This is a genomic window from Catellatospora vulcania, assembly GCF_009720385.1.
Classification (GTDB): Bacteria; Actinomycetota; Actinomycetes; order Mycobacteriales; family Micromonosporaceae; genus Catellatospora; species Catellatospora vulcania.
The window spans coordinates 113,643-169,140 of record NZ_ML769301.1 but is presented as its reverse complement, the minus strand read 5'-3'; the positions used below and the strand labels follow the sequence as shown (position 1 = coordinate 169,140).

59 protein-coding genes and 1 pseudogene (1 of these 60 running past the window's edge) are annotated in these 55,498 nt (G+C 70.7%); 20 read left to right on the top strand and 40 right to left on the bottom strand.

The features are described from left to right. Window positions 1-91 precede the first annotated feature (91 nt). Window positions 92-535 (top strand): DUF6223 family protein, encoded by a 444-nt coding sequence (locus F6W97_RS00820; RefSeq protein WP_155368132.1) that lies wholly within the window; start codon window positions 92-94, stop codon window positions 533-535. A 116-nt stretch (window positions 536-651) separates the two neighbouring features. Beyond that, window positions 652-1,098 carry a GNAT family N-acetyltransferase gene (locus F6W97_RS00815; protein ID WP_196278915.1) on the top strand — a complete coding sequence of 149 codons (447 nt, stop codon included), beginning with the start codon at window positions 652-654 and terminating at the stop codon, window positions 1,096-1,098. 19 nt (window positions 1,099-1,117) lie between these two features. Here F6W97_RS00815 and F6W97_RS00810 read toward each other — a convergent pair whose 3' ends face one another. After that, complete coding sequence (locus tag F6W97_RS00810; protein WP_230686390.1) at window positions 1,118-1,207, bottom strand: SAM-dependent methyltransferase; 90 nt, start codon at window positions 1,205-1,207, stop codon at window positions 1,118-1,120. Window positions 1,208-1,300: 93 nt separating this feature from the next. On the opposite strand from F6W97_RS00810, the gene F6W97_RS00805 reads away from it, so the two are divergent. From F6W97_RS00805 to F6W97_RS00790, 4 genes are all read left to right on the top strand, one after another. Continuing rightward, window positions 1,301-1,450 (top strand): hypothetical protein, encoded by a 150-nt coding sequence (locus F6W97_RS00805; RefSeq protein WP_155368130.1) that lies wholly within the window; start codon window positions 1,301-1,303, stop codon window positions 1,448-1,450. Between the two features lie 309 nt (window positions 1,451-1,759). Then, window positions 1,760-3,112: a golvesin C-terminal-like domain-containing protein gene (locus tag F6W97_RS00800; protein WP_155368129.1), complete on the top strand. Its 1,353-nt coding sequence runs from the start codon at window positions 1,760-1,762 to the stop codon at window positions 3,110-3,112. Window positions 3,113-3,254: 142 nt separating this feature from the next. Then, a complete protein-coding gene (locus tag F6W97_RS00795) occupies window positions 3,255-4,472 on the top strand; it encodes an urease accessory protein UreH domain-containing protein (protein ID WP_155368127.1) in 1,218 nt (405 codons plus the stop codon). Between the two features lie 144 nt (window positions 4,473-4,616). Continuing rightward, window positions 4,617-5,081, top strand: coding sequence for a hypothetical protein (locus F6W97_RS00790; protein ID WP_155368125.1), 465 nt, complete (start codon window positions 4,617-4,619; stop codon window positions 5,079-5,081). 246 nt (window positions 5,082-5,327) lie between these two features. Here F6W97_RS00790 and F6W97_RS00785 read toward each other — a convergent pair whose 3' ends face one another. After that, complete coding sequence (locus F6W97_RS00785) at window positions 5,328-5,660, bottom strand: hypothetical protein (RefSeq protein ID WP_155368123.1); 333 nt, start codon at window positions 5,658-5,660, stop codon at window positions 5,328-5,330. Here F6W97_RS00785 and F6W97_RS00780 point away from each other — a divergent pair. After that, the gene (locus F6W97_RS00780; protein WP_155368121.1) at window positions 5,659-6,915 is read left to right on the top strand and encodes a C39 family peptidase; all 1,257 of its coding nucleotides are present in this window, start codon (window positions 5,659-5,661) and stop codon (window positions 6,913-6,915) included. The two genes, F6W97_RS00785 and F6W97_RS00780, sit on opposite strands and share 2 nt — an antisense overlap. Before the next feature lie 79 nt (window positions 6,916-6,994). Here the strand turns inward: F6W97_RS00780 and F6W97_RS00775 are convergent, their stop codons facing one another. From F6W97_RS00775 to F6W97_RS00755, 5 genes are all read right to left on the bottom strand, one after another. Further along, on the bottom strand, window positions 6,995-8,209 hold the full coding sequence (locus F6W97_RS00775) for a cytochrome P450 (RefSeq protein ID WP_155368120.1): 1,215 nt from the start codon (window positions 8,207-8,209) through the stop codon (window positions 6,995-6,997). A 13-nt stretch (window positions 8,210-8,222) separates the two neighbouring features. Beyond that, window positions 8,223-9,611, bottom strand: a complete 1,389-nt coding sequence (locus F6W97_RS00770; RefSeq protein ID WP_155368119.1) for an NAD(P)/FAD-dependent oxidoreductase — start codon at window positions 9,609-9,611, stop codon at window positions 8,223-8,225. Continuing rightward, entirely contained in the window at window positions 9,608-9,835 is a 228-nt protein-coding gene (locus F6W97_RS00765) for a ferredoxin (protein ID WP_155368118.1), read from the bottom strand. The genes F6W97_RS00770 and F6W97_RS00765 overlap by 4 nt, the downstream gene beginning before the upstream one ends. 168 nt (window positions 9,836-10,003) lie before the next feature. Continuing rightward, window positions 10,004-10,630, bottom strand: coding sequence for a DivIVA domain-containing protein (locus F6W97_RS00760; RefSeq protein ID WP_155368117.1), 627 nt, complete (start codon window positions 10,628-10,630; stop codon window positions 10,004-10,006). Between the two features lie 193 nt (window positions 10,631-10,823). Further along, window positions 10,824-11,732, bottom strand: a complete 909-nt coding sequence (locus tag F6W97_RS00755) for an endonuclease/exonuclease/phosphatase family protein (RefSeq protein ID WP_407924532.1) — start codon at window positions 11,730-11,732, stop codon at window positions 10,824-10,826. Between the two features lie 309 nt (window positions 11,733-12,041). On the opposite strand from F6W97_RS00755, the gene F6W97_RS00750 reads away from it, so the two are divergent. The 3 genes from F6W97_RS00750 to F6W97_RS41170 are packed head-to-tail and all read left to right on the top strand — an operon-like array spanning window position 12,042 to window position 14,735. Further along, complete coding sequence (locus tag F6W97_RS00750; protein WP_155368115.1) at window positions 12,042-13,418, top strand: sensor histidine kinase; 1,377 nt, start codon at window positions 12,042-12,044, stop codon at window positions 13,416-13,418. Between the two features lie 8 nt (window positions 13,419-13,426). Then, the gene (locus F6W97_RS00745) at window positions 13,427-14,074 is read left to right on the top strand and encodes a LuxR C-terminal-related transcriptional regulator (protein ID WP_230686295.1); all 648 of its coding nucleotides are present in this window, start codon (window positions 13,427-13,429) and stop codon (window positions 14,072-14,074) included. A gap of 4 nt (window positions 14,075-14,078) precedes the next feature. After that, on the top strand, window positions 14,079-14,735 hold the full coding sequence (locus F6W97_RS41170; RefSeq protein WP_155368113.1) for a carbohydrate-binding protein: 657 nt from the start codon (window positions 14,079-14,081) through the stop codon (window positions 14,733-14,735). Window positions 14,736-14,795: 60 nt separating this feature from the next. Here F6W97_RS41170 and F6W97_RS00735 read toward each other — a convergent pair whose 3' ends face one another. Then, a complete protein-coding gene (locus tag F6W97_RS00735; RefSeq protein ID WP_230686293.1) occupies window positions 14,796-16,184 on the bottom strand; it encodes a DUF1996 domain-containing protein in 1,389 nt (462 codons plus the stop codon). A 180-nt stretch (window positions 16,185-16,364) separates the two neighbouring features. On the opposite strand from F6W97_RS00735, the gene F6W97_RS00730 reads away from it, so the two are divergent. Next, window positions 16,365-16,586, top strand: coding sequence for a hypothetical protein (locus F6W97_RS00730; RefSeq protein WP_155368112.1), 222 nt, complete (start codon window positions 16,365-16,367; stop codon window positions 16,584-16,586). 36 nt (window positions 16,587-16,622) lie between these two features. On the opposite strand, the gene F6W97_RS00725 is transcribed toward F6W97_RS00730, so the two are convergent. The 8 genes from F6W97_RS00725 to F6W97_RS00690 all read right to left on the bottom strand — a co-directional run bounded on the left by F6W97_RS00725 (window position 16,623) and on the right by F6W97_RS00690 (window position 23,096). Continuing rightward, the gene (locus F6W97_RS00725; protein WP_155368111.1) at window positions 16,623-17,777 is read right to left on the bottom strand and encodes an outer membrane protein assembly factor BamB family protein; all 1,155 of its coding nucleotides are present in this window, start codon (window positions 17,775-17,777) and stop codon (window positions 16,623-16,625) included. Window positions 17,778-17,916: 139 nt separating this feature from the next. Continuing rightward, a complete protein-coding gene (locus F6W97_RS00720) occupies window positions 17,917-19,332 on the bottom strand; it encodes a pyridoxal phosphate-dependent decarboxylase family protein (RefSeq protein WP_155368110.1) in 1,416 nt (471 codons plus the stop codon). After that, on the bottom strand, window positions 19,325-19,933 hold the full coding sequence (locus F6W97_RS00715; RefSeq protein ID WP_196278914.1) for a helix-turn-helix domain-containing protein: 609 nt from the start codon (window positions 19,931-19,933) through the stop codon (window positions 19,325-19,327). Before F6W97_RS00715 ends, F6W97_RS00720 begins: the two co-directional genes overlap by 8 nt. Before the next feature lie 67 nt (window positions 19,934-20,000). After that, entirely contained in the window at window positions 20,001-20,729 is a 729-nt protein-coding gene (locus F6W97_RS00710) for an ABC transporter permease (RefSeq protein ID WP_155368752.1), read from the bottom strand. A gap of 29 nt (window positions 20,730-20,758) precedes the next feature. After that, window positions 20,759-21,526 (bottom strand): ABC transporter ATP-binding protein, encoded by a 768-nt coding sequence (locus tag F6W97_RS00705; RefSeq protein WP_155368109.1) that lies wholly within the window; start codon window positions 21,524-21,526, stop codon window positions 20,759-20,761. A 466-nt stretch (window positions 21,527-21,992) separates the two neighbouring features. Beyond that, complete coding sequence (locus tag F6W97_RS00700; RefSeq protein ID WP_155368108.1) at window positions 21,993-22,451, bottom strand: SHOCT-like domain-containing protein; 459 nt, start codon at window positions 22,449-22,451, stop codon at window positions 21,993-21,995. A gap of 19 nt (window positions 22,452-22,470) precedes the next feature. Next, window positions 22,471-22,734, bottom strand: coding sequence for a hypothetical protein (locus F6W97_RS00695; protein ID WP_196278913.1), 264 nt, complete (start codon window positions 22,732-22,734; stop codon window positions 22,471-22,473). Continuing rightward, window positions 22,731-23,096, bottom strand: a complete 366-nt coding sequence (locus F6W97_RS00690) for a DUF2089 domain-containing protein (RefSeq protein ID WP_155368107.1) — start codon at window positions 23,094-23,096, stop codon at window positions 22,731-22,733. The genes F6W97_RS00695 and F6W97_RS00690 overlap by 4 nt, the downstream gene beginning before the upstream one ends. A 456-nt stretch (window positions 23,097-23,552) precedes the next feature. On the opposite strand from F6W97_RS00690, the gene F6W97_RS00685 reads away from it, so the two are divergent. Then, a complete protein-coding gene (locus F6W97_RS00685; protein ID WP_155368106.1) occupies window positions 23,553-24,134 on the top strand; it encodes a DUF5317 family protein in 582 nt (193 codons plus the stop codon). Between the two features lie 257 nt (window positions 24,135-24,391). On the opposite strand, the gene F6W97_RS00680 is transcribed toward F6W97_RS00685, so the two are convergent. From F6W97_RS00680 to F6W97_RS00665, 4 genes are all read right to left on the bottom strand, one after another. Continuing rightward, complete coding sequence (locus tag F6W97_RS00680) at window positions 24,392-24,820, bottom strand: nitroreductase/quinone reductase family protein (RefSeq protein WP_155368105.1); 429 nt, start codon at window positions 24,818-24,820, stop codon at window positions 24,392-24,394. 107 nt (window positions 24,821-24,927) lie between these two features. After that, window positions 24,928-25,278 (bottom strand): hypothetical protein, encoded by a 351-nt coding sequence (locus F6W97_RS00675; RefSeq protein ID WP_155368104.1) that lies wholly within the window; start codon window positions 25,276-25,278, stop codon window positions 24,928-24,930. A gap of 10 nt (window positions 25,279-25,288) precedes the next feature. Continuing rightward, window positions 25,289-25,810, bottom strand: coding sequence for a hypothetical protein (locus tag F6W97_RS00670; protein WP_155368103.1), 522 nt, complete (start codon window positions 25,808-25,810; stop codon window positions 25,289-25,291). Beyond that, complete coding sequence (locus F6W97_RS00665; protein WP_155368102.1) at window positions 25,807-26,496, bottom strand: hypothetical protein; 690 nt, start codon at window positions 26,494-26,496, stop codon at window positions 25,807-25,809. Before F6W97_RS00665 ends, F6W97_RS00670 begins: the two co-directional genes overlap by 4 nt. A 167-nt stretch (window positions 26,497-26,663) precedes the next feature. On the opposite strand from F6W97_RS00665, the gene F6W97_RS00660 reads away from it, so the two are divergent. Next, on the top strand, window positions 26,664-29,657 hold the full coding sequence (locus F6W97_RS00660; protein ID WP_155368101.1) for a BTAD domain-containing putative transcriptional regulator: 2,994 nt from the start codon (window positions 26,664-26,666) through the stop codon (window positions 29,655-29,657). On the opposite strand, the gene F6W97_RS00655 is transcribed toward F6W97_RS00660, so the two are convergent. From F6W97_RS00655 to F6W97_RS00640, 4 genes and pseudogenes are all read right to left on the bottom strand, one after another. Then, window positions 29,632-30,585 carry an ABC transporter permease gene (locus F6W97_RS00655; protein ID WP_155368100.1) on the bottom strand — a complete coding sequence of 318 codons (954 nt, stop codon included), beginning with the start codon at window positions 30,583-30,585 and terminating at the stop codon, window positions 29,632-29,634. The two genes, F6W97_RS00660 and F6W97_RS00655, sit on opposite strands and share 26 nt — an antisense overlap. Further along, window positions 30,582-31,513, bottom strand: a pseudogene (locus F6W97_RS00650) (ABC transporter ATP-binding protein); the annotation flags it as partial. The gene F6W97_RS00655 and the pseudogene F6W97_RS00650, both read right to left, overlap by 4 nt. Before the next feature lie 187 nt (window positions 31,514-31,700). Further along, complete coding sequence (locus F6W97_RS00645) at window positions 31,701-32,039, bottom strand: RNA polymerase-binding protein RbpA (protein ID WP_155368098.1); 339 nt, start codon at window positions 32,037-32,039, stop codon at window positions 31,701-31,703. A gap of 345 nt (window positions 32,040-32,384) precedes the next feature. Continuing rightward, window positions 32,385-32,951: a hypothetical protein gene (locus tag F6W97_RS00640; protein WP_155368097.1), complete on the bottom strand. Its 567-nt coding sequence runs from the start codon at window positions 32,949-32,951 to the stop codon at window positions 32,385-32,387. Between the two features lie 299 nt (window positions 32,952-33,250). Here F6W97_RS00640 and F6W97_RS00635 point away from each other — a divergent pair, with 299 nt between their 5' ends. After that, entirely contained in the window at window positions 33,251-33,934 is a 684-nt protein-coding gene (locus F6W97_RS00635) for a rhomboid family intramembrane serine protease (protein ID WP_155368096.1), read from the top strand. Between the two features lie 27 nt (window positions 33,935-33,961). Here F6W97_RS00635 and F6W97_RS00630 read toward each other — a convergent pair whose 3' ends face one another. Both F6W97_RS00630 and F6W97_RS40365 read right to left on the bottom strand, forming a co-directional pair. Next, window positions 33,962-35,104, bottom strand: a complete 1,143-nt coding sequence (locus F6W97_RS00630; protein WP_230686291.1) for a ThiF family adenylyltransferase — start codon at window positions 35,102-35,104, stop codon at window positions 33,962-33,964. Between the two features lie 11 nt (window positions 35,105-35,115). Next, window positions 35,116-35,739, bottom strand: a complete 624-nt coding sequence (locus tag F6W97_RS40365; protein ID WP_155368095.1) for a GNAT family N-acetyltransferase — start codon at window positions 35,737-35,739, stop codon at window positions 35,116-35,118. Between the two features lie 503 nt (window positions 35,740-36,242). On the opposite strand from F6W97_RS40365, the gene F6W97_RS00620 reads away from it, so the two are divergent. Continuing rightward, window positions 36,243-37,130: a phosphotransferase family protein gene (locus tag F6W97_RS00620; protein WP_269059663.1), complete on the top strand. Its 888-nt coding sequence runs from the start codon at window positions 36,243-36,245 to the stop codon at window positions 37,128-37,130. Window positions 37,131-37,183: 53 nt separating this feature from the next. Here F6W97_RS00620 and F6W97_RS00615 read toward each other — a convergent pair whose 3' ends face one another. After that, window positions 37,184-37,840: a tetratricopeptide repeat protein gene (locus F6W97_RS00615; RefSeq protein ID WP_155368093.1), complete on the bottom strand. Its 657-nt coding sequence runs from the start codon at window positions 37,838-37,840 to the stop codon at window positions 37,184-37,186. A 291-nt stretch (window positions 37,841-38,131) separates the two neighbouring features. Between F6W97_RS00615 and F6W97_RS00610 the strand changes: the two genes are divergently transcribed. Both F6W97_RS00610 and F6W97_RS00605 read left to right on the top strand, forming a co-directional pair. Then, a complete protein-coding gene (locus F6W97_RS00610) occupies window positions 38,132-40,741 on the top strand; it encodes a glycoside hydrolase family 97 protein (RefSeq protein ID WP_155368092.1) in 2,610 nt (869 codons plus the stop codon). A gap of 223 nt (window positions 40,742-40,964) precedes the next feature. Further along, window positions 40,965-41,543 (top strand): tetratricopeptide repeat protein, encoded by a 579-nt coding sequence (locus F6W97_RS00605; RefSeq protein WP_155368091.1) that lies wholly within the window; start codon window positions 40,965-40,967, stop codon window positions 41,541-41,543. A 568-nt stretch (window positions 41,544-42,111) separates the two neighbouring features. Here F6W97_RS00605 and F6W97_RS00600 read toward each other — a convergent pair. The 5 genes from F6W97_RS00600 to F6W97_RS00580 all read right to left on the bottom strand — a co-directional run bounded on the left by F6W97_RS00600 (window position 42,112) and on the right by F6W97_RS00580 (window position 45,105). Continuing rightward, complete coding sequence (locus F6W97_RS00600; protein ID WP_155368090.1) at window positions 42,112-42,264, bottom strand: hypothetical protein; 153 nt, start codon at window positions 42,262-42,264, stop codon at window positions 42,112-42,114. A gap of 74 nt (window positions 42,265-42,338) precedes the next feature. Further along, the gene (locus F6W97_RS00595) at window positions 42,339-42,629 is read right to left on the bottom strand and encodes a hypothetical protein (RefSeq protein WP_155368089.1); all 291 of its coding nucleotides are present in this window, start codon (window positions 42,627-42,629) and stop codon (window positions 42,339-42,341) included. Window positions 42,630-42,707: 78 nt separating this feature from the next. After that, window positions 42,708-43,256 (bottom strand): sugar O-acetyltransferase, encoded by a 549-nt coding sequence (locus F6W97_RS00590; protein WP_155368088.1) that lies wholly within the window; start codon window positions 43,254-43,256, stop codon window positions 42,708-42,710. A 290-nt stretch (window positions 43,257-43,546) separates the two neighbouring features. Continuing rightward, complete coding sequence (locus tag F6W97_RS00585) at window positions 43,547-44,425, bottom strand: hypothetical protein (protein WP_155368087.1); 879 nt, start codon at window positions 44,423-44,425, stop codon at window positions 43,547-43,549. Between the two features lie 14 nt (window positions 44,426-44,439). Next, entirely contained in the window at window positions 44,440-45,105 is a 666-nt protein-coding gene (locus F6W97_RS00580; RefSeq protein WP_155368086.1) for a hypothetical protein, read from the bottom strand. Between the two features lie 273 nt (window positions 45,106-45,378). Here F6W97_RS00580 and F6W97_RS00575 point away from each other — a divergent pair, with 273 nt between their 5' ends. Both F6W97_RS00575 and F6W97_RS00570 read left to right on the top strand, forming a co-directional pair. Beyond that, complete coding sequence (locus F6W97_RS00575; protein WP_155368085.1) at window positions 45,379-45,786, top strand: hypothetical protein; 408 nt, start codon at window positions 45,379-45,381, stop codon at window positions 45,784-45,786. Between the two features lie 253 nt (window positions 45,787-46,039). Continuing rightward, the gene (locus F6W97_RS00570; protein ID WP_196278912.1) at window positions 46,040-46,453 is read left to right on the top strand and encodes an SRPBCC family protein; all 414 of its coding nucleotides are present in this window, start codon (window positions 46,040-46,042) and stop codon (window positions 46,451-46,453) included. Between the two features lie 176 nt (window positions 46,454-46,629). Here the strand turns inward: F6W97_RS00570 and F6W97_RS00565 are convergent, their stop codons facing one another. Then, window positions 46,630-48,021: a lamin tail domain-containing protein gene (locus tag F6W97_RS00565; RefSeq protein ID WP_230686289.1), complete on the bottom strand. Its 1,392-nt coding sequence runs from the start codon at window positions 48,019-48,021 to the stop codon at window positions 46,630-46,632. A 187-nt stretch (window positions 48,022-48,208) separates the two neighbouring features. Beyond that, complete coding sequence (locus tag F6W97_RS00560; RefSeq protein WP_155368083.1) at window positions 48,209-48,685, bottom strand: nitroreductase/quinone reductase family protein; 477 nt, start codon at window positions 48,683-48,685, stop codon at window positions 48,209-48,211. Between the two features lie 450 nt (window positions 48,686-49,135). On the opposite strand from F6W97_RS00560, the gene F6W97_RS00555 reads away from it, so the two are divergent. Continuing rightward, window positions 49,136-50,392 carry a hypothetical protein gene (locus F6W97_RS00555; protein ID WP_155368082.1) on the top strand — a complete coding sequence of 419 codons (1,257 nt, stop codon included), beginning with the start codon at window positions 49,136-49,138 and terminating at the stop codon, window positions 50,390-50,392. Here F6W97_RS00555 and F6W97_RS00550 read toward each other — a convergent pair. The 6 genes from F6W97_RS00550 to F6W97_RS00525 all read right to left on the bottom strand — a co-directional run. Then, window positions 50,380-50,883, bottom strand: a complete 504-nt coding sequence (locus tag F6W97_RS00550; RefSeq protein WP_155368081.1) for an SRPBCC family protein — start codon at window positions 50,881-50,883, stop codon at window positions 50,380-50,382. The two genes, F6W97_RS00555 and F6W97_RS00550, sit on opposite strands and share 13 nt — an antisense overlap. Continuing rightward, window positions 50,880-51,206 (bottom strand): ArsR/SmtB family transcription factor, encoded by a 327-nt coding sequence (locus tag F6W97_RS00545; RefSeq protein WP_230686287.1) that lies wholly within the window; start codon window positions 51,204-51,206, stop codon window positions 50,880-50,882. The genes F6W97_RS00550 and F6W97_RS00545 overlap by 4 nt, the downstream gene beginning before the upstream one ends. A 336-nt stretch (window positions 51,207-51,542) precedes the next feature. Further along, the gene (locus F6W97_RS00540) at window positions 51,543-52,415 is read right to left on the bottom strand and encodes a carbohydrate ABC transporter permease (protein ID WP_230686286.1); all 873 of its coding nucleotides are present in this window, start codon (window positions 52,413-52,415) and stop codon (window positions 51,543-51,545) included. Next, the gene (locus F6W97_RS00535; RefSeq protein ID WP_196278911.1) at window positions 52,412-53,377 is read right to left on the bottom strand and encodes a carbohydrate ABC transporter permease; all 966 of its coding nucleotides are present in this window, start codon (window positions 53,375-53,377) and stop codon (window positions 52,412-52,414) included. The genes F6W97_RS00540 and F6W97_RS00535 overlap by 4 nt, the downstream gene beginning before the upstream one ends. Window positions 53,378-53,450: 73 nt before the next feature. Beyond that, a complete protein-coding gene (locus tag F6W97_RS00530) occupies window positions 53,451-54,761 on the bottom strand; it encodes an ABC transporter substrate-binding protein (RefSeq protein ID WP_155368079.1) in 1,311 nt (436 codons plus the stop codon). Window positions 54,762-54,826: 65 nt separating this feature from the next. Further along, window positions 54,827-55,498: the 3' portion of a glycoside hydrolase family 36 protein gene (locus tag F6W97_RS00525; RefSeq protein ID WP_155368078.1), read on the bottom strand. Its footprint extends 1,428 nt past the window's final position; only the last 672 of its 2,100 coding nucleotides appear in the window; its start codon lies beyond the right edge, outside the window — the gene reads right to left on this strand; the stop codon is at window positions 54,827-54,829.

Genomic DNA, 55,498 nt, shown 5'->3' with positions numbered 1-55,498 from the left:
GTCCGCGCCTGCCGGACGACCGGCGACGAGCCCGGCGACAGGATCGGTGACATCACCCCTTCGCCGAACAGACGCCGAACAGGAGAAGTACATGAGGTCCTCAGCAGCCCGGAAGTCAGCACGGCTCGTGCTCGCCCTGACCGCAGCCGCCGCGCTCGGGGGATTCGGGCTCGCCGCACCGGCGGCCGCCCACCTGGCCACCGAACCGAGCGCCGTCGACGCCTACACCCTGACGACCGGTCGCCTCGTGGGCACCGTCGGCGCGCTGGCCGCGCTGGCCGGCGCGATCATCGGCGGGCTGTCGCTGGCCCGGCCCGCCAGCCGTATCGGCACCGGATCCGGGTCCGTCGGCGCGTTCACGGCGCTGGTGGCGGGGCTGCTCGGCTTGGCCGTCGGCGGGTTGGTGGTGGCGTCCGCCAAGGGCGGACCCGGCACCGGCTACGGCATAGTCGGCGGGTACGCGGCACTGGCCGCGGGCCTGATCGCCGTGGTGCTGGGCGGACTGGCACTGATCCGCTCCCGCCGCGCCGGCTGACCGGGCGGTCGACCTGGCCGATCCGCCGTCCCAGCGTCCGGCCGGCTCGAACACCTCCGGCCGGTGGTGTTCGAGCCGGTGGTTGCCGCACGCCACCACCGTGCCAGACTCACCTCGTGCGGATCGGTCAGGCGAATGCGGACGACGTCGCAGGCCTGGCCCGGCTGTTGTGGCTGGACACCCTCCAGGAGGAGCCGGCGCCGCGATCCGCCGACGCGTTCGCAGCGGAGCTGGCGCAGTGGTGGGCCACCCACCGGGACTCGCACCTGGCTTTCGTCGCCCGGCTTCCCGAACCGGAGATCGTCGGCATGGCCTGGGTCGCACTGCTCCCCCGCGTCCCGAGGCCTGGCGCGGCCAGCCGGCTCTCCGCGGACATCCAGAGCGTCTTCGTCATGGCGGAGCACCGCGGCCAGGGGATCGGCTCCGCGCTCGTGGAGGCTGCTTCGACGCATGCGACCCGCCTCGGGGCCGTACGCCTGACGGTCCACTCCGGCCGCCGGGCGGTGCCGGTGTACGAGCGGCTGGGCTTCGCGTCGTCCCCGCAACTCCTTAAGCGGACCTGATCGCTGACGTATTCGGACATCAGACTGACCGCCCACGCGGGCTGCCGGGTCTCGCGGGGACGAACTGGCGCATGACGGGCTTGATGTCCAGGACCGGGGTGCCGTCGATCGCGTCGAGCCCGCGGGCACGCAGCTCCCGACCGTCTGCCGATCATCGATTGCTCCCGAACTGGTGAAACCGGCGCCAGGCACGCCGCCTGCCGTGCAGGACATCACGACGCACGGAACAGATTCCCGGCATCGGCCGACATTCCAAGACGCGCCGGAGCGCATCGCCGCCCTCACCCGGCTCGTCGTCACCGGCGGCTGGCGGCAGCGCGAACCGGACGCGCCGCTCATCGCCCGGTGGTGACCCGACCGTCCACTCACGTCGGTCCAGGCCGTACCGCTCGGGCACCTTGATCGCGGGTGAGCAGGGCATGAATCCCGCACGACGCCGATAACAAATCTACATACTTCATTAGAGATTAGTTGCGCGTTAACGTGACTACCCGGAAACTTCCTTCAGCGGTGCAATGTGGAGGGTGTCTCCGCCGCCTTCGTGGGGCGGAGCCGCCCTCCCCGCCACGTGCCGCAACGGTCCCGACCCCCGGAGCAAGGCCGTCACGGATACCGGTGCCTCGCCGTGCCACGCTCCACCGACCGAAGAAGGAAGGAAGGAATGAGGCTCACCAAGACCACCCGTGTGCTCGCCGCGACCCTGGCCGTGCTCACGGCGACGGCCCTACCCGGCCCTGCGGCACCCGCGCAGGCCGTGGCCGCCGAGATCTTCACCATCGTGATGCTGCCGGACACCCAGTACGCATCCGAGTACTGGCCGGAGGTGTACCGGGCGCAGATGCAGTGGGTGGACGACCAGCAGGCCGCCCGGAACATCAAGTACGTGCTGCACGTCGGTGATGTGGTCGACAACTCCGACCAGCTGGCCCAGTGGAACAACAGCAAGAGCGCGATGGGCCTGCCCACCGACGACGTCCCCTACATCATCGGTCCGGGCAACCACGACCTCGACCCGGGCACCGCCTCGACGACCCGCACCACGACGAGGTACAACACCCACTACCCGCGGTCGACCTTCACCGCGCTGCCGTCGTTCGGCGGGACCTACCCCGCCAACCAGAACGACAACACCTACCACACGTTCAGCGCGGGTGGCGTGGACTGGCTGGTGGTGGCGATGAAGTACGCGCCCAGCGCCGCCGAGATCACCTGGGCGAATTCGGTGGTGGCCGCGCACCCCAGCCACAACGCCATCCTGGTCACCCACGCCTACCAGAACGGTGTCACCAAGGACACCAACGGCAACAACCTGTGGACCAACCTGGTCAGCAAGCAGGCCAACTTCCGGTTCACGTTCTCCGGCCACTACGTCAACGCCGGTGTCATCACCCAGCAGGGCACCAAGGGCAACACCGTCCACCAGATCCAGGCCGACTACCAGAACAGCTCCCAGCGCGACCCCAACAGCTTCCTGCGCATCATGACGGTCGACCCGAACACCAAGACCCTGGACGTCAAGACCTACTCCCCCTTCCTCAACACCTACAAGACCGACGCGGCGAACCAGTTCGTCCTCAGCAACATCAACCTGATCCCCCCGGCGTGGAGCACGGTCGTCGACAACACGACCGCCGGCCGGTTCACCGCGAGCGCGAGCTGGGGGACGTCGACCTATTCCAGCCAGCGTTACGGCGCGGACTACCGCTTCGCCGATCCGGTCTCGTCCAGTGACCCGGCCTGGTACAAGGTGAACATCCCGGCGACGGGCACCTACCAGGTCGCCGTGTGGTATTCGGCCAACGCCGGCTACAACGACTCGACCCCGTACATCGTCGTCACGCCGAGCGGGAACCAGGTGGTGAACGTCAACCAGCGTGCCAACGGCGGCAAATGGGTCTCCCTCGGCAACTTCCAGTTGGCGGCCGGAGACGACAACAAGGTGGGCGTCAGCCGCTGGACCGCCGGGACCGGATACGTCATCGCCGACGCGGTAAAGGTCACCCGCATCAGCTGAACACCGGCGACGCTGCGACATACCGGACCGAACACGCAAGTGAACTGCCCGGGTGCGGAGGCGCGGCACGATCGGCGCGCCTCCGCACCCACCATCCACCGTCCGTCGAGCCCGAGCCGACAACCCCCACGGAGTGTGTCTCGTGATCCTCACGATCCTGCTCGGCGCGGCCATCGCCGCCCACCCACTGACCCCGTTCTCGGTCGACCAGCTGGTCGAAGTGACGCTGCACGCCGACCGCGTCGACGTCGTCGCGGTGCTCGACGTCGGTGAGGTGGCCGCCAAGCAGCTCACGCCGGACTGCACCGCCTTCGCCGGAAAGCTGGAGGCCCGCATCGGGCAGGCGCCCATGCGGTGGACCGTCCAGTCGCAGGAGCTGAAACGGCAGGGCGCCGCGGGCCTGGAGACCGTCCGGGTCACCTGCAAACTGTCGGCCCCCGCTCAGCTGGACGCGTCGTCATCGGTCTCGGTGGTGAACGGATACCTGCCGGATCGTGTCGGCGCCAACCAGATCGTGCTGGCCGGCGCCGGGGTGCCACCGCCCTCGGCCCTGCCGCCCTATGAGCGGTCGGCACAACTGACCTTGCAGCCCGTGGCAGAGGCAGTCGCCGAAACCACCGAGACCGCGGCCCCCGCGCCGCAGGGCGACTGGCTGCAGCGCGGTGAGGCCTGGCTGTCCCGCGCCATCGGAGATCCGTCTCCGCAGGTCCTGCTGCTCGCCGTACTGTTCGCGGCGCTGCTGGGCGCCGCGCACGCGGCCCTGCCCGGACACGGCAAGACCGTGATGGCCCTGTACCTGGCCGGTCGGCAGGGGCGGCGGCGAGACGCGGTCATCGTCGGCGGCACCGTCACGCTCACCCACACCGCCGGCGTACTGATCCTCGGCGTCGCCACCACCGCGTTCGCGGGCCTGGCCGCCGAGTCCGTGCTCAGGTGGCTCGGCGTGGCCAGCGGCGTCCTGATCACCGTCGTGGGAGTCGGCATCCTCGTCAGCGGCCTGCGCCACCGGCACGCCCATCATCACGGCACGCCGCACCACCACGACCACCATCACCACCACCACGGTGGCCGCCGCAACCTCGCCGCCCTCGGCATCGCCGGAGGCCTGGTGCCCAGCCCCACGGCGCTGGTCGTGCTGCTCGGCGCGGCGGCACTGGGCCGGCTCTGGTTCGGCATCATCCTGATCGTCGTCTACGGCCTGGGCATGGCGGCCATGCTGACCGCGGCAGGCCTGCTGCTCCTGCGGGCACGCGACCGCTGGGCCTGGCTCGGCCGGCTCACCGTGCCGGCGGAGGCGACCGCATCGGTCATCATCCTGATGGGTTTCGGCCTGGCCGCCAAAGCCGCGTTCGCCGTCTGAACCCGACCTGTCCCCGCCTGGCGGAAAGGAACTTCCGTGCGACCTGACGTACGCCGCGTTCTCGGCACAGTCCTGGTTGGCCTCACCCTTGCCGGAACGGCTGCCTGCAGCGGAGATCCCAAGGCCGCCTACCCTGGACCAGCCGTGCCCACCGGCCCCGGCCCGACCGCCGGAGCGGGCGTGCCGACCAGCCCCACCCCGACCGCGGTGGCAGCCCCGCCCACCGGCTCCGCCGCGCCCGCGGGAACCCCCCGACCCGGCGTCACCCCGGCATGCGAGGCGGTCGCGGCGGCCCGGCAGAACGCCCTGAACGGGCTCGCGCCGCTGGCGGCGATCCTCAACCGGAGCGAGCTGTCACGGGAGCAGCTCGCCAACGCGACCAATGACCTGAACACGGTCTACACCACCATGCACGTGGGCGTGGCCGGCGCCGTCGAACTCACCGGCGATCCGAAGCTCAAGGCGAAGATCTCCGCGTACCAGCTGGCGGTGGAGCAGGCGATCGTCGCCGTCGAAGGCTCCGACAGCGAGCAGGCGAAGCTCAAAGCCGTGATCGAGTCACCCGCCATGCGTACCGCGGAGAAGGCCGTCCTGACCGCCTGCGCCTGACAAGCCGACCGCGCCGTCCGGCCCGGCCGGGTGAGATCGTCACCCTGCCGGGCCCACCTGGGAGAAGGTGGCTCAGTAGGACGGGTGGACGAACCAGTGGAACGACGCTTTCGCGGTGCGGACCGCGGCGTCGGTGACGGTGACCGTCGGGTTGGCGTTCTGCCACGTCGTGGGTGCCCCCGCGATGACCCGGTGGTCTCGTTGATGCTCAGCCCGCCGGGCAGGCCGGTCGCGCTGAGGCTGATCTCACCCGGCGCGGGCGGGTTGCCGCCGGGCAGGTGCGGGGCGATGTCGCCCGGGACAGTCGTAGCCCACGTTCGCGCAACCGCGTGGCCGGCCGGCCGATGTCATCCCGCTGGCCTCGACCGCGACGTCCAGAGCCACTGCGAACGGCCCGGTGCGCAGGGCGTGGGCGACATCAGACTCCACACCATGGGCACCGGCGTCGCTCCACGCGGCGCGCATGTCCACCAGTGCCATCACCCGCGTCGTCAGATGACAGACCGAACAGGCGTTGTGAAAGATGTCTTCGTCACGGCAGTCTTTGCTGAAGGTTCCCATCGTGAGTGGAGAGTTCATGGAGCGCAGGGCAGTCATTCGGTCGGCATTGGCGGCGGGTGCCTCGACCGCTCTGGCCGGGGTCGCCGGACCGGCGTGGGCAGCGAAGCCGCCACCGCCGCCCGGTCCTCGCAACATCGCCTACCAGGGCTGGACCTCGGACGCCGATTTCGGCACGGGCGCCCACCTCGGCACCGCGACATCCGGTGGCGCGCTGCGGATCGCGTCCGCGGCGGGCCAGTTCACCTACCTCGGCTCGAGCTACGACTACGCGAGCTGGACGTCGCCCATGGTGGCCACCGGATTTCCCGCCACCGAGGCGATCGCGTCCTGGACCGCTGACACGCCGGGCGCCACCTGGGTGCAGGTGGAACTGCGGGGCGTGACGGCCGCGGGCAACACCTCGGCGTGGAAGGTGATGGGCCGCTGGGCCGCGGAGGACACCACCGTGCAGCGCACGTCCGTGCCGGGACAGACCGACGCTGACGGCGGCATCGCGATCGACACCTGGACCGCGGCCGCGGGACACGCGCTGACCAGCTGGCAAGCGCGGGTGACCCTGTACCGGCCGGCCGGTGGCTCGCTCACACCGGTGGTGCGCAGCCTCGGCGCGGTCGCCTCCGCCGTCGCCGGAGCCGGCACCCCCACGGTGCCCGGCGCGGCGCAGGGCGTCACGCTCAACGTGCCGCAATACTCACAGGAAATCCACGCCGGGCAGTACCCGCAGTACAACGGCGGCGGGGAGGCCTGGTGCAGCCCCACTTCGACGTCGATGGTGGTCGCGTTCTGGGGCGCCGGCCCGACTCCCGCCGACTACGCGTGGGTGAATCCGAGCTACGCCGACCCGTGGGTCGACCACGCCGCCCGCAGCACCTACGACCTGAACTACGACGGCACCGGCAACTGGCCGTTCAACACCGCGTACGCGGGCCGGTTCGGCCTGGACGGCTTCGTCACGCGGCTGCGCTCGCTGAACGAGGCCGAGAAGTTCATCGCCGCGGGCATCCCGCTGGTCCTGTCGTTGTCGTTCAGCAAGAACGAGATCCCCGGACTGTCCTATTCGACCAATGGACACCTGCTGGTGCTGGTCGGCTTCTCCGCGACCGGGCAGCCGGTCCTGAACGATCCCGCCTCCGCGACCAACGCCGCGGTACGCAAGACCGTCGGACGCGCCGATTTCGAAGCGGCATGGCTGCGCTCCAGCGGCGGCGTCGTCTACGTGATCAAACAGCCGGGCGTGGCCCTGCCGACGCCCCCGACCCAGGCCAACTGGTAGTCCGCTGCGGCATCGGCCTCAGCCCGAAACCGGTCGAGGCCGATGCCGCAAATGCCCGCGAACGAACCGACGACGACCCTCAACCTTGCTCGACGAGGAGGTGAAGTGGGCCGCGCAGGATCGGGCTGCGCCGGTACGGTGGCGGGTCGGCGACCAGCCGGGGATTGTCCACGCGGCGGACGAATTCGGTGATCGCGATCTGCGCCTCCAACCGGGCGAGCGGGCCACCGAAGCAGAGGTGGATGCCGCTGCCGAAGCCGAGGTGCTGGTTGTCCTGGCGGTCCGGGTCGAAGCGGTCGGGATCGTGGAAGCGGTCGGGATCGCGGCTGCCCGAAGCGAGCATGAGCATGATCTGCGAGCCCTTGGGGATGGTGGTGTCGGCGATGGTGATGTCGCTGTACGCGGCGCGCCACGGAATGATGTGCACGGGTGGCTCGTAGCGCAGCAGCTCCTCGACCAGCCGGATGATCAGGCCTGGCTCGTTGCGCAGCCGCTGCAGCATCTGCGGGTGGCGCAGCAGGGTGAGGACGCCGTTCGTGATGAGGTTGACGGTGGTCTCGTGGCCGGCGATGAGCAGCAGGTTGGCGGTGCTGATGATCTGCTCGTCGGTCATGCGGCCGTCGGGGCCGTCGTCGGTGGCCAGCTTCGACAGGATGTCGTCGCCAGGCCGGCTGTGGCGTTCCTCCACCAGTCCGCCGAGATACTGGCGCAGTTCGGCCCTGGCCTGCATCCCTTTCTGCAACCGCTCCGGAGGGTCCACGGCCGGGTTGTAGTCGATGGCGTCGACGAGCGCTTCGACCCACTGGTGGAATCGTGGTTCGTCCTCGCGGGGCACGCCGAGCAGGTGGCAGATCACGGTGACCGGGAACGGGTAGGCGAAGTCATCCACGACGTCGATCTGCTTCCTGCCTTGCAGGCCGTCGATCAGGCCGTTGACGACGGCGGTCATGTCGGGCCGCATGCCGTCCACCAGCCCCGGGGTGTGCGGGGGACCGAAGTGGCGCATCGCCATACGCCGCATGCGGTCGTGTTCGGGCGGATCGAGATTGAGGAACGCCGGGTTGTCCTCCCGCCCTGCGCCCGGAAGCGGGTGGGCCAGATTGCGGATGTCGGAGCTCAGGTGCGGGTCGTGCAGCAACGCGGTGAGCTCCCGGTAGGTGCTGATCACGTAGCTGCCGTCCTCCTGCAGCGCTACCGGGGTCCTGCGCAGCTCGGCGTACAGCGGGTACGGGTCGGCGCGGGCGGAGTAGTCGAGGATCCGGGGCAGGATGCCGGGCGTCCGGGTCATGGTCATGGTGGTCTACCTCCTACGGCCGTGCGGCCGTGACGCGCCGTTCATCCGGATCGTGGCCGGTCACCACGACCGTGGCGCCCTGGGCGAGCAGCATCGGACCCGGGAAGTCGACGGGCACCGGTTTGGCGTCGACCGGCTGGTCGGGTGTCGGGCAGGGCGGCGGGAAGGGCGCCGCCGTCTCGATCAGCTTGCGGTAGTGGTCCAGCCACTTCGCGTTGTTGAAGGTGACCGCAGCGGTGACCCGGCCCTGGTAGCCGTAGGTGGCGACGAAGCGGCGCTCGGCCACCGACCCCTGGGTGATGACGACTTCGTCGGCGAAGGTCGGCACACCGACAGACTTGATGTTGACGCCGAACTGGATCGACCAGAACGACGGTATGGTCAGGTGCGGCCAACGGTCGGCCTGCAGGTGGACCATGTTGTGTGCGGCGATCTCGGCCTGCTCCACGGCGTTGACCCAGTGTTCCAGCGAAATGAAGCGGTACTCGTAGACCGGGTGCGGGCATCGCGCCACATCCCCGGCGACGAAGACGTCATCGGTGATCAGACCGTTGAGGTCCATGGCGCGGCAGCCCGAGTCGGCGGCGATCCCCCAGGGCCCGACAGCCAGCCCCGAGCCCTGCAGCCATTCGGTGTTGCGAATACCGCCGAGCGCGACCACCGCCACGTCGGCGTCGACGGTGCTGCCGTCGGAGAGGTGGGCGCGGCGCAGCCGCCCCTGTTCGTCGCCCTCGAGCGACGTGACCTTCACCCCGGTACGCAGATCGACACCGTGGGCACGCTGCATCTCCGACGCGATCTCACCGATCATGGCCCCGAGCGCCCCGACCAGCGGGCCCGGCCCGAGTTCGGCGACGGTCACCGGTATGTCGCGCTCGCGGCAGATGGAGGCGATCTCGGAACCGGTGAAGCCGGCCCCGATGATCAGGACCCGATCGGGGCCGTCGGCGAGGCGCTGCCGCAGGCCGGCGGCGTCCTCGCGCGTGCGCACCACGAATACCCCGTCCAGCGCGGCCTCGGCCTCGTGGGGCCAGGGCCGGGCCCGCACACCTGTCGCGATCAGCACCCGGTCGTAGGGCACCTCCCGGCCGTCGGCGAGCCGCACCAGGCCTGCGGCCACGTCCAGCCCCGACGCGGGCACGCCCAGCAGCCACTGCGCATCCACCTCGCGACGACGGGGCAGGGTCGTGGCCTCGGCGGGCACCCATCCGGTCAGGACCTGCTTGGACAGCGGAGGACGATCGTAGGGCTCGCCCTTCTCGTCCCCGATCACGGTCAACGAACCGGTGAAGCCCTCATCGCGCAGCGACTCGGCGGCCCGCAGGCCGGCGAGGGAGGCGCCGACGATGACGATGCGGCCCTCGCGCTTGAATGTCTGCAAGGCCTCGGTCCTGCTGGTCATGACCGCATCGCCTCCGCCGCCGCGTCCCGGCCCTCCAGCCGGTCGACGAGGATGGCCTGGACCGGACAGGCAGCGGCGGCACGCAACACCTGTTCGCGCTGCGCATCGTCGGGGCTCGGGTCATACATCAGCGCTTCCTCACCGTGCATCCGGAACGCGTCCGGTGCCAGGAACGCGCACTGCGCATACCCCTGGCATCGGGAAAGATCTACGACGACCCTCATGCCGATCCTCCGTTTCAGGGACCGCAGAGCTGCAGCGCTCAGGCAGGTCTGCGACACCGCCTGCAGTACCTGCCTTGTCGAGGTCAGCCTATCCAGCGCCCGACGTAGCCCGCCCTGGAAACGGATATACCCGGCAGCCGTTCCGGCCGGCGAGCCCCGGGTCCGGGCCTAGATATTCGGGGTGACCTGGGACGGCGTACCGTCGTCCGAGGCGCGCGCCCGGGCCGAGCGTCCCCGGGCGCGTCTCTTCCCGTTCGGTGCGTCCTGGGGCTCGCCGCGAGGCGCGGCCGCCGGCTCGGCTGTCGGCACGGGGCCGATGACATAGCCCGCGACTGCGCAGGCCGAATCTGCCGAGGGCACTTGGCGCTCCGGCGGCGAATGCTCCTGGTGGTCCAGCGCCAGTTCGCGGTCACGCCTGGCTTGATCCGCCTCCGCCTGCGCCTGCCGGCGGATGGCGTCGGCCTCGCGACGGGCGTCGGCCAGTACCTCGCAAGCGGTGCTGCGCAGCTCGTCAGCCTCCTGCTCGGCCAATCGCATGATCGACTGGACTCGCGGCCCGATCCTGGCGTGCGGACGCACCTCGGCCAGCTCGGCAGTCAGTCTCGCGTTCTCCGCAAGCACCTCATCGAGCAGAACGTTGGCCGCGGACAGGCGCTGAACCTCGGCGATCAGGCGCCGCATCCGCCTGGCGGTGTCCTCGACATAGGCGTCGACCTCATCGAACGAGTAGCCGAGCAAGTGGGCTGCAAACAACTCGTCCGCCTTGAGCGTGGGCTCGACGTCGATGCGTGCCATATCACGAGCTTAGACAGCGGCCGACTGTCCAAACCGGGTTTCGCCTACGCGCATCGCGCTACGGTCCCCACCAGGCGGGAAGCGGTCGATTCTGCCGGCGCGGCTGATGATGGCGTCAGGCTGAGGCGGCTGAGCCCGGTTCGGCCGCTGGCCTGCAGGTCCCTGCATGGCGAAGGGACGGCTCTCGAAATGATCACCAGCTGATGGCGGCCGCGACCGGCAGGTGGTCGCTGCCGGTGGCCGGCAGCACCCACGAACGCATCGGCTCCACGCCTCTGACCAGGATCTGGTCGATCCGCACCACCGGGAACGCGGCCGGCCAGCTGAAGCCGAAGCCGTCCCCGGCCGCGTCCTGGGCCGAGCGCAGCTGCGAGGTGATGCCGGCGAATGCGCGGTCGTCCATGGCGCCGTTCAGGTCGCCGAGCAGCACCAGCCGCGGGTTCTGCTCGGCGGCGACGGCCTCGCCGAGCGCCTGCGCGTTCCGGTCTCGATCGGCCGTCCAGAAGCCCGCTCTGGGATTCACCCGTGCGGATCCCAGATGGGCCACGTAAACCGCCAGCGGACCCTGGCCTGTGGCCACCGTGGCACGCAGCGCCCGGTTGTCGACCAATTTGACGTCGGCCGGCTTGGCGTCCCCCGCCGGCCCGACGTCTTGCCTGGTGTCGACCGGTTGGGTGTCCGACAGCGGCAGCTTGCTCCACAGCCCGACCGTGCCCTGCACCGTGTGGTACGGGTACACCTGCGCCAGCCCTTCCTCGTACCTGCTCCGGTCCTGCTCGGTCAGCTCCACCAGTGCCAGCACGTCCGCTCCGGAGGCGGCCAGGTCGCGGGCGGTGCCGGCCGCGTCGGGATTGTCGGCGCCGACGTTGTGCTGGGCCACGGTGAGGTCGCCGCCGGGGTGGGACTTGTCAGTGAGCAGCCCGCCGAAGAGGTGCAGCCACACCGTGACCGGCAGCATCAGCGCGGCCACCGCGGAGGCGGAGCGACGCCACAGCGCCGCGGCCAGTAGCACCGGAACGAACAGGCCGAACCACGGCAGGAAGCTCTCCACCAGGCTGCCGAGGTTGCCGACTCGGTTGGGGATCGTCGCGTGCATCAGCATGACCAGGCCCAGCAGCACAGCCAGCGCCCCGAGCACCGGGCCGCGCTTCCAGGGGCCCGGCTCGCAGGCAGCACGTGCCGCCCGGCGGATGCCCGCGCGCCAGGCGCCGGCGCCGGTCTCTCGCCGGTCGGTGCCGCCCTGTCCGGTCTCGGCCGGGTCCGTCTGCGTCATCGTCTGTCCTGGCTCACTGCCGGTCACTGCTGCGTCCTCGGGTTCTGGGTGAAGTCGGCAAACATACTCGGGCAGTACTCGTCAGCCGCTTCGGGGCGCAGTTCGGCGCCGTGCTCTGCTGATGGCGCGGTTCGGTGCATGCCGCCAGTCAAGCCAGCGTGGCGTTACCAGGGCGTGAGCGTTTGCAGCCGGCGGCCGTCGGAGAGCCCCGTCCGGGCGTTGTGGAGATCGATGGACGTCTTGACAACCGCCGACGACTTGCCTGATCATCGAGAGAGCGCTCCCTCGAAGATCATCAAAGTATCGCCCACGCCCGGGGCAGGACTCGTGACAACGACAACTGGACACCTCGACCGAGCAGTCGCACGGGCTGCTGTCGCGCGGGCGGTGCTGCTCGGCCGGGCCGCCGCGACACTGGCCGTCGCGGGCGGCGGCCTGCGCCTTCGAGCGCAGCCCTCTTCGCTGGTCGTCGTGCTCGTTCTCGTCCTCGTCACGGCCGTCGTCGCGCTCGTGGCGCTGTCCCGCAATCCTCGGGTGGTCGCTCATCCGCTGCCCATCCTGGCCGCGGACGCGGTGATCGTCCTGGCCGTCCTCGGGATAGGCGAAGGCGACGTGGCCTTCTTCTGCTGTGCCGCAGGGGCGAGCGCGCTGGCCGGTGTGCTCGTCGGTTTCCGGGCGCTGCTGCCCGCCGCGTTCTATGCCGGGCTCGGCTACCTGGTGGCTGCCCACCTGCTCGGCTCGGTGCCGGCCGCGGCCGGCCTGGCCGGCTTCGTGCTGGCGTTTCCCATCATCAACGTGCTCACCGCGGTCGGCGCCGCCGTGGCGACCGCCGCCCTGGCCGCATACGTCGAGCTGTCGGTCAGGCTGGTCGCGTCGGCGCAGCGGACGGCAGCGGCGGCCGAACGGGCCCGGCTTGCCCGTGAACTGCACGACTCGGTCACCAAGACGCTGCGCGGGGTCTCGTTCGCGGCGCTGGCGCTACCGACCTCGCTGCGACGGCAGCCGGCGCTGGCCGAGCAACTGGCCGCGACGGTCTCGGCCGGCGCGGCCGCCGCGGTACGCCAGGCGCAAGAGGTCCTTGAAGGCCTCCGGCTCGACAACCCGGACCACGAGTTCGGCGCGACGGTGGACAGCATCTGCCGCCGCTGGTCCGAACGTGAAGGCATACCGGTGCGCATGTCGACCGCGGCCGCCGAACTGCCGCTGGACCTGCGCTACGAGTTGGCCCAGATCCTGCATGAGTCGCTGGAGAACATCGCACGTCATGCCGGGGCGAGCCTCGTGACGGTGGAACTGGCGCACACCGGCGCGAGCGTCCGGCTGCGCGTCACCGACAACGGAGCCGGATTTCGCGTACCGGCCGAGTTGAGCGGCTGCTACGGTCTGATCGGCATGGCGGAACGGGCCGCTGCGATCCGCGGCACCCTGCGGGTGGTCTCCGCGCCGGGCGCGGGAACGACCGTCGAAACCGTCGTCGCCGTGAAGGCGGCCGCTTCTGCCGGGTCACTGTCATGATCTCGGTGATGGTCGTGGACGACAATCCCATCGTCCGCGCGGCCCTCAGCGGCTACCTGCGGCTGTGCCCGGAGTTTCGGGTGTCGGCCGAGGCCGTCGACGGGCGGGAGGCCGTCGCGCTGGCCCGCCGGGACCGGCCGATGGTGACCCTGCTCGACCATCGCATGCCGGTGGCGGACGGCCTCTCCGTGCTCGGCGAGCTGGTCGCCCACACGCGCGTGCTGGTGCTCACGAGCGACGCGAGCCCGCAGCTCATCGCCGGGATGCTGCGCGGCGGCGCGCGCGGCTACCTGGTCCACGGCGCGTTCGATCCGGCGGAGCTGCACCGCGCGGTGCTGGCCGTGGTAGCCGGGCAGGGCTGGCTCTCCCCCGTGGCGGCCGCGGTCGCCGCAGCGGCTGTCCGTGAACACGCCGAAAACGAACGCGCCCGCCGCGACCTCGCCGAGCGGCGGCGGCTCGCGAGGTCCCGGTTCGGGCTGACCCGGCGGGAACAGGAGGTGCTGGCGCAACTCGCCCTGGGGTTGTCGAATGCCGCCATCGCCCACCGGCTGGTGCTTACCGAGAAGACCGTCAAGAACCACCTGCAGCACATCTTCGCCAAGCTGGGCGTGGCCAGCCGCACCGAGGCGGTCGTCGTGTGGACCGGGCGGAGGTAGCGGCGTGCCCGTCGTATCCGCGCGCGTGCTGGGCTGGTCGGCCCTCATCCTGGCCGTCGGCGCGACGATCGCCGTCGTACCGCCCCTGGTCATGCCCGGCCCAGGGCAGAACCCTCCGTCCCTGGCCGAACAGCCCCACGGTTCGCCGACGCCGCAGCCGTCAGCCGCGCCGACGGCCCGGCCGCCGTCGCCGGCCGCCCCGTCGCGACCGCCGTCGCCGACGGTGCCGGGGCGACCTGCCGCGTCCGCACCGCCGAAGGCGACCACGTCCGCGGCAGCCCGCTTCCAGCCGATCACCGTGCACGCCGCCGACCCGGCCAACCTCCGCGTGGGCGCCCGCGTGATCGAGTGTCCGACCTGTGTGAACGGCAGCCGGGTCGGCTACATCGGCGGCCCGAACACCCTCGCCGTGCAGATCAAGGGGGTGCCGCAGGCTGGCGAGCGAACGCTGACCGTCGTCTACGAGACCGAGCAGCCGCGTACCCTCAAACTCGCCGTGGACGGCGGCCCCGCCCGCGAACTGGCGCTCGCCGGCGCCCAGAGCTGGCTGATCCCGGTGCGGGTGTCGGTGCGCCTGTGGCTGCCGAAGGGCGCCTGCTGGATCAGGTTCTTCAACGACACCGGCTCGGCCCCCGACATCAACATGATCACGGTCAGCTGACGCGGGCCGCGCCACTGCCGAGGGCGGGCGTCCCGCAGGACACCCGCCCCGGTCACCGGCTCAGAACTGTCCGGCGCTGTTGCACTTGGCCGACTGGACGATGCAGTTCTTCACCCGGTGCCCCTGCGCGTCGTTGTCCCAGACGTTGACGAAGTCCCCGTGCATCGACGACGCCATCCCCGAGGCCAGCGTGAACCCTTGCGTGCTACCGACGGCGGGGTACGCGATGACGAACGAGACCGACGGGATCGCCACCGGGAACGCGCTCGGGCACGTTCCGTTCGGGGTGTACGCCACGTGCGACTTGTGGTCGGGGCTGTCCAGGTGCACGCCGTCCCAGCAGTCCGGGAAGACGAGCTGGAACATCAGCGTCCCGCCCGGGGAGCAGATCGGCCAGTTGCCGTCGGCGCTGCGGCCGATCTCACCGCCGGTGGTCCCGCCCACGCAGTAGAACTGGTTCACCGAGCCGGCGGGAGTGGGCACCTGGCGGCCCGCACTGCCCGCGATCATCTCGAAGCCCAGCGGGAACGGCACCGTCTGGCTCGGGTCGGCCAGCCGCGAGCCGTAATACACCACGACCCCCTTAGGCTCCACCACGGCGCCGCGGTCGTACAGGGTCGGCACCCAGTACGCCGAGAGGTCCGCGGGGGCCGGCGTGCACGTCGTGGCGGTGTTGGCGCGCAGGCTGTCCAGGGTGGAGTTCGCGTTCGTGCTGCGGTTGCCGAAAAAGCTGTGCATGTGGGAGGCGCCCGGCAGCCCGGGGAACACGATGGGGTCGTCCTTGAAGGAGTGGCTGTAGGTGCACGTCGCGTTGAACTCCGGCACCCGTACGGCATTGGCCGGGGCCGGCGCCATCGTCATCGCCCGGAAAGCGGCCAGCTGCGCGTTCCACTTCACCGGGTCGACGTTGACCCAGCCGGTCGCCGGGCCGCCGGAGTTGAACGACAGCCAGTTGAGGTTGACGAAGTCCGCGCCGCTGCCGGTGTTGGCCATGACCGCGTACACCGACTGGACCCCGGCCGGGTGGCTGGTGACATTCACCGTCTGCGTGACCCACGCCTGCCAGCCGCCCGTCGCCGTGATGGCGAACTGCGCCAGGACGGGCCCGGTCACCGACCCCGTACGCAGCTGAACGGTCCCCGCGCCGCCGACGGCGGAGGCCACCCGCACGGACACGGCCATCGTGCCCGAGGCGCCCAGGTCCACACCGTCGTAGCGCAGCCAGTCCCCCCGGGACAGGTAGCCGACGTCGGAGCCGCCGCCGGTGTCGACGGTCGGCTCGACGACGCCACCGAGCTGGGCCGAGTACGCCTCGGCCTGCACCACCAGCTCGGCGGCGGCGCCCGCTGACGGTGTCAGCGCGACGACGACCGCGGCCAGCACCATGCTCGCACAACCGGCGCCGACCGAGACCACCCTCGCCCGTCGTCTGATCCAGTTCCCTGTCATGCGCGACCCTCCTACGATCTGCGAAAAGAGCGAGTTCTTTGCAACGTAGTTACGGCCGTGAGTCGCCACATGAGGCGAAAGCCTCAGTGGGCGGCGGTTCCGGTGCCCACTTTGCGGACTCTTATTTGCGGACTCTTATTCGATGGCGCCGACGACCGGTGCTCACTACCGTGCCGACCTGTGAAGGAGTCTCCGCAGATCATCGTCAGGCAGTGCCGGCAGCAGGACGTCGCCGTGCTGGAGCGCTACCTCCCCACCGGCCCGAACCGGTACCACGAAGCCCGCTACCGCCGCCAGCACGACGGACTCAGCACGTTCCTGCTCGCCTACGCACGCGACGTTCCGGTCGGCGCTGACGGCTGCCGGTTCCTGGTCAAAGAGATCTCCGCCCACCCCGCCTGATACGACCGGGGCCGCAGCGTCTGCCGGCCGGCCGCCTCAGCCCAAGGCCAGGACGGCTTCATCGGTCACCGCGTACAGCACGCCGTCGGTGAGGGAGAGAGGCGAGGGCACCTCGTCGTACTCGCCCAGCACCGTGGGGAGCCAACTGGTGGGCTCGTCCAGTGCCAGGTCCCATCGGGGTTCGCCGGTGGCGGCGTCGACGGCATGTACCTGTCCGCCTTCGGTGGCGAGGTGGAGGGTCTGGCCGGCCAGCAGTGGCGTGGCGACCACCGGCGCGGGGAACCGGCGGCTCCACCGCAGTCGCCCGGAGCCGGGTTCGAAGGCGTGTACCGCATCGCCACTCGTACAGTAGATCGATTCCGTCCCGAACACGGGGGCCGCGCCGAAGCAGCCGCCGAGCCCCATTTCCGCGGGCTCTTCCAGCGTGACCTGCTCATCGCCGGTTTGCGGATCGAAGCCGACAAGCGTCAGGGCCGCCGTCCCGTCGCCGTCGCACCACCGGTCGCGAACCACCCAGACCAGACCGCGGGCGTACACCGGATGGTAGGGCGCGACATCCAGCTGATCGCCTTCGCAGCCGGGGTGCTCGCATCCGACGAAGGTCTCGTGGAAGCCCCACAGCAGCGCGCCGCTGTCCACATCGAAGGCGTGCAGCCCGCCGTGGGTGTGGTTGCCCTCGAATCCCTCGGTCAGAAACAGCCGGCCGTCGGCCACCGCCGCAAACGCGGCCAGCAGACCGAACCCGTAGTGGCTGTCGACACCGCCGACCGCCTCCAGGCTGCTCCACCGCTTGGCGCCGGTGGACAGCTCGTAGGCCGCAACCGCCGCCAGGTCGTGCAGCACGACCACCGCACCGCCGACGATGGTCGCGTGATGGCTGCTGATCTCCGGTATCGACCACCGCACCTGTCCCGTGCGGCGATCATGTGCGAAGACCTGTTCACCCGCTTCGGCCAGCACCAGATCCGCAGACACCGCAGGCAGCGCGGCCACCGAGGACCGGGCCGCCGAGCCGTCCCCGTGACGCAGCTCGTGCCGGCTCTGCCAGAGCAGGCCGCCGGTGACGATGTCGATCGCGCACACGTGACCGTCGGCGTCACCCAGGTAAGCCACACCATCGGCCACTGTCGGCAACGCCGGCCCGGTGCCCGGCGTGGTCAACCGCCGACGCACCCGCGGCTGATCCACCACGCCGCGGCCTCGGCACACCCCGGTACGCGCCACATCACCAGACGGCAGATTCACCACTTCGCAGCCCGACGTCCATACCGGATCTTCACCGCACCTTTGTACCAGCCGGCGATGCCCGCCGACCCCAGGTGGCCGGCGCTCATCGGACCATCTCCGCGGCCACGACGCGAATTTCGTCCAGCAGCACGGACAGGTCCTCGGCAGTGGTCGCCGGGTTCAGCAGACAGGCCCGCAGCACCTCCATGCCGGCCAGGCGCGTACCGGTCACGAATGCGCGCCCGCGATGCTGGACGGCAGCCGGGATCGCGCGGTTGAGCTCATCGAGCCGGCTTTCGCCGCCGCCCGTCCGGCACCTGAACGCGACGATCGACGTGGTCACCGGGGCGAGCAGTTCGAAGTCGTCCGCTGCCTCGACCATCTCGGCCAGCGTGCGGGCCAGCCGCACGGTGTGGTCGACGAGCCCGGCGATCCCGTCCCGGCCCAGGTGCGACATCGTCGCCCAGACCCGCAACGCCCGAAACGGGCGGGTCTGCTCGGGCCCGTACTCGGAGAACCAGCCGAAGCCCGCGGCACTGTCGTCGCGCAGGTATGCCGGGACGAGGCTGAACGCGTCACGTGCGGTGGCCGGGTCGCGCAGCAGGACACAGCCGCAGTCGACCGGCACGCCGAGCCACTTGTGCGGGTCCAGGGCCAGCGAATCCGCCCGTGACATGCCCGAGTAGGCGGTCGCGGCGCCGTCGGCGAGGATGCCGAGCGCCCCGTATGCGCCGTCGACGTGGAACCACAGGCCGTGCTCGGCGGCGACGTCGGCGATCTCGTCGAGCGGGTCGACGGCGCCGGTGCTGACCGTGCCCGCGCTCGCCGCCACGCAGAACGGGCGCAGTCCGGCCTCGACGTCGCGCGCGAGCATGGCGCGCAGCGCGCCGACGTCCATCCGGAACCGGCCGTCGACCGGAACGGTACGCAGCCGGCGCGCGCCGAGGCCGAGTAGCTCGGCGGCCTTGCGCAGGCAGCTGTGCCCCTCTTCGGACACATACATCACCATCGGCGGGCGGCCCGACAGCCCGTCCTCGCGGACGTCCCAGCCGTCCCGACGGCCCGCGTGCTGGCGTGCCGCGGCCAGGCTGATGACGGTGGCCATGGACGCACCGCTGGTGAGCAGCCCGGCTCCGGGGCCGTGCGGGAAGCCGGTCAGTTCGGCCAGCCAGCGCACGACGGCATGTTCCAGCAGCACGCCGGCGTGCTCGCCACCGGCACAGCTCGGATTCATGGCCGCTGCCAGCGGCGCGACCAGCACCCCGGCCGGTGACGGCGGGGAGTTGACCCAGCCGAAGAAGCGGGGATGGCCGTTGCCCATCGGGTACGGCAGCACCCGCGTGCGCACGTCGTCGACCAGCTCGTCGAGCGGACGGCCCGTCGCGGGCAGCTGCTGGCCGGTCAGCCAGTCGCGATCCTGTTCCGGCACCGGCTGCCACACCGCACGCTCCCGGCCGCCTGCCAGGTGGCCGGCCGCCAGTTCCGCGGCCGCGCGCCCGGCCCGCAGCAGCTCATCCATGGGACGGCCCCGCCGCCGCTGTGCCGAGTTCCATGGCCAGGTAGTACACGCAGTCCTGGGCGGTGTCGTTGGCGAAGCCGTGCCGGCAGTCGCCCGGGAAGTATGCCGAGTCGCCCGCGTCCAGCAGGTGCGCTTCGCCGTCGACGGTCAGCCTCAGCCGACCGGACTCGACGGCCACGTACTCGCGCGAGCCCGGCCGGTGCGGCGAGAACTCGCCGGCATCGACACCGGGTCCCAGGGTCGTTCGCATGAATTCGAACTCCACGCCCGGCAGCACGGGAGACAGGATTCGGCGTTCCCACCCTGCCGGGTCGCGGACGACGCGTTGTCGCGCCTGGCGCAGCACCGTCACGGCGTCACGGTCGGGCTCGTCCAGCAATCGCGCTATCGACGTGCCCAGCGCCGTCGCCAGCCGGTCGAGCACCAGCACGGTCGGCGTCTTGGCACCCCGCTCCACATCCGACACCATGCTCCGGCTGACCCCGCTCAGCTCCGCCAGCCGCTCCAGCGCAAGGCCGCGGGCGCTGCGCAGGGCGCGTAGCCTCGAACCCAGCGCCGCCACCGACAACCCTCCGGACAGCACGCCGTCGCCATCAACCATACATCCACTATAGAGGATTCACGTCCTCTATAGTGGATGAAGGCACCGCCCGTGACGGGCGGCGCGGTCAGGCGACCTTGCGGCGGTAGACCCGCATCGCGAACGCGTACGCGACGACGAGGATGCCTGCGCACCAGCCGAGCGCGACCCAGATGTCGTTGCCGACCGGCTGCTGGTCGAACAACGCCCGGAGCGCGTCGACGATCGAGGTGACCGGCTGGTTCTCGGCGAAGGCCCGCACCGGCCCCGGCATCGTGGCGGTCGGCACGAACGCCGAGCTGATGAAGGGCAGGAAGATCAGCGGGTACGAGAACGCGGTGGCCCCGTCTGTCGACGACGCCGCCAGACCGGCGATCATCGCGACCCACGTCAGCGACAGCGTGAACAGGGTCAGGATCGCGGCGACGGCAAGCCAGTCCAGCACCCCGGCCGAGGTCCGGAAACCCATGAGCAGCCCGACGGCGATGATGACGACCACGGAGATGGCGTTGGACACCACCGAGGTGAGCACGTGGCCCCACAGCACCGCGGACCGTGCGATCGGCATGGAGTGGAACCGTTCGAAGATGCCGCTCTGCATGTCGTTGAACAGCCGGAAGCCGGTGTAGGAGATGCCGCTGGCGATCGCTATGAGCAGGATCCCAGGCATCAGATAGTTGGTGTAGTCACCGGTGCCGGCTTGAATCGCGCCGCCGAACACGTAGCGGAACAGCAGCATGAACGCGATCGGCATGATCGTGACGGTGATGATGGTGTCCATGCTGCGGGTGACGTGCCGGATGGAACGCCCGAGCATGACCCCGGTGTTGCTGAAGACGTGCGCGCTCACGACTGCTCCTTGTTTCCGACGACGGCCAGGAAGACTTCTTCGAGGGTGGGCTGGCGTTCCACGAGTTCGGCCTTCGCGGCGGGCAGCAGCGTGCGCAGTTCCGCCAGGGTGCCGGAGACGATGATCGTGCCCTGGTGCAGGATCGCGATCCGGTCGGCCAGCTTCTCCGCCTCCTCCAGGTACTGGGTGGTCAGCAGCACCGTGGTGCCGCTGTCGGCCAGGCCCTGGATCTCCTTCCACACCTCGATGCGACCTTCCGGGTCGAGTCCGGTGGTCGGCTCGTCGAGGAAGATGACCTCCGGGTCGCCGATGAGGCTCATGGCGATGTCGAGGCGGCGGCGCATGCCGCCGGAGTAGGCCGAAACCCTGCGGCCTGCCGCGTCGGCGAGGCCGAACCGTGTCAGCAGGTCGTCGGCGACCTGGCCGGGGTTGTCCACCCGGCGCAGTCTGGCGACCATGACGAGGTTCTCCCGGCCGGTGAGGATCTGGTCGACCGCGGCGAACTGGCCGGTCAGGCTGATCGATTCGCGGACCCGCTCGGGCTCGGCCACCACGTCGAACCCGGCGACACGGGCCGTGCCGGCGTCTGGTTTGAGCAGCGTGGACAGGATGCGTACGACGGTGGTCTTGCCGGCGCCGTTGGAGCCGAGCAGCGCGAAGATGCTGCCGGCGGCGACGGTGAAGTCCACGCCTTTGAGGACTTCGAGCTTTCCGTAGGACTTGCGCAGTCCACTGACGTGGACGGCAGGGGGTGGGGTCTCCATGGGGGTGGTTTCTCCTTTTCGACGATCACGTCGTGGTACGAACCCGAAGCCTTCGAGGAAGGCGTGGGTCGGCTTGTCCATGCGGGCGCCGGCGGAAGTTCACGCTGCGCGGGCGTGGTGGTGCTTCTTGCTCCAGCCGACGCCGAGGTGCAGGCGCACAGGATCGCGCCACGCAGGTCACTGGGTTGAGTCCGCGCCGGCAGAGGGGTGCAGCGCGCGAAAGAGGTGCGCCTCAGGTCGGTCTGGCGGGACGCGACGTCGGCGAGCGCTGTGTCATCGAACCGCACGTCGTGCGGTCCGGACACGCTGAAGCCGGGGTGGACCAGGCCTGTCTTGCAGGAGGTGGCGCTGTTCGGACGTGGCCGTGACGGCGTCGGTCAGGTCGGTGTCGGGGAAGTCGGCGCAGCGCGCTCGCGCCGAGGCATCCGGCACGCGGTCCGATCGGGAATGTGCGGCTGCCGTGGCGCTATTCGCAGAAGACCTGCACCTTGGCGTCGGCCGAGTCGATGTCGACGGTGAGCTCGTCGAGGTGCTCGATCAGCTCTTCGAGCTGCTGCGGTTTGAGCTGGGTCAGGTCGATGTCCACCCCCGAACGGCGCAGCTCCGCGTTGGCCCGCGTGAGCGCCTGCGGCGGGACGAGGCTTGCCAGCTTCACCCCTGCTCGCAGCAGCTGCAGCGGGACCCGGATGTTGATGCGGGCCGACCCGTCGCCGCCGGAGACCCCGGCTGCCCCGTCGCCGCCGGCGCCCTCGTCCGAGATCACCACCACGCGCAGGTACTTGGGCCGGGTTTTCGTCGTGGACCCGCCTGCCGGCGGAGACGGGGATCGGTCTCGGTCGAGGGCGTCGATCAGCCGCTCGGCCTCCTCTGCGGTGATCTTTCCTTCGGAAAGCATCTGCAGAACCTGTCGTCGCTGCTCGTTCATCATTGCTCCTCCATCTGACTCATCTGACGTTCACCAGCACGCCCATGTCGCCCTGCTCGATCTCGAATCGGGTGCCGGGCAGCGCCCACACCAGCCGCCCCGCACCGCGCAGCGCCCCCGCCGGGCTCACGTCGAACACGAGGCACGCGATCAGCCCACCCAGCACCGCCGGCAGCAGCAGCGGCGACAGCACCACCAGCACCGGCAGGACCGGGACATGCATCCGCCGCCAGCGGCCGCCGCCGCCGCGGCGCCAGCCGATCGTCACCAACTGCGGGATCACCGGGACCGCTCCAGCTCCGCCAGCGCCTCCTCGACGCCGATCTCCCCACGCCGCAGGCGCTCAAGGACATCGGCGCTGGGGGGTGCCGGGTCGGCGTCGACGAAGTCGAGCTGCTCGGCGATCCGGTTCAGCCGGGACTTGATCGTCGGGTAACTCACCCCGAAGATCCGCTCCATCTCCTTGATGGAGCCGTGCGAGCGCATGAACGCGGCGACGAAGACCTGGTCCTCGACGCTGAGCCGGGCCAGTTGCGGCGGCTCGAACTGGCCCTCGATGGCGACCCCGCTGTCGACGAGGCGCACCCGCTCGACCACGAACGGCTGCCCGCGCGTGAGGTCTGTCAGCTCCTGCCAGTCCACCATCAGCTCCCTGCTCCGGGTGAAACGCTTGCCATTAATTTGTACCTTGAGTTTTTCAAGAAGTCAAAGTCCAAACCTCAATTTTCTTAATCTCGCCATCGAATGCCGGGTCTGGGCCCGTCTGAACCGGCCCACCGGAGTGAGCCGGCAACCGCCGGACGTCGCTCGGCAGCGAGCCGATCCGTCGCCGGCCGGCCGTGGGCCCGTGACGGCCCTCGGCCGCTGGGGCCGCATCCCGCCGGCGGCGATCCAGCAGCTGCGGGCGATCCGAGCACGTGTCCGGCGCACTCCGGTACACCGTGAATGCGCAGCCGGAGCACCAGCGCCGACGACCGCGGTCTCCGGAGCCCGTCGGGACTCAATGATCCACAACCGACGGTCGGGTTTACTGGAACGCACCCGACGAGAGGAGGCACGCATGGCCGGACTCGCGGCCGCCGAGGCCCGCACGGTGGCGCAATGTCGATCAACAGTCTGATCCTGCTCATCGCGCCGCCGGCGGTGGGAGTGATCGTCGGCTACCTCTGCGGGGGTCGCCTCGCCGGCCTGCGGAACCTCCGGCTGTCGGCGCTGTGGCTGCTGTGGCTGGCGGCGCTCGTCCAGGCGGCGCAGTATCACGTGACTCCCCTGCGCCATCCCGCCGTGCTCGTCGTGGTCTTCGGCCTGGTCCTGGGGTGGTTGGCCGTGAACCTGCCCACCTGGCCGCTCGCGATCCGTATCGCCGGCGTCGCCATCACGGTGGGTGCGCTCGCCAACGGACTGACCATCGCCCTCAACGCGCGCATGCCGTACGAGCCGACCGCGGCCGCAGCGGTCGGCCTGCGATCGGACCTCACCACGCCCAAGAACGAACCCGCCGACGAGGCGACCCGGCTCGCGTTCCTCGGCGACACCATCCCGGTCGCACCGCTGAACAAGGTCGTCAGCGCCGGCGACGTGCTCATCGGCACCGGAACCGTCGCGCTGACGGCGCTCGCGATGCGCCGCCGCCGCGACCAACCCGATCCGGAACCCCAGCTCGGCGAAGGAGGTGAAACATGACCGTGGCCATCATCCGGCACCGGGCCGTCTACGCGATGCTCACACTGGCGTCGCTGGCCCTGCTGCTCTACACGATCGGCGCACCGATGACCGAAGGAAGCTAGGGGCAGGCATGCGAATCCGTATCATCGTGGCGCTCTTCTCGCTGGCCACCCTGCTCTACACGGTCGGCGCACCGCACGAACACGGTGGCTGACCCCGGCTGATCCGCGTGAAGCCGGCCCCGAGGCGCGTCATCGACCTCGGGGCCGGCCGGCTCACCCGGCCGAGACCCGGGTCAGCTCCAGGACCGGGATGGTCCGGATGCCCGCCGTCTTCGCCGCGTACTCCGCGAAGCCCGGATACCGGCTTGCCTGCTCGGCATAGCGCCGGTCGCGCTCGTCGCCGGTCAGCTCCCGGACGCGGACCGGGTAGGTCTCCACGCCGCGCTCGACGGCGCCGTGGCCGGCTGAGGTGAGGTTGTAGTACCAGTCGGGGTTGTCCGGTGCGCCGGCCTTGGACGCGAACACATAGATGACGCCGTCATCGGTCTCGTTCGCCAGGTACATCATCGGGTTGACGAGCTCGCGTCCGCTCCTGCGGCCCCGGCTGTGCACCAGCACCAGGGGAGCCCCGGCGAAATGCCCACCGACCCGGCCCTCGTTCGCGCGGAATTCCTCGATCACCTTGGTGTTCCAGTCGCTCATCGGAGGTGCCTCGCCTTCTCGTGCCGGATGCCGGGAACGGCTCCATCCTGCCCCGATCGGCCCCGTCGGGAACGGGCGGCCCGGCAGTTCCGGGCCGCCCGTTCCCGCTAGGTGCGGATACTGGGGAGGTTGACCCCGCAGGCGCGTTCGACGAACTCGCCCACCTTGACGGTGATCTCCTGGAACTCCTCGGCCGAGACGTGCGAGTGCGGCTCGGACTCGGGGACCAGATCGTCGACGAGCACGTGCATCTCGTCACGCAGCGCCTGCGGCGAGGCCTTCTCCATGGCCCGCGCGGCGGCGAGGCGCTGCTCGCCGCTGATCTGGTCCTGCCGCGTCACCTCGAACGCGCTCGCGTTGGCGCAGAAGCTCGCCTTGTCCGGCCACTGCGTCGGCAGGTCCTCCGGCCACAGCAGCCAGCCCCCGACCGCGGCGAGCACCGCCGCCGTCGCGCCCACGAGCAGACGCCTAGACGTACTGGTTGACGGCATCGATGTCGTGGGTGTCGAAGTACTTCGGCCAGATCTCCTCGCGCATGCACGAGTTGTCGTTGCTGTCGGAGCTGTGCGACCGGTGTCCGAGCCCGCCCGTGTGCCCGAGCTCGTGACAGCCCAGGCTCTGCCAGTATCCGGTGGACTTGCTGCCCATCGTCCTGGTGTTGAACTTGACGTCCAGGTGGTCGCACTTGCCGTTCAGCCAGTTGCGGTCGGTGCAGGAGGTCTGGCCGTACCAGGACGAGGTGTAGGACGCGTCGTAGACGTGGATGTCGGAACCGCCGACGCTGGTGGTGATGTCCGTCCGGTCCAGCTGCGCCCGGCCCTGCGCGACGGCCGCCTTGCCCCCCGTGGTCAGCGAGTTGGACTGGACGTCCTGCTGGGCGTTGTCCGGCGGCCCGGCGTTGGCCTTGTTGCCGTGCCCGGCCGAGGCCGGGCTCGCCGCGACGGCGACCAGCAGGATCGCGGCCGCGACGGCAATGGCGGTTCGTCTCATTCGCCTGGTCCTTCCACGGATTCGGGCTGGTCGCCGATGGCGCCGGCCGCGCCGAGCGTGCCGGCGGCGTAGGCCTGGCTGGCGTTGTAGACCTTGACCCCGAACATGTCGGGCTGGATCGCGGTGATCTGCCCGGCGAGGTCGCGGTCGGTGTTGCTCGGCTGCAGCGCCCCGTTCCTGCTGAGCACGCGGCCGTCGGAGCTGGTCAGCTCGTACGCGTTGGGGTTGCCGACGGCGCGGCGCAGGAAGAAGTACCCGGCGTCGCCGACCTGGCTCCACGCGACGCCGTTGACGATGTACCCGCGGCCCTGCGAGTCCCAGCCCTCCTCCTCCAGCACGATGCTCGGCGGCACGAGCGCGAGCTTCGGGTTGTGCAGCACGTCCTGGACGTCGATCGTCACGCTGCGCAGGCGGATCTGGCTGGTCGTCGTGCCGTCCTCGTCGGCGCCGGTGAACCGGCCCTCCCCGACCGCGCTGACGGTGCCGTACACGACCAGGTGCGAGGTCGCGACCATGCTGTCGACGTTGCCGAAGATGTACATCTCCTTGCTGTGCGCGATCGACTCGGGCTGGGCGTCGTACTGCACCTGCCGTTGCCCGCCGAATCCGACGGTCAGCGCCAGTACGGCGGCGGCCGCCAGGCCGGCACCGGGCAGGCGCCACCGCCGCCATGTGCTCAGTCTCATGTGGAATCCTTTCTTGCCCCGCACGGGGTGATCACGAAAGACTGCTCGGCGGCGCTGTCATATAGTCGGCACGCTGCCGACGGACGGCCGATGGCACATCGCCCTAATGGGACGGCCGGTGCGGGCCGGCCGGTACGGGTTCGGTACGGGCATGACGGGGAGGACGAGTGCAGGACGGGCCGTCCCCGGTGGGCCGGTACATCCGCGAGCGCCGCCGCAGTGCCGGGCTCAGCCAGTCGGAACTGGCCGCACTCGCCGGCACGGGCCTGGCCGGGCTGCGTGATCTCGAACAGGGCCGGGTGCACCGTCCCCGGCCGGACACGCTGCGCAGGCTGGCCGCGGCGCTGGACCTGACCGCGGCGCAGACGGCCACCCTGCTCGGGCTGGCCCGCGACGGCGCCGACGTCACCGGCCTCCGGATACACGTCCTGGGACCGCTGCTGATCACGAACCGGCCGTCCGCGGTCGACCTGGGCTCACCCAAGCGGCGCGAGCTGCTGGGCCTGCTCGCGCTGTCACCCAACCTGCCGGTCCCCGCCGATGAGCTCGTCGAGCTGCTGTGGGGCACCCCCAACGGGGCCCAGCTGCTGGCGACGCACGTGTCCCGGCTGCGGGCCCGGCTGCGGCCGTCCTCGGCCCGGATCGTCGCGGCCGCCGGCGGATACCGGCTGGACGCGACCGCCGACCAGCTCGACCTGCTGGACTTCCGCCGGGCGCTGAGCCGCGCACGCGAGCTGGCCGCCGACGGCCGGCCGGAAGGCGCGCTGGCTCACTACCGGGCGGCCGTCGCGATGTGGCGCGGCGAGCCCCTGGCCGACCTGCCCGCGCTGCACAGCCATCCGGCGCTCATCGCGCTCGCACGCGACCGGCGCACCTGCGTCATCGAGTACGTCGACGCCGGCGCACCGCACGACGACGCGCTGGCGGCCCTGCACCCGCTCGCCGGGGCCGACCCGTTCGACGAAGCCGTCTGGCGCCGCCTGATCACGGCGCTGGCCGGCACCGGCCGGCGCGCCGCCGCGCTGGCCGCGTTCCACACGCTGCGGCGCAGGCTGCGCGACGAGCTCGGCGTCGATCCGACACCCGAGCTGGAGCGGGTGTACCGCACCGTGCTGAGCGAAACCGCCGCGCCGCGACCGCAGGTCCCGCGGCAGCTGCCACCGGCACGGCACGGGTTCACCGGCCGCGCCGCCGACCTCGCCGCGCTGGACCGGCTGCTCGCCGGCTGGACCGGCGCCACGCCGCTGATCTGCGCGGTCTCGGGCATGGCGGGCGTCGGCAAGTCGACGCTGGCCGTGCACTGGGCCCACGCCGTGCAGTCGTCGTTTCCCGACGGGCAGCTCTACGTCGACCTGCGCGGCTTCGATCCCGGCCGGCCCGCCGCGACTGCCGGGGAGGTGGTGCGGCTCTTCCTGGAGGCGCTGCAGCCCGGTGGGCAGCTGCCGGCGACCCCGCACGCCCAGGTCGCCCGGTATCGCAGCCTGCTGGCCGGCCGGCGGATGCTCATCGTGCTCGACAACGCCCGCGACGCCGAACAGGTGCGGCCCGTCCTGCCCGGCGCGCCGGGCTGCACCGTGCTGGTGACCAGCCGCGACCGGCTCACCGGGCTGGTCGCGACCGAAGGCGCGCACCCGCTCGACCTCGCGGTGTTCGACGCCGCCGAGGCCCGCTCGTTCCTGACGGCCCGGCTGGGCGCAGACCGGGTGACCGCTGCGGAACACGCGGCGGCGGAGATCGTCGAACGTTGCGGTCGGCTGCCGCTCGCGCTCGCCGTCGTCGCCGCCCGCGCCGCGGCGCACCCCGGGTTCGCGCTGGCCGCGCTGGCCGCCGAACTGCACGGGGCGCAGGGCGCCCTGTCCGCGCTGGAGGTCGGTGACCCGGCCGCCGACGTCCGCTCGGTGTTCGCACACTCCTACCGCGACCTCGGCCCGGACAGCGCCCGGATGTTCCGGCGGCTGGCACTGCACCCCGGTCCGGAGATCTCCGTCGCCGCCGCGGCGGCGCTCGCCGCGGCACCCCAGGCGTCGGCCCGCCGGCAGCTGCGTGACCTGGCCGGCGCGCACCTGCTGGAGGAGCCGGCGCCCGGCCGGTTCCGGCTCCACGACCTGCTGCGGGAGTACGCGCACGAACTGGTCCGGGCCGAGGACGGCGACGGCGGGTGCGCCGCGGCGGCCAGTCGACTGTCCGGCCACTACCTGCACACCGCGGCGAACGCCGCGCTGCTGCTCGCGCCCCGCCGGGACCCGATCAAGCTCACCGCCGGCACGGCCGGGGAACCGCTGTCCGGGCACCGGGAGGCGCTGGCCTGGTTCGACGTCGAGTATCCGGTGCTGCTGGCGATGGTCGACGTCGCCGACGACCCGCACCTGTGGCAGCTGGGCTGGGCGCTGACCACCTACCAGGACCGTACCGGGCGCTGGCAGGACTGGGCCGACGTGCAGGACAAGTCGCTGCGCGCGGCGCGGCGGTCGGGCGACCCGGTCGGGCTCGCGCACAGCCAGCGCGGGTACGGGCGGGCGCTGACCTGGCTCGGGCACGGCGACGCCGCAAGGGTGGCCCTGTACCGCGCGGTCGAGCTGTTCACCGAGCTCGGCGAACTCGGTGTGCTCGGCCATCTGGAACTGGACCTGGCTCAGGTCGACGAGCAGAGCGGCCACCCCGAGCAGGCGATGGAGCACGCCGAGCGCGGCGCGGCATACTACGAGCGCGCCGGCCACCAGACCGGCCTGGCCAACGCGCTGAACATGATCTGTGTCCAGCTCGCCGACATGGGACGGTTGGAGCAGGGTGTCCGCTACGGGCAGCAGGCCCTGGCGCTGCTGCGGCAGCTCGGCGACCGTCGGGGTGAGGCGGCCGCCCTCGACAGCCTGGGCGTCATCCAACTGCGGCTGGGCGAGCACACCCGGGCTTCGGCGAGTCTGGCCGACGCGTACCGGCTGTTCGAGGAGATCGGGGACCGCCCCGGCGCCGCCGACGTGCTCCTGCACGCCGGCGACTGCCACCATGCCGCCGGATCACCGGGTGAGGCCGTGGCGGCATGGCGGACCGCGCTGGCGATCCTGGAGGAACTGGGTCTCCCGGACGCGGACAAGGCACGCCGGCGGCTGAGCGACCTCGCCGCCGACGGGCCCGATGTCACGCGATGTCGCGGCGGCGGTTGATGACGATGCCGATGGCGCCGGCGACGAGCGACCAGCCGGTCAGCACCAGCACGCCGACCCACCACGGGGCGGCCTGCGGGTACATCTTCTCGGGCGAGACCATGACCTGCGACGCGATGGACGGCATGACGACGGCGGACGTCAGCACCCAGTCGCCGTGGATCAGGAAGTTCCGGATGAGGTTGAACACGCCGATCCCGCCCACGAACCCGCCGAGGTAGATGATCATCGAGGTGACGACGGCGCCGATCTGGCTGTTCATCAGCGTGCCGAGCCCGAAGCCGAGCAGCGCCCACAGCAGGTATGCGACGAGGTTGAAGATGATCGCCCGCTGGACTGGCCACTCGCCCAGGGAGTTCGTCAGGCCGAGGTTGTCGAAGAAGATCAGCCCGGCCGCGAACGATACGGCCCGCGACACGAGCCAGAACACGAACCCCAGTCCGAGTACGGCGACAAGCTTGCCGAACACCACCCTGGTCCGCTGCGGTGTGGTCAGGAACGTGGCCGTGGCCGTCTGGTACTGGAATTCGTTCGTGATGACCAGCGTGCCCAGGAGCATCACCAGCAGCAGGCCGAAGAACTGGCCACTGGTGAAGATGTTGCCGGCCGCGTTGACCGACTGCAGATGCAGATCATGCAGCTGCGCGAATTCCGCCCTGGCGGCGGCGATCTCTGCCGCACCCAGGCCGCGGCCCGGCCGGAACACCGCGGTGGTGTCCCTCGCCCGGTCGAGGTGCTGGGCCGCCTCGGACATGTTGATGAACAGCGCGAGTCCGGTGAAGACCAGCGCCGCGATGCCGAACAGCCACCACGCGTTGGTGGTGGTTATCTTCCGGATCTCGCTGCGGACGAGCCGGAGCCCCGGGATGCCGACGTGGGCGATCACCGGGCGCGTCGTGGCCGGGGGCGCCTGCAGGGTCGCGCTCATCGGATGTCTGCCTTTCCGGCCGTCAGCTGGAGGAACACGTTCTCGAGATCGCGACGCTCGACGGTCAGCTCATGGATCTCGGCGCCCACCCGCAGCGCCGCCGCCCCGATCGTCGGCCCGTCCGCGCCCACGATCCGCAGCGCTCCGCCCTCGACGGGCGTGGCCGTGATCCCGGCGCCCAGCTCGGCGACGAGCGCCTCCGGACGGGGCGTGCGCACGAGCATCTGCGCGCCCCCGGCCGAGTCGATGACCTCGGCCACCGTCCCCTGCTGGACCAGCTTGCCCGCTGCGATGATCACGACGTCGTCGGCCAGCAACTCCATCTCGGACAGCAGGTGGCTCGACACGAGGACCGTACGGCCCTCATCGGCGAGCGACTTGAGCAGGTCCCGCATCCACCGGATGCCCTCGGGGTCCAGGCCGTTGGCGGGCTCGTCCAGGATGAGCACGTCGGGGTCGCCCAGCAGCGCCGCGGCGATGCCCAGGCGCTGGCGCATGCCCAGCGAGTACCCCTTGAACTTGCGGTCCGCGGCCGGCGTCAGCCCCACCGTGGCCAGCACGTCGTCGGCCCGGCTGACGGGGATCCCGGCCGCGTCGCACAGCACGCGCAGGTGGTTGCGGCCGGTGCGGCCGCGGTGCGCGCCCGACGCCTCCAGGAGCGCGCCGACCTTGCGGATGGGATCGGTGAGGTCGGCGTAGCGCCGTCCGCCGATGGTCGTGGTTCCCGCCGTGGGACGGACCAGGTTCAGCACCATGCGCAGCGTGGTCGTCTTCCCCGCGCCGTTCGGCCCCAGGAAGCCGGTGACCCGGCCCGGGCTCACGGTGAACGACAGGTCGTCGACCGCGCGCACGTTCTTGTACAGCTTGGTCAGCCCGCTGACAGCGATACCGTCGTCGGCCATCGGCCAGCTCCCCTTCCATCCGATACATAGAAGCGTGATGCATAGTAGTTCTAGGTATCAGCGGTACGCAAGAAGCTGGTCACCGGGCGGGTCGACCCGATGACAGGGCTGCAGAACGGGGCGAAATGCCGATTCAAGGCATGGATGATCCCGAGGTCTACCGCTGGACGCGCTCTTCCCGCCTCAGCGGCGCACCGGGGCCCGGCCCGACGATCAGCGGCCGCGCTTGGCGCGTACCGCGGCGAGGCGCTCGTCGAGGAGTTCGTCGAGTTCGGCGATGGTCCGGCGCTCCAGCAGCATGTCCCAGTGCGTACGCGGCGCCTTGACCTTCTTCTGCTCCGGCTCGGTGCCGTCCCGCAGCCGGGCGACGCTGCCGTCGAACCTGCACTCCCAGGTCCAGGGGACCTCCACGTCCAGCGCGAACATCACGTCGAACGTGTGCCCGTGCGGACACGCGAACGTACTGACCCGCCGGGGCGCCAGCTCGATATTGCGATCCACCTCGTAGCTGACCGCCCCCAGACGGCTGCCCCGCAATACGCGCTCGCCCACATCAGCTCCTCACGTCGTCAGCACCCGGCCAGAAACTGCCGCCGCACACAACCGGCGGGTGGGTCCCTCACATCCGCTCGACGTCCACGGCGTCTCCGGGAGGCCTCACCCCCTAGCCAACCACTCGCCGCCCGCTCGCGATAGGCAGGTTCGTGATAAACCTGTCGATCGATCACCGGCCCGGGCCGAGCAAGGCGCACGGGCGCCCGCGCGCCGGCGCCCGGCCGGCCGACATTGTTCCTCGCCGGCCGGCGGCCGCTTCGGCCCGCACTCCCCGCGGCCGCCGCACGCCCGCACACCCCGCTGGGCCTGCAACCCGCCCTGCCGGCCCAGGCCAGGGACCCCTCAGCGGTTGCACTTCCAGACGACCGAGCCGGCCAGCTTGCCGCCCTTGCTGTCGGCGAGGCCGGTGAAGGTCCAGCTGCCGCCGGCCGTGTCGACCTTGACGCTGGAGGTGCTCGCACCGTTCAGCCGGAACACCCCGCCCGGAGCCGCCAGCAGTGTGTTGATCTCGACGCCGCTGCTCGTCTTGCGCTCGATCGCCGCGGCGTCGTAGGTGGCCGGCCCGGTGTAGCCGGTCAGGGTCACGTTGACGGTCGGTGTGACGCCCTGGTCCAGCTTCACGAGAAAGATCTTCGGAAGCACGAAGCGGTCGTCCTTGCCCTTGACGTACTCCGCGCAGGTCTTCGGGAAGGTCGCTCCGCCGAGGTTCGGGAACTCCGTGTCCACCACACCCTTGAGCGTCGCCGCCCCGGTCACGTCGAAGGTCACGGTCAGCGGCGGCTTCTTCGCGCCGCTGTCGCCGCCGCCGGTGGTGGCGGCGGGCGGCTTGTCGCCGCTCGGCGCCGGGGCCTCGTCGCCGCAAGCGGTCACGGAAAGCAGCGTCGCTCCGGTGGCCGCCGCCAACAGCATCGCCCTGGTATATCCACGCATGTCGCATCTCCCGTGCACTGCTGGCGGAGTTCTTCCGCCCAGGTGATCGACACTAGGTCCGCCTGCCGGGCCCCGAATCGGTGCTAGCACCGTATTTCGGCTCCGTGGTCCCCTTTCCGTCAGCGGCCGGGCGGTTCAGCCCGCCGCCGGTGGCCCGGCTCCGTCCGGCCACGCGCCTTCGAACCCGTCGACGCCCGCCACAGCGGCGGCCAGTCGCGCCGCCTCGGCCGGCGGTGCGCACCCTCGTGCGCGAGCAGCCGCGGCCATAGGATGCCGGCATGCGGCCATTCCCCCGCGTCACCGCCGTCGTCCTGCTGCTGACCGCGGTGCCGAGCCTGCTGCAGTTCGCCTACCCGGCGCTGTTGACGAGCCTGCGGCGCGACCCGGCCCTCATCGCCGACGGCCAGCTCTGGCGGCTGGTCACGTCCTCGCTCGTGCAGGACAGCGGGATCCCCGGCACCGTCAGCAACCTCGGCTTCCTACTGGTGCTCGGGTGGCTGGCGGAGCGGGCCGTCGGCCCGGGCCGGTGGCTGCTGTTCTTCCTCGGCGGCGTCGCCCTCGGCCAGGTCGGCGGCATGCTGTTCGACACCATCGGCGCAGGCAGCTCGCTCGGGCTCTGCGGCCTGGCCGGCGGCACCGCGGTCGCCGCGTGGCACGGCCGCGACCCGCTGCCCGCCGCGGTCGGCACCCTGTACGCGCTTCTCGTCGCCGCGGCGGCCGTGCCCAGCCTGTGGACTTTCGTGGCAGCCGCGGCGCTGGCCGGGATGCTCCTCAGCCGGCGCAACCTGTTGCCCCGCTGGACGTACGGCCTGGTGGCCCTGATGGTGGGTGCGGGCCTGACGGTGATCGCGGACCTGCACGGCCCGGCGCTGCTGGGCGGGCTCGCCGCCGGCGGCCTCGCCTACCGTTCGCGACCGCAGGCATCGCCGCGGACGAGCATCGACGTACCCCTGGTGAGCTGACCGTCCGGTCGGTGGGGCGCTGCGCGGTCATAGGCCGTCGACCCGCACCGGGTCGGCACCGGCGCCGTCGCGGATCAGCAGATCCAGGTCGACGTAGAAGCGGCCCGACTCGCGCAGCTCGCCCAGCAGCACCCGGCGGGCGACGTCGGCGACCAGAGCCCCGCCGAGGCTGACCCCGGAGGCCAGCTGCGGCCAGCTGCTCAGCTCGACGCCGATGCGCGGGATCGACGCGGCCAGCTTGGGGCTGATCTCGCCGATCATCTTGAGCACGCTGTCGACCACCTCGGCCCGGCTGAGGTCGGCCAGGTCCGCCGACCCGATCGGGCCGAGGACGCCGTGCAGCAGCGGCCGGTCGGGCTCCAGGTCGTAGCGTTCGATGTCGAGCATGCCCCGGTCGTTGGTGTCCATCAGGACCGGGATGCGGCAGGTTCGCGCCCATTCGCGGGCGGCCAGCTTGATGCGCGGCTCGTCGCACTCCTCGACCAGCAGGTCGATCGGGCCACTGCCGCCGAGGAAGAACCGCTTGATGTTGTTGTCGTGCAGCCCGTCGGGATAGACGTCCACGTCGAGGTAGGGGTCGAGTTCGAACAGCTGCCGGGCCGCGATGACGGTCTTGTTGACGCCGAGCTCGTGCACCCCGGCGCGCAGCCGGTTGAGGTTGGACAGGGCCAGGGTGTCGAAGTCCGCCAGGGTGAACGCGGTCGCGATCCCCTCGGTGGCCAGGGTCAGCGCAGCGCTGTTGCCGACCGACAGCCCGATGACGCCGATGCGGCGGCCCGCGAGGCTGCGCTGCTGCTCCCGGCTGATCTTGCCCCGGTTGCGGTCGGTGCGCAGCGCCCGGAAGTCGTCGCGGTCCAGCAGATGGACCAGCCGCCCCGACCACGGGTAGAACACCCAGGCGCCGGCCCGCCACGGCTCGGTGCCGGCCAGGTGCTCCGCCGCGAGCCGGGCGAGCTGGTCGCGGTCACCTTTCAGCGGCGGGTGCAGCGCGGCGACCAGGTCGGTCACCTGCTCGGCGAAGGTGTCGCAGACGTCGCGCACCCGCCCCGAGACTAGCAGCGCCTCGAACCGCTGCCGGTCGCCGTCGCCGCCCAGCCGGAACAGCTCGGGTCGCCAGGCGAGCACGTCGCCTTCGCGTTCCTGCCGGGCCAGCAGGTCCGGGATCGTCACCTTTGCTCCTTCTACGCGAGCCCGGCGGGGCCGGAGGCCGACAGGGCCGCCGGGACGGTCGACTCCATGATGGACACCTCTGGTCCGTCCGGCTTCCACTCGTGGGCCAGGACGGAGTAGCTGACCACGTCGTGCCAGACGCCGTGGGTGTGGAACAGCTCCCGCATGAACCCTTCCTGGACCAGGCCCAGCCGGGTCATCCGCTCGTGCATGCGCAGGTAGTCGGTGCGCCGGCCACCCCAGATGCGGTGCAGGGCGAGCGGGCCGAACCCGTACGCCATGAGCAGGCGGGAGGCGGTCACGCCGCGGCCCACACCCGGGGATTCGGGGATCACGATGAGCCCGCCGAGCATCGCGTTGCGGCCGTACTCCTCGACCAGCAGCCGGACCACCCCGACCAGGTCGGGTGCGCCGTCGACGGTGATGGCCAGGGTGTACTGGGTACGGGGCGTGCGGCGGGCCGCGGCCAGGTGCGCCTTGAGCGCCTCGGGCACCTGGTCGGCCGCCAGCTTGTCGAATCCCATGAACTGGGTAAGGTCGGCATCGGTGTAGAGCCGCGTCAGCGCGGGCAGGTCCTGCTCGCACAGCTCCCGCAGGACGATGTCACCACCGTCGATGGTCACCGGAAAGGGCACTCGACACCCCTATGGTCTGCTGATCCCCATGGCCATGACTTCGATGTCCGCCGATCTTTTGCAGCGTAGGGGATGCACCGGGGAGCCGCCTCGGCCGGCCGGGTAGGGCCATCGAGCCGCGTCGACACCACAGACCGCCCGCGCAGTCGATGCGACGGCGCGGGCACCTGGCACCCATCGGCCCGACGGCCGATGCCGCGTCACGTGTCCGATGGTTGCCGGAATCCCGGGTGGACACGGCGGTGAGGTTCTGCTGCTGGGCCACGTGCGCGAGCAGCGCCCGCAGGGTGACGCGCTCTTCGGGGGTGAGCGCGGCGCCCAGGTCGTCGTCGTGCGCTTTGCCGACGGCGCCCAGCTGCCGCAGCAGCTGCTGACCGGCGTCGGTCAGGTGCAGGGCATAGGAACGGCGCTGCGAAGGCCTCCTTCTCCAGGTCGAGCCCGGAGAGGGAGGCGCCTAGAATCCGTGGGTGGACCTTTCGCATCTCGGCGCGCCGATCAGGCCGATGGTCCGCGTCCACGGCGGGTTCGCCAACCGGATGTACCGGCTCGACACCGACCAAGGGTCGTTCGCGGTCAAGGAGCTGAACCTCGCCGACCGCCGCTGGACCTATCGCGTCGAGGACGTGTTCAGGTTCGAGCGGGCGGCCTTCGCCGCCGGCATCCCGATGCCAGAACCGATCTCGACCGGCCCCGACACGCTCGTTCACCGCTGGGTCGAGGGAGAAAAGGTGCCCGAAGCGCCGGTGTCGGCGGCGTACGCGTTCGAGATCGGTGAGATCCTGGCGCGCATCCACGCGCTCGACGTCGCGTGGACCGAGGTGTCGAGCGAGGACCCGACGCCACGCGACTGGCCCGAGCTCGCCGCGCGGGCGGCGGCGACCGGACAGCCGTGGGCCGGCGAACTCGCCTCTCACGTCGAGACGTTCCTCGCGATTGCCCACTTCGTCGACACCTGCGAACGGCCGGGCCCCGTCGTGCTGACCCACAAGGACATCCAGCCGTGGAACCTGCTCGCCAGGCAGGGCCGGCCGGTGGTGCTCGACTGGGAGCTCTCGGGGATGCTCGACCTGTCCGGCGAGCTAGGCTCGACCGCGCTGAGCCTCGCGAAGGGGCCTGGCTTCGACGACATCAGGCCCGCCGTCTTCCGCTCCGTCCTGGACGGCTATGTCGCGGGGGGCGGAGCGCTGCCGCCGTCAGGTCCGAGCTGGTTCGCGTACATGATCGGCGGCTGGCTGGGGCACACGAGGTGGAACATCCTGCGGTGCCTCGCCGGCGTCGAGGCGAACACCGGCCCTGAGCTCGCGCTGTCGCAGCGGTCCGCGCGCAACGGCGTGCGCGGCCTGCCCGACCTGTTCGGCCGCCTTCCTGAGCTTGAGGCGCTGCTCGGGTGACGGTGACCCGCGTCTGTGTTCGACACCCCGCCCGACCACCTACCAGCCATGCCTCATATCGCCGTTCTGGCCTGCTCGATGTTTCGCATGATGGCGTGGGCGCCGTGCTCGCGGGCGATGGCGTGCGCCTCGTCGAGTGTGGCGAGCGCGTCGGCGCGGCGGTCCTGGGTGGCGGCGATGAAGGCCAGGCCGATCATGTTGGAGGCCACGCCCGGCAGGTTTCCGATCTCCCGACGTAGTCGTGACGACTCCGCCAGCCGCCCGTGCGCCTCGTCGAGCCGGCCGGCGGCGTGCGCGGCGATGCCCAGGTGCCGCAGCGCCTCGGCCCAGGTCGGCTTGTCGCCGGCCTGCGCCGCCAGCAGGCAGGATCGCTCCAGGTACGGAACCGCGGTCTCGTTGTCACGCCGGATGAACTGGTGCAGGCAACCGATCCAGAACAGTGCCTCGGCCTCGCCGCGCGTGTCGCCCAGTGCCCGGTACAGGTCGAGCGCGCGCTCGAACAGCGCGAGTTCAGCCGGATCCTCGCCGGACGACGAGCCGGCGTCCGCGCTCTGGAACCGCGCGTGCAGGATCTTCCCCCGGGCCACCGCGGTATCGGCCTCGACCGCGGCCAAGCCCTGTTCGGCGTCGTCCAGCGCGCTGACGTCCCCCGCGTACACCGCCCGCCGGTAGACCTCCCCGGCCCGTTCGATCCGATCGTCGATGCTCATCGCCGCCCCCGCTGGCCTCGCCACTGCGTGTTGAATCCAGCAGTCTAGTGCGACCCGCCCTGGGCACGACGGAGCGATTCCCGACAGGACGGTGCTTTCGCCCGCGAGAGTTGCCGTCATGGCAGCTGCGGCGACTCCGGGCGCGAGGTGAAACTCGAGCCGCACATCCACGTTTGTCACTTGTTCAATATTGTAAGGATGTGGTGAAATCAGACGCGCTTTTCCGAGAGCTCATGAGAACGCACGTCACGGCGGACGTGTTGACCCGTCATCGCCCCTGAAGGAGACGGCATGATCCGCCGCAGGCTCCGCGCGTGCATCGCGCTGCTCACCGCCCTGGCCGCAAGCGCAACCGCGGTCATCCTCACCCCCACCGCCGCGACAGCCGCCACCACCTGGACGGTCACCGGGCCGTCCGGTGCGATCTCCGCAGAGGTCACGCTCGACAGCGGCATGCTCACCTTCGGCGCGTCGAGCCGGGGCAGCGCCGTACTGCTGCCCTCGCCCATCGGCATCGAGACCGCCGCCGCAGACCTCACCCGCAACCTGGTCTTCACCGCGCGCGCCGACCAGTCGGTCACCGAGTCCTACACGATGCCGACCGGCAAGAAACGCAGCCCGCAGACCACCTACACCCAGGCGACGCTGTCGTTCACCGGCACGGCCGGCGCACGGCTCGACGTCGTGGTGCGTGTCTCCGACGCCGGGGCCGCCTACCGTTACCTCCTGCCGGGCAGCGGCCCGGTCACCGTACGCCGGGAGGCCTCGTCCTGGACCCTGCCGGCCTCGGCGCCGGCCTGGTTGGTCCCGCCGGACATCGAGGACCAGGGGGTGTGGTTCGAGACGACGGCCGGTGGCGCCGCGTCGAACAACTACGGCGTGCCCGCCCTGTTCGACGTGGGCGGCGTCTTCGCCCTGCTCGCCGAGTCCGATCTGGACGGGCGGTACGCGTCGAGCGCGCTGTCCCACCAGGCCGGCTCCAGCACCTACACCACCTCGATCACCGCGGCTCCGGTCACCGCCACCCTGCCGCTGGCGACACCGTGGCGCACGGCGGCGATCGGCGATCTGAAGACCGTCACCGAGTCGACCATCGTCGACGACCTCTCGGCCCCGGCCAGGTTCGCCGACACCTCGTGGATCAAGCCGGGCACGGTGGCCTGGTCCTGGCTGACCGAGCACGCCAGCCCGGCCGACGCCGCCCGGCAGCGGCAGTACGTCGACTTCGCCCAGCGCAACGGCTGGAGCTACGTCCTCATCGACGAGGGCTGGCAGTCGAGCTGGCTGCCGGGCGTGGTCACCTACGCCCGGGACCGGGGCGTCGGGGTGATCGTCTGGTTCAACTCGGCCGACCTGCAGACCGCCCAGCAGCGCGAGGCTTGGCTGCCGCTGGTCAAGAGCTGGGGCGTCGCCGGCGTGAAGATCGACTTCAGTTACCAGTTCACCCAGCCCACCCTGAAATGGTACGACGCCGTGCTCGCCCGCACGGCCGAGCTGAAGCTGATGGCCAACTTCCACGGCAGCGCCACCCCGCGCGGCATGCAGCGCACCTGGCCCCACGTCATGACAGCCGAGGCGGTCTTCGGCGCCGAGCAGCAGCAGAACCGGGCCGCCCTCAACACGATGCTCCCCTTCACCCGCAACGCCATCGCCGGCATGGACTTCACCCCGGTCACCTTCAGCGTCAACCGCGACACCACCGACGCCCACGAGCTCGCGACCGCTGTGGTCTTCGAGTCCGGCTGGCAGCACGACGCCGACAACCCGGCCAGCTACGAGGCCCGACCCGACGCACTACGCATCCTCAACCAGCTCCCCGCGGCCTGGGACGAGACCCGGCTGCTCGGCGGTCGCCCCAACCGGGAGGCCTACGTCGCCCGGCGCAACGGCACGAAGTGGTACGTCGGCGGCATCTCCGCCCTCGCCGCGAAGACGTTCCAGACCCCGCTCGCCTTCCTCGGCACCGGCCAGTGGCTCGCCGAGACCGTCCGGGACGGCTCGGGCGGCCTGCTCCGCGAGACCAGGGTCGTCACCAGCACAGCGACCCTCTCCGTGCCACTGGCGACCCGGGGCGGCTTCGCCACCGTGCTCTGTCCCTACACCGCGGGAATGCTGAGCTGCGGCACCGGCGATCCGGGCGGCATCCTCAAGGGCCAGGAGTCCGGCATCTGCGCCGACGTGCCCGGCAACAGCCAGACCAACGGCACGGCCGTCGCCCTGTGGGACTGCCACGGCGGCGCCAACCAGCGGTGGACGGTGAACCCGGCCGGGCAGCTGCTCGTCTACGGCACCAAGTGTCTGACCGCCGCCGGGACCACCGACGGCTCCGCCGTGCAGATCAACGACTGCACCACGGCCGCCACCCGGCTCTGGACGGTCAACAGCGACGGCTCCGTCGTCAACGCCGCCTCCGGCAAGTGCCTCGACGCGTACGCCAACGGCACGGCCAACGGCACCGCCCTGATCGTATGGAACTGCAACGGCGGCGCCAACCAGAAGTGGCACCGCAACAGCACGCCGGCCTCCCTCAAGGGTGTCGCGTCGGCCCGCTGCGTGGACGTGCCCAACAGCAACCAGGCCAACGGCACCCGGCCCGCGCTGTGGGACTGCCACCGCGCGATGAACCAGACCTGGACCTCCACCCCCGGCAACCAGCTGCGGGTCTTCGACGGCAAGTGCCTGGAGGCGGCCGGCGGCGCCACCGCCGACGGGACCCCGGTGCAGATCCTCGACTGCAACGGCTCGACCGGGCAGCAGTGGCGGGTCCGGTCCAACGGCTGGGTCGTCGGCGTCGGCTCGGGCAAGTGCCTGGACGCCTACGACAACGGCACGGCCAACGGCACCCAGCTGATCCTCTGGCCCTGCGGACCGGGCGACAACCAGAAGTGGAACCGCACCTGACGATCCGAGCCCCTGCCGCCGTCGCGGCCCGCCCTGATGACATCCGTCTGGTGTGGACGCGACGAGGCACGTCATTCTGGTGTCACGGACGGGTACGTGTTTCGCGCCGGTTCACTCCCGACCCCGTCCCATCAATCCCGAGCGAGCCCGGAGGACCCATGGCTGAGGCAGGACGGCTGAAAGCGGCACTCGCGTCTAAAGTCGACCCGACCCGGGATGTTGCATGGACACGGTAGCGGCGCTGACCTGCGTGATGATCATCGGCGGTCCGATCGCCTGGTGGATCATGCGCCGGAGCGCGTCATTCCGCACACCCGCGGCCGCCAACGCCAGCAGGCTCATCATGGCACTCAGCCTGCTGCTGTTCCTGGTGGCCTGCGCGATGCTGCTGTTCTCGGCGATCGGCAGCACGACCCACAACGCGGGTACGTGGCTCTGGCTGGCGGCGGGGTTGCTGACGATCTGGGCGACCGGAGGGTGGCGCTTCGCGCTGCCGGCCATCGTCGAGCGCTGGTCCGCCCGGCATGAGGCAATGCTGACCGCCCAGGCGGAGGCCGGCGACGCGCACGCGGCACACATGCTCGGGCTCGGCCTCAAACTGCGCCGGGACTACGAACCTGCGCGACGATGGCTCCGGGTCGCCGCCGAGGCCGGGCTGACCGACGCCCAGTGGGAACTGGCCCGGCTGCTCGACGAGACCGAAGGGCCCGCGGCGGCGCTGCCCTGGCTCCGGGCCGCCGCCGACGGTGGGCACCTGGCCGCCGGGCAGCTGCTGCGCGGGCCGTACGGCAAGGCCGACTGACGAGAAGGCCGTCAATGCGGCTTAGTAGTCCTGCGGGCTGGAGGGACGGCATGTCGACGACGGTCATCTGCGTAGAGATGATCAGCTTATGGTCCATGCCCGGGTCATACCCCCTTGCCCGGCGCTCAGTCGGTTTCACCGACTCGGCGTGCCCGCCCGTGGCAGGTGGGCACTACGCGCCCTGGTGCAGTGCCGCCAGGATGCCGCTGTGATGCTCGTTCGTTCGGGCACAGGCCAGCGCCACACTGCACGGAAGGTGGCGACCGCACGAGCAACAGCCGTGTGACGCGGGCCGGTGTCCGGCCATCACCGCACGTGCTGCGGACACCTGCTTGCGGGCGGTCTCGACGACACCGGAATGGTTGACCATTGGTGGCTCCTCTCGGCCTGCTGGACCTCCCGAACCTAGGCAAGCTTGGTTACGCGACGTCGCACTCCGTGTGAGATCTGCGCACCCCCCGGGCAACCGGCAGGAATCGCCGGCGACGTGAAGCAAGGGCGAGACAGCCGCCGCCGCTTTGCCTCGCGGGGGGCTGCCTCACCGGCTCAGCCGTGCGTCAGTAGTGCTTCAGCGCTCCCAGGCGCAGTCGGCGTCCTCGTTGTCAGAGGTCGCCAGGTGCACCGAGGCGACGTTGACGGCCTTGCCGGACACCGCGTCGTCCGTGAGCCGCACCACGAACTCGGACGTGATCGACGACCCGCGGCGCGGACACGCGGTCACGATCGCAGCAACCCTGGCGCTCCGGCGGTCGGCCCGGTCGTGCCAGGGTTGTTCTCGGGCATGATGACGGTCCCTCACTCTGCCCGGTGAGCGACGACCTCCCCGGCGGTGATCTGGGGCGGGTTCGGAAGCAGGGACGCCAGATTCTCCTTCACCCAGTCCGCAGCCCGCCTATTCGATTCCTCCGCGCCGTCCCGGCTCTCGAATACGCTCGTCGATACCATTACGCCATTGCCGGCGTCGAACCAGTAATAGGCGATGATGCCCGGAACTGCGCTGATGATCGGGACAAACCCCTCTTTCACGCGCCGTCCTGCCTCACGGGGGTCGGTCACCCCGTCGTAACGACGTACGGTTGCATACATTGCGCCTCCCTTCCCGATCACCGATTCTGGCATATATTGATCACAAATCCTGCTATATAGACCCCTGTTAGGAAACTGCTACGGTTTCAGGCGCTTGCGCTCGACAGCACTTGTCGCGGTGACCACGCTCAGCGGTGGCACGTCCTTGGCGACGACGGCACCAGCGCCGACGACCGAGCCCCGGCCGATCGTCACGCCGGGGGTGACCGTGGCCGCCGCCCCGATCCAGACGTCGTCTTCGATGACGATCGGCGCGTGGGTGATGAAGTCGTGGCGTTCGCCGAGTTCGACGGGGTGTCCGGCCGTGCTCAGGGTCACTCGGGGACCGATCAGGACGCGATCGCCGATGGTGATGCCCCCGTAGTCGAGGAAGAAGCATCCCTGATTGATGAACACACGCTCCCCGAAGGACGCACCGAGCCCGTAGTCGCAGTAGAACGGGGGCAGGATGGACAGCGAATCCGGCACGGGTCTGCCGAAGATCTCGTTCAGCACCGTCCTGCGCCCGTCCAGATCGTCGAACGGCAAAGCGTTGAGGCGCGAGGTCAGGTTCATGACGACCTGTACGCGTACCGCGAAGGCACGTGACTCGGGCGTCCTTACGGCCAGGCGTTTCTCGTTGCGCACGAGCGATTCTGCCACGGCGGGCCGGCGAGGAAGCCGAACAGCAGCGATGCTCCATGGTGATCACGATCTGCCGGCCGGATCAGGCCTGCCACCGGCACGGGCGCAGTCAGCACGCGCGCTTGGCGGCACGCGCCGGCGGCCTGCCACCGTGAGCTTCGGCTCGCGCAGCTCACCGCGCTGCTGTCCGGCCAGGGTGATCCGGCCGCCGTCGGCCCGGTCGGGGCCGGCCGCGCACCGCGGCAGCGTCGAGCGCCCGGCACGGGGCGTGGACCGGTCGGACCGAGCGTTGGTCACAGCGTCTGGCATCGGGCGGCGTACTGCTCGGGTGTGATCGCCACGATGGAGAAGACGCCCTTGTCCGCGCGGCGTACCCGCACCTGCCGGTAGCGCAGCTTCTTGAGCTGGGCCACCTGGTCGGCGGTCAGCTGCTGCCGATCGGCCGGGGTCGGGCACAGCGACGACGCGACCCGGAACGGCCCGGCGTCGTTGCGCAGCAGCTGGGTGTACTTGGCGCCGCCCGCCTCGAAGGCGATCGCGAGGTCGAAGGAGTAGGCGCCGAACAGGGTGTCGAACTGGACGCTGACGGACTCCTTCCGACCCGGTTCGAGGGTGATGGTGCGCTTCTCGAAGAACCAGGTATGCCGACCCTGCGGATCGACCTCGAACGCGCGGGGGGCCGCGGCGTCGAGGTCGAAGCGGAAACTCGGCCCCTCGCCGCCCTCGCTGCCCAGTTCCACCGCCATGCCCAGGGGTGTGCACTCCCGCACGATGTTGACCGGCCGCACATCGTAAACGGTGGCGGCCTGCGCTCCGGCGTTGGTGACCGTGAACGAGAGCAGCCCGCCGCCGCGGGTGAACATGCCCAGCGCGAACAGTTCGTCATTGGGCCGCCGCCGGTCGAACGCGTCAGGCACGGCGGCGAGCAGCTGCTCGGGCAGAGCGTAGTTCCCGCTGCCGTATGGGCCCTGAAAGCCGAGTATCGCTGTGCGCAGCTGTCCCCCGCTGCCGGTCACCGGCTCACGGGCGGGCAGCGGGCAGGACGGCGGCGGTGAGCTCGCCACCGCCGTCCTCGCCGGTGGAACGGGCGGCGGGTCCGCGCTGCCACAGGCACCCGCCGTCACGGCGGCCAGCAGCACCGGCAGCAGCCGGACGGCACGCGTTCTCGTCACGATGCTCCTTCGGGTCAGCCGGACTCGCCGCAGTCGCCGACCGCCGAGACGACCAGCCTCAGCACGCGCAGCTCAGCCGGTGGCGGTGGGGGTTGCTCGGGCAGGGACGCCAGGCCGTCCGGCGCCAGCGTCCACAGCTGTCCGGCGACGCGGAACTGCAGCGTGACCAGGTTGTACGACAGCTGGCTGTCCTGGTCGCGGGCGAAGCCGGCGCTGTCGGGCGGGGCGAGCCGGAACGTGCTGATCGTGCAGGGCGGCAGGTCGCGCAGCTCGGCGGCGGCCGGGCTGCCGCCGTCCAGCATCGCGGCCAGGCGGATGCGCTGCAGCGGGACGGGAGACCTGTTCTGTACCGACACGTCGAGGCCCGCGGGCAGCGTGCTGCTGCTCTCGGCACCGAACTCCGCCCACAGTGCCACCCGCGAGCTGTACACCCGCAGCTGGCGCTCCCTGGCGAGCTGGTTGAGCTCGTGCTGCTGCTCGTTGAGGGCGTGCTGCTGCCGCCAGCCGTCCGCCGAGAACACCAACGCCATGAGGGAGATCAGCAGGGCCAGCGCCGCGACGACGGCACCGCCGATCGCGGCCAGCGCCTGGGTACGGGTGGCGGTGAGCAGCGCGCGCTGCAACTGCCGATCGGCGTCGTCGCCGGGATCCTGCGCTGCGTTCGTCGGCGGTTGCGCCATGGCACTCCGTCGGCCGTCGGGGCGGATGCATCGATCGTATGGCATACGTCCCCTGCGGCGATCCACCGTCCGTGTACATCCCTTCCTTGGTGCTCCTCGGCGACCCGTGCCGCCTGTCGCCCGCCCACGAATGCGCGTGCGGGCAGCTTCGGCCGTTCGGGCGAATACTTGATTGGCTACGGCGTGTGTCCTTGGCTACGGGCGGCGGGCCAGGCACTCTGTAGCCCGTGCTCGGCCGGACCACGCGCCGACGTCTTCTCCGGGGGGTTGGTCATGGACCTGGTACAGGAGTATGTGCGCCGGTATCTGGTCGCGCAGCGGGAGGCCGAGCGCAGTCTCGCGGACGCGATCGACAAGCTGCAGGCGAGCGGGCACCGGATCATCGACGGCGGGCTGACCGGCCAGACCACGTGGGAGTACACCGACTGGCACACCGGGGAGGTCATCGCGAGCGGCGACGACGGCACCCGCGACGACGAGGTGCTGGCGGCGCTGGACCCCGATCAGGTGTTCATCCACATCGGCGACATCGCGCGGCAGTGGGTCGAGCCCGACAATCCGGGGATCCCGCACAGCCTGGCCGGCGCGCTGGAGGACTGGGTCGACCTGTTGAGCACGCCGGACGAGGACATCGCCCGGTTCGTGGGATGGTCGGTGGTGGACGTCGAAGCCGCCAGGTAGCGCGTGCCGTCATCCGGGCAGGGCGGTGCGCCCTGCCCGGATGACGGCAGATCGGTAGGTCCGGACTCGTGTCCGGGCCCGTCACACGATCGGATGATGCGCCAGAGGGGTCGGGTGTGCCGTTATCGGCGTGCTGGATGATCTGCGCGCCGCGGTCCTTCGACCGGTTCAGCACGCCGAGCACCCGGCTTCCCGCCAATACGCCCGAAACAGGCTTTTTTTGCATATGGTCGGTGGGACCAGAGGAGTTGCGGTGACGACCTACCACGCCGAAAAACGCATCAACCACGACGTGACCGATGCCTTCGCCTATCTCGCCGATCCGGCCAACCTGCCGAACTACTTCCCGCGCATCACCTCCGCCAGGCAGGTCGGCCCGGAACTCGTCCAGACGACGGCGGCGGTCGACACCGACGGAGACGGCGACCAGGAGCAGGTCTCAGGCAAGGCCTGGTTCCACGCCGACGAGGCCGCGCACGAGATCACCTGGGGTTCGCCGGAACACAGCGAGTACCACGGCTCGCTGAAGGTCTCCCCCACGGGAGGCGACGCCACCCTGGTCAGCCTGCAGATCGACGCGGCCGACGACCATCCTGGCATCCAGGACGCGCTGGACGAGGCCCTGGACTCGATCGCACAACAGCTCGCGGCGCAGTCCGCCGCCTGACGGCGGTCGCCGGTCCGACGGCGGCGGGACGACCCCGTCGAGCACGGGTTCGGCGGGAGTCCCGGGACCCGGCGATCCGGGCGCGGCCGCGTCCCCGTCGGCGCCCAGCCGGACACGATCGGGTCGCCCGTCGCCGCGCGACGGGCGACCCGGGGGATCAGTCCAGAAGGCCGCTCTCAGCAGGACAGCGTGCCGGAGCGAAGGGCGTGGCTGCTGTCGTTGCCGTCGTCGGACCACAGCACCTGCTTGGCGCCGCCGACGCAGGCGGACTGCGGGGCGATGGCGAAGCCCTCGTTGTTGTAGTTGGACATGCCGGTCGGCCGGTTGTGGGTGCTGGTGGCCACGAACCGGCCCTGCGCGTTCACGGTCAGGGTGGTGGCGCGTCCCGAACAGGTGTCGTCGCAGACGGCCCAGAGCCGACCTGTCGCGGGCTCCCACTCCAGGTCCATGACGGCCGCCTGCCCACCGGCGATCGTGGCGACCCGGGTGAACCCACCACCGGCCTGGTTGAGCGCGTACGCGTAGACGGCCCCGTTGGACTCCAGCCCGACGAGGTAGAGCCCGCTGCCGTGGCCCGGGTAGGTGCTCGGGTCGTAGAGCGCACCGGTGCGCTCGTCGCGGAAACCGGCCGCGACCAGTGCCGCATCCGGCACCCACGTGATGGCCTCGAGGCCGCTGTTGGCCGCTGCGGCGGGCAGGTCGGCGGTGAGGTTCCACTCGGCGGTCGCGTTCAGGCTGGTGGCGGTGCCGGCGGTCGCGTAGCGCAGGACCTTGAGCAGGCTCGTTCCGCTGTTGTTGTTGTCCCGCTCGGTGGCCACCACGACACCGTCCGGGGTCGACACGACGGCCTCGGCGTCCGGGTCACCTGATCCGCTCGCATACCGCAGGGTCTTGCCCGCAGACCAGCCACCGGTGGTGTCGGCCTGCCACAGGGCGCCGTTGGGGACCAGCCGGTACAACTTGCCGGGGCCGTTCTTCACCGCCCACACCACCGACGCGTTCTCGTAGGCCACCCCGCTGAGGTTGGCGCCGAAGAAGCCGGTGGTGTCGGCGTTGGCGACCCCGGAGCCGCCCGGCCAGGCGGCGGGCGGGGGCGGCGGGCACGCGTTCGCCGAGGCCTTGGTGGCCGTGGTGGTGGTCGTGAACGCCCCGGTGCCGTTCGCGCACCGGCCGTAGGTGGTGCCCGCGTGGCTGGTCCAGGTGTAGGAGTCGACCAGGGTGCTGCCACCGGCCTGGTACAGGCGGGCCGAGTCGGCACTGCCGAGGCCGAACGCCGGGTCCACGTCCAGGGCCAGGAACGCGCCCGGTGCCAGGGAAACCCCGGCGGCGATCGTGTACGCGTGGCCGGCGTCGTTGTCCTTGACCACCCAGCCGGACAGGTCGACCGCGGTGGCGCCGATGTTGGTCACCTCGACCCAGTCACCGGGGCTGCCACCGCTCGACTCGACCTCGTTGATGCGGACGTCCGTGGCTGCCGCGTGCGCGGCTGGAACGACGAGGCCGGTGACCGCTGTCCCCAGCAGTACCGCCAGGACGAGTCGAATGCCTGCCCGTGGACCGATTCGCACAGCTGCTTCCTTCCGCAGATACCGCGCGCCCCGACGTGGGCGCGGCGACAGCTTTCATCGCCGCTGCGGCCGCCACCTGAACACGGGTCAAACAGGACCGGTCTTCCGGCTGGCGACTGGTGAGCAGAGGTTCCGGGTCACCTCGCGCGGTGCGTGTTCGGTCCGCCGGCCACCCGACCAGCGCGGATCAGCCGGCGCTGCCCCCGATCTCCGGCAGGCTGCGCGTTTCGAGCACCACCACCGTGGTTTCCCGGGGCCGGCGTGCGGCGTACTCGTCCAGGTTCGCGTCGATGGTGCGCCAGCGGTCCCAGAGCCGTCGCCTTTCGTCGCCCACCGCGGCCCGAGCGGTCACGTGGCGGAACTCGCCGTTGAGTTCTGCCGTCGCTTCAGGACGGGCGAGCAGGTTGAGCCACCAGGCGGGTTCGGCGGCTCCCCAGCCGTTCATGGCCATCGTGACCAGGTTGGGACCGTCCTCGTAGTAGCCGACCAGCACGCTGCGCTCGCGGCCGCTGCGGCGTCCGGTGGTGGTCAGCCGCAGGGTGCCCCAGCCGCCCGGCTTCGGGCGGGACAGTCCCATGCGCCCACCGCTGACGCGATAGATGCCTCGGTGAATCCGCCAGGCCGCGTGGATGACCCACCGGGGCGGGAGCTTTGCCCGTGCCACAGCAGCTCCTTTCTGGGGACGGTGTCAAATATTTTTGACAAGCCCAACGATAGGCCCAGGGTCGCCGCCATGTCAAACAAACTTGACACCACACGAGAAACGGTGGATCGCATCCATACATGGAAGTTCTCGTAACGCCGTTAACTGACGATGGCGCTGCTACGCCGAATTCGCCGGCCCGCTCTGCCGAAGGCGCCCGATCGAGGTGCTCTGGCCACCGACCCCGAGCCGGCCGCAGCGTGGTGCCACGACTGCAATTCGACCGGCGCCAACCGGCAGTCCCGTGTTCTGCCGCGCCCTGAACTGCGGATTCGCACAACGCGAAGGGGGCACGGCGGGACCGCAGACAGAATGTGCATTCGTTGTACGGTCCGATATGTACGCTGCACGGCGCTGCCGCCTCGGAACGGGCGTCACACGACCCACCCCTACCCCCCGCCAGAGGAACCCGTGCCCGCAATCACCCGCCGAAGCGCCCTGAGCCTGTTCGCCGCCGCCGCCGGGCTGGTGGCGATGGAGCCCCTCTCCCCCGCCACGGCAGCCAACGCCGCCTGCGGGTCCATTCCGTCCACCGCCGACCCCGCGGTGCTCGACGCCGTCTACGCCGTCGCCACGGAGCTGGGCGCGAGCGAGCGCGTACTGCTCGCCGGCTTCGAGGCGGGCTGGGTGGAGTCGCACATGAACAACCTCAACTGCGGCGACCGGGACTCCCTCGGTGTCTTCCAGCAGCGGCCCTCGCAGGGCTGGGGCACCGCGGCACAGATCCTGGACGTGCGTTTCGCCAGCAACTCGTTCTTCAGCCGCGCCATCCCGCTGGCCGCGGCCAATCCTTCCTGGACAGCCGGGCAGGTCGCCCAGGGTGTGCAGCGATCGGCCTTCCCGACCCGCTACGACGAGGCCCGGCCCGTCGCCGAGCAACTGCTGGCCCAGGCCCGCGCGGCGGCGGCGCGGCAGGTGTTCGAAGCCGCCAGCAACAACGGCTGGCGGGCGCTGGCCGTGGGCGGCGCCAACGGGCCGGTCACCGGTTCGTCGACGGCGGCGATCGGCGTCGGCGGCACGAAGATCCTTTACAGCCTGCGGGGCGGCCAGGTGTTCGAGGCGGCCAGCAGCACCGGCTGGAACAATCTGTGGACCGGGATCAGCGGCGCACAGGGCACGGCGCTGGCGGCGCTCAACCTCAACAACGTCAAGTACATCTACTCCGTGGTGGGCGGGTACGTGCACGAAGCACACAGCGCCAACGGATGGCGCAACCTCAACACCGGGATCGGCGGGGTCGGCGCCTCGTCGATCTCCGTGATCGCGCTTGACGGGATCAAGTACATCTACAGCATCGTCGGCGGTTACGTCCACGAGGCCAGCAGCGCGAACGGCTGGCGCAACCTCAACTCCGGCGTGCCCGGCTCGGCCGTCGCCGCGATCACGCACGGCTCCACGAAGATCCTCTACGTGGTCAACGGAGGCTCGGTGTACGAGGCGGCCAGCAACGCCGGCTGGGCGAACGTGTGGACCGGGATCTCCGGGGTGTCGAACTCCGGCATCGCGGCAGCCAACAACAACGGTGAAAAGTTGATCTACACGTCGGCAGGCGGGTACATCCACGAGGCGAGCAGCCACATGGGATGGCGCAACCTCAACACCGGCGTGCGAGGCTCCCGGACCAGCGCCATGGCGATCTCCGGGGTGAAGTACCTCTACAGCAACTGATCGCCGGCGCGCCGCTGGTCGACTGCCGCCTTGGCGAACAGCTCGAGGACGGCGCGCCAGTCGCCACCACCGACGAGCGCGTCGCGCATCGCCTGGCCGGCGACAAGGCGCTCGAGGTGGCGGTGTTCGAGATCGACGACGGTCTGCTCGGGCCCGTCCGGGGTGAACCGGATCTCGATCTCGCTGGCGTTGGCGGGCTCGGGGTCGAACTGCCACATCCCGTTGATCTGCCAGGTGACGACGAGGCGGTGCGGCGGCTCCCAGGCCAGCACACGGCCCCAGTCGCACTCGCTGCCGTCGACGCCGCGCTCGTACCAGCGCCCGCCCACGTGGGGTTCGATGACGGCTTCGGCCGGCTCGGCCTGGCCGATGTGGAACTGCGCCGGCCACCAGGTGTTGAACGATCGGGTGAACAGGTCGAACGCCCGCTCGGCGGACACGCCGACGGTGATCTTGCCATGGAGGGGCGGAATCGCGGGTGCGGTGGTCATTGTTTCTCCTGCTCGGATCCGGCGTTGTCGGCAGCCTTCTGGAAGGCCGTGAGCGCGTCTTCCCAGACACGGTCCAGGTAGGCGCGCAGCGCGGTCACTCCGTCGGGGTTGAGCTGGTGGACGCGGCGGGTGCCTTCGGCTCGGCTGACGACCAGGCCGCCGTCCTTGAGCACCCGCAGGTGCTGGGACACCGCGGGCCGGCTGATCGGCAGGCGGGTGGCCAGCTCGCCCACGGAGCACGGTTGCCGGGCCAGCAGCTCGAAGATCGCACGTCGGGTCGGGTCGCCGAGCAGGCCCAGTCCAGGATCTCCGTAAGCGTCCACGAACGGTAAGCTTAGACTTACGGAGTCGTCCGGGCAATACCGTGTCCGGACACGACATGGGGTGGCACCCGACGGGTGCCACCCCATGTCACCTGATCAGCCGCAGGACGACGACCACTCGAAGCCCGCGATCTCGTCGTCGACCCGCGTCTGTCAGCCGTCGCGCCCCGAGCCGTGGTTGCAGCGACCGATCAGGATCTGCTCCGCGTCATGGAGCAGATCGGCCTCGGGGCGCGGGGGCGCGGCCCTCGGGCGGGTTGCTGCCGCGCCCTGCGAGGTGGCCGCGACCACCCCCGCGAGGGCGGTCACGGCGGCGGCCGCCGAAATCCATCGCCGTCATTTGACCGCGCCGCTGGTGATACCTGAAATGATCTTTCGTTGGGCCACCGCGAGAACGATGAGCAGCGGCAGGCTCATCAGGATGATGTAGGCGAAGATGAGGTGCCAGTTGTTGAGGTAGAGGCCCGCGCTGGCGACCTGGAACAGGTTCAGCGGCAGGGTGTCGAGCCGGCCGCCGACGACGAAGAACGAGTAGAAGACGTCGTTCCAGACGTACAGGCAGATCAGGATCGTCGCGGTGGCCAGCACGGGGCGCAGCACGGGCAGGATGATCCGGATGAACACGACGGCGGGGCGGGCCCCGTCGACGCGGGCGGCCTCCTCCAGCGAGATCGGCACGGTGCGGATGAAGCCGGTGACGAAGAAGATGACGGTGGACAGGTAGATGCCCATGTAGACGCCGATCATCCCGAGCGAGCTGCCGGCCAGGCCGAGCTGGCGCAGCAGCAGCACGATGGTGACCACGGCCGGGGGCAGCACGATGCCGCTGATGGCCAGGGCGTAGAGCACCGCGTTGAGCCTGGTGGCACGGCGGGCCAGGACCCAGGCGGCCATCGAGCCGAGGGTGAGCACCCCGGCGACGGCGGGCACCATGACGAGCAGGCTGCCCAGGAACGCGGCGGGGATGTCGCCCTGGGTCCACACGTCGGCCAGGTTCTGCCCGAGCTGCCAGTCGGTCGGCCAGGACAGGTTCGGGGTGAGCGCTTCGCCCTGGGACTTGCCGGCGGTCGCGACGACCAGCCACAGGGGTACGCCGATGAGGACCGCGGCCAGCACGGTGACGAACGGCGGGCGCAGCCGCGACCAGATGCTCACCTCGTGCCGGCGGGCGCGGACCGGTCGGCGGGCCGGGTAGGTCGGCTGGGTCACAGGATCTCCTCACGCTTGCGCAGGAAGCGGATGACGGGGAAGGCGAGCAGCGCGACCAGCAGGAACAGCATCAGGCTCATGGTGGTCGCCTGGGCGAACAGGCCCTGCCCGAAGGTGCGGTAGATGAAGATGTTGAGGATCTCGGTGGTGCGGGCGGGGCCGCCCGCGGTGGTGGCCTGGACGATGTCGAAGCCGTTCATGGAGCCGAGCAGTGCGGTGGCGACGTTGAAGGTGACCGCGGGGGCCAGCAGCGGGAACCGGATGCACCAGAACGCCCGCCAGGGCGATGCGCCGTCGATGTGCGCGGCCTCGACGAGGTCGACGGGGATGGTCTTGAATCCGGCGAGGTAGATGAGCATGGACAGGCCCATCCACTTCCAGGCGTGGATGGCGGCGACGACCACGATGGTCCAGCTGGTGCTGCCGAGCCAGGCGGTGTGCACGTCGGCGCCGGTGAGGGCGGACAGCAGCCCGTTGAGGGCGCCTTCGGGCTTGAGCAGGGCCTGGAAGATGTAGCCGACGGCGAGCGCGGACATCAGCACGGGGATGAGGAACAGCACCCGTACGAGGTGGTTGAGGCGGGTGTCGCGTTCGAGCAGGACGGCCAGGGCGAAGCCGAACAGGTTCTGGAACACGGCGACGAGCACGGCGTAGCCGATGGTGATCCGCAGCGAGGCGTACAGGGTGCCGCTGCCGGCGAGATCGGTGAAGTTGTCCCAGCCGACGGGGTTGATCTGGCTCTTGAAACCGGACCAGTCGGTGAACGCGTAGACGAAGTTGAAGACGGTGGGCAGGAAGAAGAAGACGAACAGGATCGCGAACGCCGGGACGAGGAACCACATCGGGTGGGTGTGCCGGCTGATCGCCGAGCTGCGGCGGGCCCTGGCCGGCGTGGCCCGGGCGCTGTCCTGCGGTGGCGTTCCGGTGGGGACGCCGGTGGCGTGGTCGAGGACAGTCGACATGGGTGGCTCCTTTCGTGGTGTGCTCCGCGGTGAGGGCGGGGGTAGGCGGCCGCCCTCACCGCGGGGTCGGGGGTCAGAAGCCGGGTACGCCGGCAGCCTTGGCGAGCTGGGCGAACTGCTCCTGAGTGGTGGTCGCGACCTGTTCGGGGGTCATCGTGCCGGCGATCATGTCGGCGAGGTTGATGTACAGGTCGGGGTTGGCGACCGCGAGGGCCTGCATCGAGCCGACCGAGCTGCTCAGCGAGGAGTGCACGTCCAGCAGCGCCTTCGGAACGCCCGCGGGGCTCTGCACGGCGGTCTGCAGGGAGACGGTCTTGCGGTCGGCGATGAAGCCGGCGTAGCCGGGGCCCATCCAGTAGGCGAGCAGCTGGCGGGCGGCGGCTTCGCGCTTGGCGTCGCCGGTCTTGAACGCGACCAGGGCGTTGCTCTGGTCGGGGATGAAGGTGCCGACGTTGCCGGTCGGCGAGATCGGGAAGAAGCCGATCTTGGCGTCGAGGGTGGCGGTGTCGGCCTTGGCCTGCAGCTGGCCGAAGAAGGAGTTGACCTGTACAGCCATGGCGGCCTTGCCGGACAGCAGCGCCGCGCCCTGGTCGTCGAAGGTCGCGGTCTTGATGTCGGCGTTGAACAGGCCCTCGTTGATCAGCGCCTGGTACTGCTTGATGGCGTCGAGCACGACAGGGCTGGAGAACGTCTCCTGCTTCTTGTTGATCTTGTCCCAGAGTCCGGCCTTGGCGGCGTCGGCGAGCTGCACCTGCACCCACCACTGGGTGGCCCAGCGGTCCTTGCCCATCTCGAAGAACGGGGTGACGCCCTTGGCCTTGAGCTGCCGGGCGGCGGTGAGCATCTCGCCGAAGTTCTTCGGGGTGGCGGTGATGCCGTTGGCGGCGAACACCTCCTTGTTGTAGTAGACGCCTTCGACGGCGGGGCTGGTGACCAGCGCGGCGTAGCGGGCGCCGTCGAGCAGGCCGGTGATGTCGCGCAGCGCCGGGGTGAGCTTGTCCAGCCAGGGCGCGCCGTCGAGGGTCTGCAGGTTGGCCTTGGCGTTGAGGGCGGTGAGCATCGACGCGGTCGGCTGCCAGAACGCGAGGTCGGGCTTGTCGCCGGTGGCGACCTTGGTCTGCACGCTCTGCTCGTACGGGTCGGGGATGGTGACGACGTCGACCTTGGCCCCGGTGGCGGCCTGGAACGCCTCGATGACCTGCTTGGGCACGGTGTTGCTGTTCTGTGCGGCCCAGATGGTCAGTGTGACGCCGTCGAGTTTCGCGGTCGGCTCGGCCCAGGTGGCGGGCCCGCCGGTCGTGGTCTCGGAGGCGGGGTCGCTGCACCCGGTGGCCACCAGGGCCACCAGGGCCAGCGCGGCGAGGGCGCGCCTTGGCATTCTCATCGGTATCTCCTTGATTACTCGGTGGGAGGCACCGGCCCGGGGTCGGGCCGGACGGCGTGGGACGCCTAGTGGGCGCGGATGCGGAACATTCGCGCGGTCGGGGTCGGGGTGCGGCTTTCCAGGTGCAGGGTTGCGGTGTCGGCGTCCCATCGGCTCGTCCACGGGTCGAGGTCGCGAGGGTAGATCACGTCGACGGCCACGTCACGTCCGGCCAGGTGGGGCAGGTGCAGGGCGGTGTCGGAGCTCGCGCCGGGCCGGCGCCACACGGTCAGCCAGGTGGTGTCGGCCGCGGTGAGCGCGAGGCTGAGCCAGGGGTCGGTCCAGGCGGGCAGGCCCAGCGGCCAGTGCGCGACGGCGCTGCCGAGGTCGGCGCGTACGAGGTGGTGGGCCTGCACCGCGGCGGTCACCGAGGCGCGCTGGGGGTCGGTCATCGCGCCGAGGTCGCCCGACAGGTACAGCCGCCCGGCCAGCCCGGTGCACAGGGTGAACGCGATCTGCTCGTCGGTCATGTCGGGCTGCGGGTAGGCCCAGTTCGCGGCCTGCTCGGGCAGCATCGACATGGGCGCGGCGACCGCGATCGGCGGGTAGCGCAGGTAGTCCTGCTGGTCGCTGGTCGACTGCAGGTGCAGCCGCGACAGCAGCGCGTAGTCCATGCGCATCGCCCCGGACGCGCAGTTCTCCAGGATCAGGTGCGGGTGCCGGTCCAGGATCCCGTCCAGCCACGCCAGGTGTGCCCG

Bases quoted from the DNA above. Each gene is read 5' to 3' on its own strand.
- F6W97_RS00755 (WP_407924532.1), bottom strand. From the start codon at position 11,732: ATGCTGATGCACGCGACGATCCCCAACCGAGTCGGCAACCTCGGCAGC.
- F6W97_RS00635 (WP_155368096.1), top strand. From the start codon at position 33,251: ATGCGGCCATTCCCCCGCGTCACCGCCGTCGTCCTGCTGCTGACCGCG.
- F6W97_RS00760 (WP_155368117.1), bottom strand. From the start codon at position 10,630: ATGGCACGCATCGACGTCGAGCCCACGCTCAAGGCGGACGAGTTGTTT.
- F6W97_RS00605 (WP_155368091.1), top strand. From the start codon at position 40,965: ATGGACACGGTAGCGGCGCTGACCTGCGTGATGATCATCGGCGGTCCG.
- F6W97_RS00775 (WP_155368120.1), bottom strand. From the start codon at position 8,209: ATGACCATGACCCGGACGCCCGGCATCCTGCCCCGGATCCTCGACTAC.
- F6W97_RS00690 (WP_155368107.1), bottom strand. From the start codon at position 23,096: ATGGTGGACTGGCAGGAGCTGACAGACCTCACGCGCGGGCAGCCGTTC.
- F6W97_RS00615 (WP_155368093.1), bottom strand. From the start codon at position 37,840: ATGAGCATCGACGATCGGATCGAACGGGCCGGGGAGGTCTACCGGCGG.
- F6W97_RS00700 (WP_155368108.1), bottom strand. From the start codon at position 22,451: ATGAACGAGCAGCGACGACAGGTTCTGCAGATGCTTTCCGAAGGAAAG.
- F6W97_RS00765 (WP_155368118.1), bottom strand. From the start codon at position 9,835: ATGAGGGTCGTCGTAGATCTTTCCCGATGCCAGGGGTATGCGCAGTGC.
- F6W97_RS00575 (WP_155368085.1), top strand. From the start codon at position 45,379: ATGGACCTGGTACAGGAGTATGTGCGCCGGTATCTGGTCGCGCAGCGG.
- F6W97_RS00800 (WP_155368129.1), top strand. From the start codon at position 1,760: ATGAGGCTCACCAAGACCACCCGTGTGCTCGCCGCGACCCTGGCCGTG.
- F6W97_RS00535 (WP_196278911.1), bottom strand. From the start codon at position 53,377: ATGTCGACTGTCCTCGACCACGCCACCGGCGTCCCCACCGGAACGCCA.
- F6W97_RS00770 (WP_155368119.1), bottom strand. From the start codon at position 9,611: ATGACCAGCAGGACCGAGGCCTTGCAGACATTCAAGCGCGAGGGCCGC.
- F6W97_RS00735 (WP_230686293.1), bottom strand. From the start codon at position 16,184: ATGACAGGGAACTGGATCAGACGACGGGCGAGGGTGGTCTCGGTCGGC.
- F6W97_RS00750 (WP_155368115.1), top strand. From the start codon at position 12,042: ATGCCGCCAGTCAAGCCAGCGTGGCGTTACCAGGGCGTGAGCGTTTGC.
- F6W97_RS00780 (WP_155368121.1), top strand. From the start codon at position 5,659: ATGGAGCGCAGGGCAGTCATTCGGTCGGCATTGGCGGCGGGTGCCTCG.
- F6W97_RS00715 (WP_196278914.1), bottom strand. From the start codon at position 19,933: ATGGTTGATGGCGACGGCGTGCTGTCCGGAGGGTTGTCGGTGGCGGCG.
- F6W97_RS00685 (WP_155368106.1), top strand. From the start codon at position 23,553: ATGTCGATCAACAGTCTGATCCTGCTCATCGCGCCGCCGGCGGTGGGA.
- F6W97_RS00745 (WP_230686295.1), top strand. From the start codon at position 13,427: ATGGTCGTGGACGACAATCCCATCGTCCGCGCGGCCCTCAGCGGCTAC.
- F6W97_RS00670 (WP_155368103.1), bottom strand. From the start codon at position 25,810: ATGAGACGAACCGCCATTGCCGTCGCGGCCGCGATCCTGCTGGTCGCC.
- F6W97_RS00640 (WP_155368097.1), bottom strand. From the start codon at position 32,951: ATGCTGTTGGCGGCGGCCACCGGAGCGACGCTGCTTTCCGTGACCGCT.
- F6W97_RS00710 (WP_155368752.1), bottom strand. From the start codon at position 20,729: ATGCTCGGGCGTTCCATCCGGCACGTCACCCGCAGCATGGACACCATC.
- F6W97_RS00785 (WP_155368123.1), bottom strand. From the start codon at position 5,660: ATGAACTCTCCACTCACGATGGGAACCTTCAGCAAAGACTGCCGTGAC.
- F6W97_RS00720 (WP_155368110.1), bottom strand. From the start codon at position 19,332: ATGGATGAGCTGCTGCGGGCCGGGCGCGCGGCCGCGGAACTGGCGGCC.
- F6W97_RS00655 (WP_155368100.1), bottom strand. From the start codon at position 30,585: ATGAGCGCGACCCTGCAGGCGCCCCCGGCCACGACGCGCCCGGTGATC.
- F6W97_RS00705 (WP_155368109.1), bottom strand. From the start codon at position 21,526: ATGGAGACCCCACCCCCTGCCGTCCACGTCAGTGGACTGCGCAAGTCC.
- F6W97_RS00620 (WP_269059663.1), top strand. From the start codon at position 36,243: ATGGTCCGCGTCCACGGCGGGTTCGCCAACCGGATGTACCGGCTCGAC.
- F6W97_RS00550 (WP_155368081.1), bottom strand. From the start codon at position 50,883: ATGACCACCGCACCCGCGATTCCGCCCCTCCATGGCAAGATCACCGTC.
- F6W97_RS00820 (WP_155368132.1), top strand. From the start codon at position 92: ATGAGGTCCTCAGCAGCCCGGAAGTCAGCACGGCTCGTGCTCGCCCTG.
- F6W97_RS00680 (WP_155368105.1), bottom strand. From the start codon at position 24,820: ATGAGCGACTGGAACACCAAGGTGATCGAGGAATTCCGCGCGAACGAG.
- F6W97_RS00665 (WP_155368102.1), bottom strand. From the start codon at position 26,496: ATGAGACTGAGCACATGGCGGCGGTGGCGCCTGCCCGGTGCCGGCCTG.
- F6W97_RS00610 (WP_155368092.1), top strand. From the start codon at position 38,132: ATGATCCGCCGCAGGCTCCGCGCGTGCATCGCGCTGCTCACCGCCCTG.
- F6W97_RS00580 (WP_155368086.1), bottom strand. From the start codon at position 45,105: ATGGCGCAACCGCCGACGAACGCAGCGCAGGATCCCGGCGACGACGCC.
- F6W97_RS00595 (WP_155368089.1), bottom strand. From the start codon at position 42,629: ATGTATGCAACCGTACGTCGTTACGACGGGGTGACCGACCCCCGTGAG.
- F6W97_RS00530 (WP_155368079.1), bottom strand. From the start codon at position 54,761: ATGAGAATGCCAAGGCGCGCCCTCGCCGCGCTGGCCCTGGTGGCCCTG.